Source organism: Actinophytocola sp. (assembly GCF_036378875.1).
Taxonomy (GTDB): Bacteria; Actinomycetota; Actinomycetes; order Mycobacteriales; family Pseudonocardiaceae; genus Actinophytocola.
In genome coordinates, this window is sequence record NZ_DASUVO010000015.1 from 57672 (window position 1) to 100484 (window position 42813).

Sequence of the window (42813 nt, forward strand, 5' to 3'; positions counted from 1 at the left end):
GGAGCACAGGTACTTGCCGGCCGCCACGGTCGCGTCGAACACGTTGTGGGGACTCATCTCGCCGTCGCCGTTGCCGTCGGCCTTGTAGGCCGACCACGTCGACGGGATGAACTGCATGGCGCCGACCGCGCGGTCCCAGCGGTTGTCGCCGTCGTACCGGCCACCGTCCGAGTCGCGGATGGCCGCGAAGCCACCGCCGTTGAGCACCGGCCCGAGGATCTGCGGCACCGTGTCGCCGTTCTCGTTGACCTTGCCACCACGCGCGTGGTTGGACTCGATGCGGCCGATGCTCGCGAGCAGCGACCAGTCCAGGTTGCAGTTGGGCTGCGTCGTCGCCAGCGTGTCCGCCGCCGACTGGTACGCGTCGTACATCGACGCGGGGATGCCCAGTTGATCGTCGGTCGGCCCGTCGCCGCCCAGTTTCAGCAGGTCGTCCGGATCATCGGCGTTGTCGAGCAGGTAGTCGCCGATCTTGTCGTCTTCGTTCATCCGACCAGAGGCACCGACCTTGCTCGGGTCGGTCATGCCCTTCAGCCCGCCGCCGACGCCACCCGCGACCTGGGTGGAACTGGCCGCAAGACTGATCGGCTCTCCCGCGACCGCCGCCGCTACCAGCAACACCGTGCTGGTTGCCGCCGCGAGCTTCCGGCGTCGCCGCCGTAGCCGCCGCTCGGCTGATCTTCCGTTCGCCGCACTCACCAGTCCTGACCCCTTCCGGACAGGTCGCCGTCCGTTCCGCCCTGTGTGCCGATAGCCACCGTCTCACGAACCACTATCACAAGAAAGGGGTCAACCGACCGTCAAGTCGTGACCGTTCGTATGACAGACAGGGATATACCCGACGCAGGTGGACCTTTGGGGGGACAAGGCCTTTCGTGCGGGAAACTTGCCGTTTACCAGTTAGCGGGAGCAGTCGCCGGTGGGCCAATCGGCCCTGAGCAGCTCGACCGCCTCGTCCCCGAACGGGTTCACGCCCGGGCCGACGGCCAGCGCGTGGGCCACGTGGACGTGCAGGCACTTCACGCGGCCAGGCATGCCACCCGCGCTCACGTCGGTGCCGAGCGGCTCGATCGCGTCCCGCTCCGCGAGATAGGACCGGTGCGCGGCAAGGTAGACGGCCGCCAGCTCCTCGTCGTCCGCGAGCCGCTCGGTCATCTCCTTCATCAACCCGCTCGCCTCGAGCCGGCTCGTGAGCGAGGTCAGCCGAGGACAGGTGAGGTAGTACAGCGTGGGGAACGGGGTGCCGTCGTCCAGCCGCGGCGACGTCTGGATCACGGCTGGATGCCCGCTCGGGCAGCGGTACGCGACCGCTCGGATGGCCCTCGGCGGCCGACCCAGCTGGTCGGCGACCGCGGCCCGGTCCGCTTCAGTGACCGTCACTTGTCCGACACCGCGTTCCACAGCAGCTGGTACCACGACTCGTCCTTCACCTTGCCCTGTGCGGGCTCCGCGTCCGTGTCGCCGCCCGTGTCACCCGGCAGCTCCACCATGTACGGGGTCTCCCCCGGCATCACGTACCGCAACCGGCGCCTGGCCTCCGCCTCGACCTGCGCCGGGTCGTCCAGCTGTGCCTTGCGCTCCTCGAGCGCCTCGACCTGAGCACGCAGCTCGGCCTGCCGCTGTTCCTCCAGCGCCACGTCGTCCCGCTGCCCGAGATAGGTCCGCAGCGGCACCGCGACCGACAGCGCGAGCGCGCACACCACGATCGCGAACACCGCCGCCCGCCGGGTGGTCGACAACCCGAAGGCGGCGGCCGCGCGGACCGTCCTGCCGCGTGCCGAGCGGCCCGGGAACACCGGGCGGGCGGGCCGTCCGTCCCGGGGCCGGCGCACGCTCTGCGGTCGCCGGCCACCGGTGGTGCGCCGCCGTTCTGGCTCCCGTAATGGCTCGCGGTCGGCCATGGGCTAGCTCTCCGGGTTGAACCTGGGGAACGCGAGGTCGCCGGCGTACCGCGCGGCGTCGCCGAGGATCTCCTCGATGCGCAGCAGCTGGTTGTACTTGGCGGTCCGCTCGCCGCGGGCCGGGGCACCCGACTTGATCTGCCCGACGCCGGTGGCGACGGCCAGGTCGGCGATCGTGGTGTCCTCGGTCTCGCCGGAACGGTGGCTCATCATGCTGCGGTAGCCGTACGAGGTGGCGAGGTTGACCGCGTCGAGGGTCTCGGACAGCGTGCCGATCTGGTTGACCTTGACCAGCAGCGCGTTGGCCGCCCGGCGGGCGATGCCCTCCTCGAGCCGCTCCGGGTTGGTGACGAACAGGTCGTCGCCGACGATCTGCACGCGCTCGCCGATCTCGTCGGTGAGCCGCACCCAGCCGTCCCAGTCGTCCTCGGACAGCGGGTCCTCGATCGACACCATCGGGTAGGAGTCGAGCAGCTCCGTGTAGTACGCGGTCATCTGCTCCGCGCTGCGCTTGGTGCCCTCGAACACGTACGTGCCGTCGGAGAAGAACTCGGTGGCCGCCACGTCCAGCGCCAGCGCGATGTCCCGGCCGACCGTGTAGCCGGCCTTCTCGATGGCGGTGACGATCAGGTCGAGCGCGTCGCGGTTGCTGGGCAGGTTCGGCGCGAAGCCGCCCTCGTCACCGAGGCCGGTCGAGAGCTTGCGGCTCTTCAGCACCGACTTGAGCGAGTGGTAGACCTCGGCGCCCCAGCGCAGCGCCTCGCGGAAGGACTCGGCGCCGATCGGCGCGATCATGAACTCCTGGATGTCCACGTCCGAGTCGGCGTGGGCGCCGCCGTTGAGGATGTTCAGCATCGGCACGGGCAGCACGTGCGCGTTCGGGCCACCGATGTACCGGAACAGCTCCAGCCCGCTGGACTCCGCGGCCGCCTTCGCGACGGCGAGTGAGACACCCAGGATGGCGTTCGCGCCGAGCCGCGACTTGTCCGTCGTGCCGTCCAGGTCGACGAGCTTCTGGTCGACGATCCGCTGGTCGACCGCGTCGACGCCGTTCAGCTCCGGCCCGATCTCGTCGAGCACCGCTGAGACGGCCTTCTCGACGCCCTTGCCCGAGTAGCGCTTGGCATCCCCGTCCCGCAGCTCGACGGCCTCGTGCTCGCCCGTGGAGGCACCGGAGGGCACCGCCGCGCGAGCCAGCGTGCCGTCGTCGAGTGCAACCTCCACCTCGACGGTGGGGTTACCGCGCGAGTCCAAGATCTCACGCGCACCAACCTGCTCGATTACCGCCACGTGCTGCTCCTCAACCGGTTCAGGGATGACTCGCCAACGAGCGTACATAGCCCCCGGAGGCCCTCGTCGGAGGCTCGCTACGAACGCACTCTCACCCTCGTGGATCTTCTGGAACACCCGTCGTCCCGGTAGCGTTGACGACACCATGACCGGAGACGCCCAGGACACTTTCGAGGCGTTCCGCCGCGCCGAGTCGCTGGTGGCACAACGCCGGCCCCTGGACGCCCTGGCTGAGCTGGCCCCGGTCCTCGACGCGGAGCCGGACAAGTCGTCGGTACACCTGCTCGCCGGTCGCGCGTACCTCATCTCGGCCCAGCTCAGGCGGGCCGAGATGGCTTTTCGGCGGGTGATCGAGCTCGACCCGACCGACCACTACGCGCTGTTCGCGCTCGGCAAGACCCTGCAGCGGATGAGCCGCCTCACCGAGGCGCAGACACAGCTGCGGCTGGCGGTCGCCATGCACCCGGACCCGGCCTACCAGGAGGCACTGGGCGAGGTCAGCGCACGCCTCTCGGTGGAACGCGACCGCTAGAGCTTCGCCGCTGCCTTCGCGTAGGCGTCGGCGCCGCTGAAGACGTTCCGGCCGTAGGCGACCGAGCGGTTGTATGCCAGCACGGCCTTCCACCAACCCTCTGCACTCGCCAGGTCGCCACCCCGGGCACACAGGTACGCGGCGGCGCTCAGGGCGGCGTCGTCCATGTTCTGCGGGTCGGGCGGGGCGCCGTCGCCGTTGGCCCGGACACCCCAGCGGGCCCAGGTGGCCGGCAGGAACTGCATGGCGCCGACGGCCCGGTCCCATTGGGGATCGCCGTCGAGGCGCCCGCCCTCGGTGTCGGGCACGGCCCGCACGCCGGGGGAACCGTCCAGGGGCACGCCGATGATCGGCGGGGTCAGCACGCCGTCCGCGCCGATGCTGGTGCCGTTGTAGCGACCGTGGTGCGACTCGACCCGGCCCACCCCGGCGAGCGTCGCCCAGGTGATCCCGCAGCTGGGGTCGGTCTGCCTGGTCGCGATCTCCGCGTTGGCGTAGGCCACCAGGCTCCGCGCCGGCACCTGCGTCTTCTCCGCGAGGCGCTCTGCCCACGCCGTCACGCTGTCGGCCCCGGACTCGATCGCGTGGGCGGTCGGCACGGCGGCGCCGGGTGCCACGTCCAGGTGCGGCACCTCGAACCTCGCCACCGGATCCGGCTGGTTCGTCCCGACCACCACGACCACCACTCCGGCGACGAGAGCGGCCACGAACACGATCACTCCGCCCAGCCTGCGGCGGCGTGGCGGTTCGGGCCTGGGTCTCGCGACGGGGAGGGACACGTCCTCCAGGCTACGTACGGCGCGGGGGTGGCGAGGCTCACGCGCGCCGAAAACGTCCGCTATCCGGCGGATCATCCCGTTCTGACCTGGACAAACGTATGAATCCGGGCATCTTGCAACGCGTTTTGGTCACGGCGGTTTTGTGCGACTGGACATCTGAGGCTAGGCATACCTATGTTCCGGAAGGTTAGGCAAACCAAATCGGGGAGGAAGTGTGCTGTTCAGCAGTGCGCTGATCGGGCTGCGCGAGGGGCTCGAGGCCGCTCTGGTCGTCAGCATCCTCATCGCCTTCCTGGTCAAGTCGGACCAGCGCTCGGCGCTCAAGTGGGTGTGGGCCGGCGTGGGCATCGCGCTGCTCGTCTGCGTCCTCATCGGCACGGTCGTCGCGTACACGATCGGTGAGCTGCCGTTCGAGCAGCAGGAGATCGTGGGCGGCTCACTGTCGATCATGGCCGTCGGCTTCGTCACGTGGATGATCTTCTGGATGCGCTCGACGGCACGCACGATCGCGGCCGAGCTGCGGGGCAAGCTGTCCGACGCGCTGGCGATCGGTCCGGTGGCGGTCGCGGTCATGGCGTGCCTCGCGGTCGGCCGCGAGGGCCTGGAGACGATGGCGTTCTTCTACGCCAACGTCCGCACCGCGGAGGCGGGCACGCACCAACCGCTGATCGGCTTCATCATCGGCATCGCCGTCGCCGTGGTGCTCGGCTGGCTGATCTACCGCGGCGCCATCCGGTTCGACCTCGGAAAGTTCTTCACGTACACGGGTGTGCTGCTGGTGTTCGTGGCGGCCGGCATCCTCGGCTACGGCCTGCACGACCTGCAGGAGGCGCGTGTCCTGCCGGGCCTGTCCACGCTCGCGTTCGACCTGTCCGGCCCGATGCCGGAGGACTCCTGGTACGGCGCGCTGCTCAAGGGCCTCCTCAACTACTCCGCCCAGACCACGGTCCTCCAGGCCGTCGTGTGGGTCCTCTACGTCACGGTCGTGCTGACCATCTTCGTGTGGCCGCGCAAGCAGACCCCCGCGGCCGCCACCCCCACCCCAGTTGCCGCCAAGGAGCAGTCGTGAGTTCGATCCCCGCCCGTGCGAGCGTCGTCGGTGCCGTCCTGGTGCTTGCCGCCTGTGGCACCCAGACCCCGTCCGAGGAGTCCGGCGGCGCGATCGCCGTGTCGGCGAACGACAGCGCCTGCGAGGTGGCGAAAAACTCGGCCGCGGCGGGCACGATCACGTTCGAGGTGACGAACAAGGGCAGCCGGGTCACCGAGTTCTACCTGTACGCCGAGGGCGACCGGATCATGGGCGAGGTCGAGAACATCACGCCCGGCCTGACGCGGCGGCTGATCGTCGAGGTGTCCGAGGGTGGGAAGTACGAGACCGCGTGCAAGCCGGGCATGCAGGGCAAGGGCATCCGAGGCGACTTCACGGTGACCGGCGACGCGCAGAAGGCCGTGGACACCGACGAGAAGCTGGCCGAGGCGACGCAGAGCTACCAGCGGTACGTGAACTCGCAGTCGGTCGCGCTGGTGGACAAGACGAAGGAGTTCGTCGAGGCGGTCAAGGCCGGCAAGGTCGACGAGGCGAAGGCCCTGTTCCCCGTCGCCCGCATCTACTGGGAGCGCATCGAGCCCGTCGCGGAGAGCTTCGGCGACATCGACCCGAAGATCGACGGCCGCGAGGACGTGATCGAGGAAGGGATGGAGTTCACCGGCTACCACCGGCTGGAGAAGGACCTGTGGGTGTCGGGCCTGCAGCCGGACTCGAACGCGATCGCCGACCAGCTGATGTCGGACATCGAGGACCTGGCCGGCCGCGCCAAGACGGTCGAGCTGACCCCGCTGCAGCTGGCGAACGGCGCCAAGGAACTGCTGGACGAGGTGGCCACCGGCAAGATCACCGGCGAGGAGGACCGCTACTCGCACACGGACCTGTGGGACTTCCGCTCCAACGTCGACGGCTCGCAGGCGGCGGTCAACGCGCTGCGCCCGGTGATCGAGGAGCGGGACGCGGAGCTGCTGACCACCCTGGACAAGCAGTTCGCCGCGGTCGACGCCGTGCTGGAGAAGCACCGCGTTGGTGACGGATTCAAGCTGTACACGGAGCTGACCGAGGCCGACATCAAGGAGATGGCCGAAGCGGTGGACGCTCTCGGCGAGCCGGTCAGCCAGGTAGCCGAGGTGGTGGCGAAGTGACACTTTCCCGACGCAGGCTCCTTGGCGCGGTCGGCGCCGGCGCGGCGGTGGCCGGTGTTGGTGCGGCCGCGGGTGTGCTGGCGACCGAGGCACTGTCCGACGACGCCCCGGTGACGCCGACGTCGGGTGCGGCGGGGGCTGTGCCGTTCCACGGCCGCCACCAGGCCGGGATCATCACGCCCGCGCAGGACCGCATGCACTTCGTTGCACTGGACGTCCGCACGTCGGACCGCGCCGAACTGGTCCAGCTGCTGAAGGACTGGACCGTGGCGGCGGAACGCATGACGAAGGGCCTTGAGGCGAAGCCGGACGGTGCCGTGGGTGGCGTGCCGGAGGCGGCGCCGGCCGACACCGGCGAGGCGCTGGACCTCCCCGCGTCGGCCCTCACCCTGACCATTGGTTTCGGCAAGTCCCTGTTCGACACCCGCTTCGGTCTGGCGGACAAGCTGCCTGCCGCGCTGGAGCAGCTGCCCGCGTTCCCGGGAGACGACCTGGACCCGGCCCGCTCCGACGGCGACATCTGCCTGCAGGCCTGCGCGAACGACCCCCAGGTGGCGGTGCACGCGATCCGCAACCTGGTGCGAATCGGCTTCGGCAAGGTGGCCGTCCGCTGGTCACAGCTCGGCTTCGGCCGCACGTCGTCCACGTCGAAGGCACAGGTGACCCCGCGCAACCTGTTCGGCTTCAAGGACGGGACGAGAAACGTGAAGGCCGAGGACGAGGCCGCCCTGAACGAACACGTGTGGGTGTCGAAGTCCGACGGGCCGGACTGGCTGGTGGACGGCAGCTACCTGGTGGCCCGCCGCATCCGCATGCACATCGAGATCTGGGACCGAACCCCGCTGCTGGAGCAGGAAGCGATCGTCGGCCGCACCAAGGGGACGGGCGCCCCACTCGGCCAGGTGGCGGAGTTCGACAAGCCGGACCTCCACGTGCGCGGCGAGGGCGGTATCCCCGTGATCGGGGAGATCGCCCACATCCGCCTGGCCTCACCGGAGTCCCTTGGCGGCGCGAGGATCCTGCGGCGGGGCTACAACTTCATCGACGGCTCGGACGGCCTTGGGCATCTGGACGCGGGCTTGTTCTTCATCTGCTTCAACAAGGACTCCCGCAAGCAGTTCGTCCCGATGCAACAGGCGTTGTCGGCGAAGGACGACATGATGGAGTACCTGGAACACACGGGTTCTGGACTGTTCGCGGTCCCCCCGGGTGTGTCGAAGGGCGGCTACTGGGGCGAGACACTCTTCGCCTGACTCTTCACGCGGCCGGCTTGCGGGCGGCCACGGCGTAGAGCAGCGGAATCCGCGGCATCGAGTCGGGCAACCGGAACCACCCGTCGTCCCCCCGAACCATCCCGGACCACCGAGGCCAGGGAAGAGCTGGCGACTCCCGAAGGACGTCGATGCCCAGCCCTGCTCCGACGAGCGCGGTGACGACCTCCCCGACCTCGTGCTTCCACTCGTAGGAGACCCGCGCGTCGGCGAGGGGCGGCCCGTCGGTGTAGGTGTAGGTGGAATCCCGCTCCTCGGCTCCCCGACCGCCGAGATAGTCGTTACGCAGCAACAGTTCCTCACTGCCATCCTTGGGCGGCACGACACCGAGCGAGTAGAGCAGGGGGTGAAACTCGATCAGGTAAAGGAATCCGCCGGGTCGCAGCAACCGAGCGACGACATCGGCCCAGGCCGGGAGGTCGGGTAGATAGCACACAGCGCCTTTTCCCGTGTAGATCCGGTCGAAGGTCCGCCCGTCGAGTGCCTCGACCGCGTCGTAGACGTTGGCCTGCACGTATTCGATATCCACCCCGAACCGGGTGGCCACGGAACGGGCCTGGGTAACGGACTCCCCCGAGATGTCCACGCCGACCACCCGTGCCCCACGTCGAGCGAGCGCGATGGTCTCCACCCCGAGATGACACTGGAGATGCAGGAGATCGACATCCCGCAACTCCCCCAGATCAGGCCATTCGTAGTCGGCGAACCACGTGTCGGGATCCCGCGAACCGTCAACGCCGTAGAACGAGCTGGCGAGGTGAACCGGCGTCCGATGGTCCCAGTTGGCCTGGTTTGCCAGCATCATCCGCTCGACTTCAGGCTCGAATCCGCGCACGGTCCCATAAAGCCACAAAACGCCGCACCCGTCCACCGACGTCTGTCGGGTAAGGAAAAGAACACCCGAAGGTGCCTCGTCAAGGCCGCTCGCGTAACACGTCGCGCAGCAGCGCGACGGCCGGCGGAATCTCCGGATCGCTGATGTTGCCGTACCCGAGGACGAGCGCACGTTCCGCCGAGGGCGTCGCGCGGTAGTCGTCCAGGTCCGCCAACCGAAGTCCGGCGACGGCCGCGGTCCGCACCGCCCCGCGTGTGTCGGTGCCGTCGGGTAGGTGGAGCAGGATGTGCAGCCCGGCGGCGGTCCCGGCGACCCGGCCCTCCGGCACCTCCGCACCGAGAGTTCGGACCAGCAGATCCCGGCGTGCCCGGAACCGTCGCCGCGCCGCGCGCAGGTGCGCGTCGTACCAACCGCGGTCGATGAAGGTGGCGAGCGCGAGTTGGTCCAGCACGGGCGGCGCGGCGGCGACGGGGTTCGCTGCTCGAAGCGCCTGCGTCAGCCCGGCCGGCGCGACCAGCCAACCGAGGCCGAGTGCCGGTGACAGCGTTTTGCTGACGGTGCCGAGGAGGAAGACCCGGTTCGGCGCCATGCCCTGCACGACGGCGACCGGGTGGTGGTCGTAGCGGAACTCGGCGTCGTAGTCGTCCTCGATGACGAAGCCGTCCACCTTCCGGGCCCAGCGAACCAGACGTGCCCGGCGTTCCGGGGACAACACCGTGCCCGTCGGGAACTGGTGTGCGGCACCGACAAGGACCGCCCGGGCCGGCGTGCGCGCGAGATCGTCGACACGAAGTCCGTCCTGGTCCACGGGAACCGGGTGCACACGCAGGCCGGTGCTCGCCGCGGCGTCCCACAGCCGTGCCCACCTCGGGTCCTCGACGGCCAGGTCGGTGATCCCGTCCGCATGCAGTGCTCGGCAGGTACGCACCAGCCCGTCGGTGACACCCGCGCTCACGAACACGGCCTGCGGATCCGCGCCACGCGAGCGCCGCAGGTACTGCGCGACGGTGGTGCGCAGCACCGGGTGCCCGGCAGGGTCAGGCAGGCCGAGGTCGTAGTGCACGGCCGAGCCGATGACGGCCCGAACCGCGTCCGCCCAGCGGCGGCGCGGAAACGCCCGCAGATCAGGCAAACCGGGTGCGAGGTCGTACCGGATCGGTTGCGGTACAAGGGCGCTCCGCACACGCGGCGGTGCCGGCGCGGTGTCCGGGGACCACGAGACACGGGTGGCGGAACCCACCCGCGCGGAGAGGTAGCCCTCGGCGATGAGCTGTCCGTACGCCTCCGTGACGACCCAACGGGAGCAGCCCAGTTCCTCGGCGAGTGCTCGGCTCGGTGGCACGGCCGCGCCTTCCGCCAGCCGACCGTCCCGAATCGCGGCACGCAACGCCCGAGCCAGGCGATCGTGCCGGCGTCCGCGCTCCGCGGAGCCGACGTCCAGCAGCGTCGCCCACGCCGAATTGGTATGGGAAACTGCCACAGGATTGGAGCGTAGTGCCGATCCGAATCCGCCTACCGTGGCAGACATGATTGAGAACCTGGCACTGGGCGCCATGCTGTTCGGCACGGTCACGGAGGAGCGCCGGTCGTTCGAGCTCCTGGACCGTTTCGTGGACGCCGGCGGCGTCTGGATCGACACCGCCAACTGCTACGCGTTCTGGGAGGACCCGACCGGCTTCGGCGGGAAGAGCGAAGCGTTGCTCGGCCGCTGGCTGGCGCGCCGCCCCGGCGTCCGCGACCGCGTCAGGATCAGCACCAAGGTGGGCTGCGAGCCGACGGTTGCCGGCCAGTTCCCGGAGTCGGCCGAAGGCCTCTCGGCCGCGGTCATCAAGAGCGGGATCGAGGGCAGCCTCACCCGGCTCGGCACGGACCACGTCGAGCTGTACTGGGCGCACAAGCCCGATCCCGTCACGCCGCTGGACGAGACCGTCGCCGCCTTCGACGAGCTCGTGTCCGCGGGCACGGTCGGTCGCCTTGGCTGCTCCAACTACCCCACCTGGCAGGTCGAGCGGGCACGTCAGCTCGCCAAGGCAGGCGGCGGCGTCGGCTTCACCGCGGTGCAGCAGCACCACACCTACCTGCAACCACGCCCCGCGACCCAACCCACGGTGGTGCACCGCTTCGGCGCGGTCACCGACGAAGTGCTCCACTACCTGGAGCACCACCCCGACATGGCGCTGTGGGCGTACACACCGTTGCTGAGCGGCCGCTACACCCGCGCGGACAAGCCGCTGCCGGCGGAGTACGACCACTCCGGCACGACCCACCGCCTCGCGGTGCTCGACGAGGTCGCCGCCGAGACCGGCACGAACCGCAACCGAGTGGTGCTGGCATGGCTGACCGGTGGCAACCCGGCCGTCACCCCGATCGTCGGCGTCAGCACGGTCGAGCAGCTGGACGAAGCGATCGCCGGCGTGTCGCTGGAACTGACCGCCGAACAACGCGAACGCCTGGCCTCCGCGACGTGACCTGCCCCGATGGACGCAGCCGCCTCGCTTGAACGGGTGCGAGTGCGAGGTCTTGTCCTGATCAGTTCATCGTCGCCTCGCCGGCGCAGGCGACGAATGCTCGCACCAGGTCGGCTTTGTTGTTCTCCAGCCAGATCGGGGCCCATTGCACCGGCGGGGCGTCCGAAATCGGGATGTAGGTGATGTCGGGTCGCGGGTAGAAGCGCGCCGCGTGCTCACCGACCGGGAACACGCCTTTCCCGCGGCGACCAGGGCCAGGATTTCGGGGAAGGTGTCCGCCCCCAGGCCGTGCCGCACCGGGCGGCCGCTGGGCGTCGTCTGCGGGACGCGGTACAGCCTGGTCTCCTCCGGAAAGGTGTCGGGCATCTGGACGACCGGGTGGTCGGCCAGCACTTCGCTGGTCACTTCGGTGCACTTGGCCAGTCGGTCGCCGGAGGGAACGGCGAGGAGTTGCGGTCGGAAAGCAACACCGGCCCCACCTCGACTCCCCGTACGGGCAACGCGGTGATCAAAACGTCCACCGCGCGACTGGCCAGGCGTTGCCGCGCGTCATGCACCTGAGCTTCGTGGATGTGCACTTCACAGTCGGGGTACCGGTTGCTGAACAGCGCCACCGCCTTGATCAGGAGTTGGCCGGCGGCTGCGCCGAGGAACGCGGCCCGCAGAGTGCCGCCGACCCCTCGCGCGGCCTCCTTGGCGCACCGCACCGCCGCCTCAACGCCCTCGATGTGCGGCTTGACGTCGTCGACGAGCCTCCCGCCGATCTCGGTGAGAGCGACGACCCGACTGGTACGGGTGAAGAGGGCCGCCCCGATCTGTCTTTCCAAGCGTTTCAGTATCCGGCTGACCTGACCGGTGGACAGCCGCAACCGTTCCGCCGTGCGGCCGAAGTGCAGCTCCTCGGCGAGCGTGAGCAACACCTCGATCTCGACACGTTCCAGCACATGACCCCCATCGTTGCGTCCGGCGCAACGATCGTACCCGGATGCGTCCTTGATCCAGTTGCCATGCTGACCGACAGTTGAACCATGAACAGTGTTGGTGATCGGTTGGCGGTCATCGAGGTGTGCACCCGGATGGGTTGGCATGCCGACCAGCGTGAGTGGGCCGAGTTGCGGGGCGTCTTCGCCGACCAGGTGGCGTTGGACTACACGAGCCTGAACGGTGGTGAACCGGCCACGGTGACACCCGATCAGATCGCGGACGCGTGGTCGACGGTCCTGGGTGGTTTCGACGCGACCCAACACCTCATCACGAACCACCTGGTAACCGTGACCGGTGACACGGCGGTGTGCACGGCGTCGTTCCAGGCAACGCACCGGCTGGCCAACCCGTTCGGAAGTCCGTTGTGGACACTCGGTGGCACGTACCGGTTCGACCTGGTCCGCAACGGTGGGTCCTGGCGGATCGCCGGAGTGGTGATGACGACGACGTGGGCCGATGGCAACAAGGACCTGACGGCGTTGGCCGCCGAGGCACGACGTTAGGAGTCCGGATGTTTCTCGTCACGGGCGCAACCGGCAACGTTGGTGCCGAGGTGGTTCGCGCCCTCGTCGGGTCGGGCGTGCCGGTGCGGGCGGTGACTCGCGACCCGGCCAAGGTCGCGCCACTGTCCGGAGTGGAGTACGTCGCCGGAGACCTGAGTCGGCCGGAGTCCCTCGAACCCGCGCTTGACGGGGCACGCGGGCTGTTCCTGCTTCCCGGGTACGCGGGAATGCCGGCGCTGTTGGACAGCGCACGCCGGGCGGGTGTCCAGCGGGTGGTGCTGCTGTCGGGTAGTTCGGCGGGCAGCGGTGACCTGAGCAACGCCATCACCCGCTACATGGCCGAATCCGAGCGGGCGGTGCGTGCGTCGAGTCTGCTGTGGACGGTGCTGAGGCCCAGTGGGTTCATGTCCAACACGTTCCAGTGGGTCGGCCAGATCAAGGCCGGCGACGTGGTGACCGTCCCGTTCGCGAATGTCCCCATCGCCAACGTCGACCCGCACGACATCGGCGCGGTCGCCGCCCGGGCGCTGGTGACCGACGGGCACGACGGCCGGATCTACCAGTTGACCGGGCCGCGGGCGCTGCTGCCCGCCGACCGGCTACGGGTCCTCGGCGCCGTGCTTGGCCGGGACCTGGAACTGCGGGCGCAACCCGACGACGAGGCCCGCGCGGAGATGCTCAAGACCACTCCCGTGGAGTACGTCGACGCGTTCTTCAGCTTCTACGTCAAGGGTTCGCTCGACGATTCGGTGGTCACGTCCACGGTCGCGGACGTGACCGGGGTGCCGCCCCGCACGTTCGAGCAGTGGGCGGTCGCGCACGCGGACTCGTTCCGATGACCCTGCGCCGGACCGCCCATCACCAACGCCGACCTCACGTACACAACTAGTTGCAAGGAAGCATGTGAAAGTCACCTTCGCCAGCCACGGCAACACCCTCACCGGCAACCTGTTCCTGCCCGACGGCGACACCCCGGCGCCCGGCATCGTGGTCGCCGGCACCTGGACCAGCGTCAAGGAACTCATGGCCGACCGCTACGCCGAACGTCTCGCCGAACGCGGTTACGCGGCCCTGTCGTTCGACTTCACCGGCTACGGCGAATCCGGCGGTGAGCCCCGCGACGTCGAATCACCCGAACAGAAGGTCCGCGACATCCACAACGCGGTCACCTTCCTCGCCGACCACCCCGCCGTCGACGCCGACCGCCTGGGTGTTCTGGGCGTCTGTGCCGCCGCGATGTACATGAGTGCCAACGCCGTCGACGACCCGCGCATCGGCTCGCTCGCCCTGGTGGCGCCCTGGATACACGACGCGGCGGTCTGCCGTGAGGTGTACGGCGGCGAGGAGGGGGTTGCCGCCAAGCTCGACGAAGCCGCCCGAGCCCGCGCCCGCTACGAGGCGACCGGAGAGGTCGACTACGTGCCCGTGGTCAGCGGCACCCATCCACGCGCCGCGATGCCGTACGACATCGACTTCTACCTCAACCCCCAGCGCGGCGGCATCCCGGAATGGCCGAACCGCTTCGCCGTCATGGCCTGGACCGACTGGCTCACCTACGACGCCATCGCCCTGGCACCCAAAATCGATCGACCGGTGCTGCTCGTGCACAGCGAAGACGCGGCGATCCCGCACGCCGCTCGCCTCTTCCACGACGAGCTCTCCGGCCCGGCGCAGTTCATCTGGACCCCGGGCACCCAGTTCGACTTCTACGACCAGGAACCCAATGTCACCATCGCCACCGATGCCGCGGCCGCGCACTTCGCCGCCACGCTCTGAAGCCCGACGTCCACACATCGGCGGACGTTGACCTGTTGGTCCGGTGTTGTGGCCGGCACGTGCCGCCCGGGGTCGTAGCGGATGGTGTGCCGGCGAGGCCACGCGCGTGAGCAGCCGCATCCGCGACCTGCTCACCCGGGTCCACCCCGCGCTCGTCCTTCCCCAACTCGCCGACAACCTGAAACCGTTCTCCAGCAACGCAGACAGATCGCTATCGAGCTACATGACTCGGCACGCTGCGAGCCCGCTGCTGCCCGTATCGGCCGAGGGGATCCTCAATACCCACCCCCTTGCCAGGTTTTGACTCCATACCCGGCATCGAGGTCAGGACCACCGTCCACATCCCCCGCCGTCGGCGGCCCCTCCGCTTTCGCCGCCTTCGGGCACCTCGCCGCCTACGCCGGCATCGCCCCCGTCACCCCACCACTCAGGCACCTCCATCCGCGGTGAACACCCAGCCCGCACCGGCAACCGCGCCTCACCGTCCTTTCTCCTTCCCACCCGTTCGGCGAGACCCACGACCCGCGCCATAAACTCACGACAACGGTGGCAACTCGGGCTGAACAGCGGCCGGCGTTTCCGCCAACCTGGCTAACGCCAACCGAATCGCCTCGTCCAGTTGTGGGTCTCGTCCCGCGGCGTGGTCCTGCGGCGTCATCACCACCTCGATGTCCGGGTCGACGCCGTAGTTCTCCACGCTCCACCCCGGACCCTGCATCCACGTGGCATACCGCGGCTGTGTGACCAACGTGCCGTCCACCAGGTGGTAGCGCATGTCGATCCCGATGACGCCGCCCCATGTGCGGGTGCCGACCACCGGACCGATGCCCAACGCCTTGATCGCCGCGTTGACGATGTCGCCGTCGGAACCGGAGAACTCGTTCGCCACGGCCACGACCGGGCCACGCGGCGCGTCCGCCGGATAGCTCTCGGCCGCATTGCCGTCACGGGTGATCTGCCAACCGACGATCTTGCGCGCCAGCTTCTCCACCACCAGCTGCGACAGGTGTCCGCCGCGGTTCTCCCGAACGTCGACGATCAACCCTTCACGCAGCACCTCCAATCGTAGGTCCCGATGCAGTTCCGCCCAACCGCTCGCGATCATGTCCGGTACGTGCACGTAGCCGAGCCGGCCCTCGCTCGCCCCGTGCACGTACGCCCGGCGCTCGGCCACCCAGTCGTGGTAGCGCAGCGGCATGTCGTCCAGCAGCGGGACCACCACCACGCTCCGGTTGGCACCGCCACCGCCCGGCGCGATCACGAGCTCCACCGGTTTGTCGGCGGTACCCGCCAACAGCGGTGACGGTCCCACCGCCGGATCCACCGGTCGCCCGTCGACCGCCACGATCCCGTCTCCCGGGCGGACCGCCACCCCGGGTGCGCGCAGTGGCGACCGCGCACGTGGATCGGACGACTCGCCAGGCAGGATCCGATCGATCCGCCACACGTCACCGTCACGAACCAGGTCCGCACCCAGCAGACCGAGCCGGCGCGCGGACTCCACCCCGCCGGCCGGTGGTGTCACGTACGCGTGCGACGTGCCCAGCTCTCCCTGCACCTCCCACAACAGGTCGACCAGTTCGTCATGGGAGTTGACCAGGTCGACCAGTGGCCGGTACCGGTCGAGCACCCCGGGCCAGTCGATCCCGTTCATGTCCGCCCGCCAGAAGTGGTCCCGCATCAGCCTTCCGGCCTCGTCGAACGACTGACGCCACTCCGCCGCGGGGTCGACCCGCACCCGCACCCGCGACAGGTCCACCCGCACCTCGTCGCCGCTGTCGTCCGACGAGTCGGACTTGTGGTCGGCCGCCTGCACCCGCAGCCGCCTGCCCTCCCGGACCACCAACCGTTCGCCGTCTCCGGTGACCCACACGTTGTCGACGCCGTCGGCAAGCGCCTCGAGCTTGTGCTTGGTGAAGTCGTACCGCTCGAGTTCGGTCTTGTCCTCGTGATCGCCGTCCCCGTCGTGACCAAGCACTCCGGTTAACGGATAACGCAGCCACACCAGACCGTTCTTGACCGCGCGCAGGTCGCCGTAACGCGCGGCCTCGACGGGCAACGCGACCACCCGCTCACCAAGACCGTCGACGTCCACCTCGGTGCGGGGTGGCGCGTCGTCGTCACCGTCCTTGTCCTTGGCCGGTTCGTCCTCGACCGGCCTGCCACGGAGGTGGGGCGAGAACGGTGACGGCGTGGTGGCCGCGAGCGGCACCAGATGCGGTCGCGAGCCATACGGGAACGACATGTCGAACACGTGGGTGTCGTAGACCGGGTCGAAACTCCGCACGGACAGGAAAGCGAGGTGCTTGCCGTCGACGGTGAACTCGGGATCGGTGTCCACGAACCGCAACGGCGTGACGTCCACAATGGACAGATCGGTGGTGCTGGCCATCCTGATGTGGCGCAACGGACTCGGTCCCGGGTGTGACCACGCGAGCCACGCCGAGTCCGGGGAGAACGCCAGATCGCACGGATCGCCCTTGGTGGTGTGCACCAACTCGTGGAACTCGCCGCTGTCGACGTCGGCCAGCAGCACGCGACCGTCATGGGTGGCGACCGCGACCCGCCGCCCGTCCGGCGCCGCCGCGAGTTCGAGCACACGACCGAGCCGCCCCGCACCGATGCGTCGCGGTGTCGTCCCCGCCGCCCCGTCGACCGGGGCGATCTCCAACGCGTCCTCGCCTTCCGCGTCGGTGACCCACACGACCCGTTCACCCAGCGTGCGGGGATGACGGGCACGCACACCCGGCACCGCCGACAGGGCACGGACCGGTCCGTCGCGATGAGTGAGCCAGTGCACCGTGCCACGCACCTCGATCGCACTCGCCCGACCGGTGTGGTCCGGCCCCACGTCGCCGATCTCGTCCGCGGCACGCACCGGGTACGGCTCCCGGGCAAGTCGCGGCCCACCGAGCCGGATGTCGAGATCGCGCGGCTCACTGTCCAACCCGTCCACCAACCACAGCCGCCCGGCACGGTGGAAGATCACCCGGCGACCGTCGGTGGTGGCGTTGCGCGCGTAGAACCCGCCGGGCGCGTCCACCGCGTGCCGGCGCAGATCCGAACCGTCCGGCAGACACGAGTACAACTCGCCGACGCCCTCGTGGTCGGACAGGAAGGCGACGCGGTCACCGACCCACATCGGTGCGGCCACGTTGCCGTCGAGGTCCGGCAGGAACCTGTTGAACTCGCCGGAACCGTCGAGGTCGAGCCACAGCTTGCCCACCGTGCCGCCGCGATACCGCTTCCACCACGCGGGTTCGCGCGATACCGCGCCGATCAGCAGGACGGCACCGTCCTGCCTCATGGCCACGCCGGCGACCGGGCCGTACGGCAGCTTCCTGGACTCGCCTTCCAGGTCCACCGCGTACGCCCAGGTGCGGCGAATGCTCGGCTGCCCCACCGTGCTGATGGCGAGCACCTCGCCATCAGCCGTCCACCCGAGCACCTCCGTGTTGACGTCCGCCCAGTAGGTGAGCCGGCGACTCGGCCCGCCGTCGGTCGGCGCGACATGCACCTCCGGCTCGACGTCACGCCAGCTGGTCCATGCCAGGTGAGTGCCGTCGGCCGAGAACCGCGGCGAGCTGACCGTGGCCTGGTCGGCGGAGACCCGCCACGCACGGCCACCACCGAGCGGAGCCAGCCACACGTCGTCCTCGGCGACGAAGGCGACCAGTTCGCCGTGGAGGTGAGGAAAGCGGAGGTACGCGTCATTCACGGCCGCCACGTTAGCGCCGATCACCGACAACACCACGCCCGAAAGGGATACAACGTGGGCCGAGCCCGAGCGAAAGGTCCATTCGTGCACCACGTGGGGCGGGACAGGCGGTTATGCGACGAGCAGGAGCACGCTGATCGCCAGCATCACCACGGCGGTGGCCCCGTGAACGCCGTAGGCGGTCGCCCTGGGCCCGTTGCTGCGCAACACGATCAGCGCGTCGCCGACGGGGATGCCGGCGGCGGCCAACATGAACCAGCCCAGCACCTGGGGAGTCGCCGCAACCAGCACGATGACGATGAAGACCCCCGAGGCTATGTCGCGCACGGCCTTGACGGACAACCAGGCCTGGAAGTTCGGGTCCTCGGTACGCGTGCCTGGGATGCCGAAGCCGACCGCGGCCTGCGGCGCCCAGAAGAAACTCGCGCCCATGACGATGACGCCTACGCCGATCAGTCCGGCGAGCACGTTGGCGACGGTGGTGAGCACAGGTTGTTCCCCTCTCGGTGACAGCGCCGATTTCTAGCGGCGCTAGCAGTGAGAGCGACGATAACAGTAGCCCCGACAGGATGTCTAGCAATGCTAGAATTTTCACCATGTCCAACCTAGCCATGCCAGGCTTCGAGGTCACGCCGATAGGTACGGTCCGGAACAACCGGACAGACGTCCAGTTCGCGGAACTCGACGATTACCGCGAACCCCGCCCCTACCGCGGCCGCTCCGACCTCCCGCCCGCGCTCACCACAGGTCTCCTGCAGAGCGCGGGCATTTCGCCTACCCGGACGACGTGGGGACGTGACCGTCTGGTGTGGACTCCAGTCGGTAGGCCAGGCTCGGGGCATCGGCGCGAGCCCGAGCGAATGGTCCATTCGCTCGGGTCCGTTGCTGACAAGCGGTGGCCACGCGCCGCATGGTGGGTGCATGACACCACCGCAGCAAACCAGCACAACTGTCAGCGTGGCCAGAATCGACGCCAGTCCGAATCGTCCATGTCAGCGGGATCCACGCCCTCCGAGCGGGCCGCCTGTTCCGCGGCACGCACGTCCGCGGCGAACCGACGGGCCTCCACGCGCAGCTGGCCCTCCGGGTCCTCGCCGGAGAGCTTCGCCCGCGCCGCGGCCGCGAACAACGGAGAGTCCGGCAACAGCTCTCGCGGTAGACGCGCGCGTGCCGTGCGCTGCACCAGCTTCGCCGCGAGCGCGAGTGCCGGCTGCCCCATGGCTACTCCGTCCACACTGGACTCGCGCTTCTTCTCCTGCTGCTTCAACTGCTCCCAGCGATGCTCCTGTGTGTGGGCATCCCGCACCGCCGGGTCACCTCCGGCGAACACGTGTGGGTGTCGGCCGACGAGTTTCGTCACCAGCTCGGTGGCGACATCGTCAATGGAGAACGGGGCTTCCGAAGACTCCTGCGCCACCCGCGAGTGGAACAGCACCTGCAGCAGCACGTCGCCGAGCTCTTCACGCAGAGCGGTCCGGTCGCCGTCCTCGATGGCGTCCAGCAGCTCGAAGCATTCCTCGACGAGGTACTGCCGCAACGACTCGTGCGTCTGCTCCGCGTCCCATGGGCACCCGCCTGGTGAACGGAGCCGGTCCATCACCGCGACGGCGTCGAGCAACGCACCGCCGTACACCGGCTTTGGTCGAACGATCGACGCGCCACGAGCGAGCAGAGCGCCCGCGGCCGCGTTGTCCAGGTCCGCGGTCAACAGCACGACAGACCCGGACAACGCCTGCTCGGCAAGCAGGGTGGGTGGTGGCGCCTCCGCCGTCGTGTACACCGCGACCGCGGCACGAACCAGCGGTAACGCGTCGCCGGGGAGCGAACCGTCCGGCCCCAGCAGCACGACGGCCGAACCCGACGAGGTGGGCGCGGCCACCGGCTCTGACATCGTCACGACTGGGCGGTCTTGGGCAACACCAGGAAACCGGAGACGTCGGACTCGGCCTTGGGCACGACGTTCAACGTCGAGTCGTTCCAGACGCCGTACCGCGGGCTGATCTTGATGTTGTTCTCGATCACATAGGGCCTGAGCACGAACCGGCCGAGGGTCGGCAGTTGGCTCGAGTCCAACTGGCTCAGGTCGACGTCCGGGGACGTGGTGGACGCGACCTCGGTGGAGAGCACGTGCACGACCTGGTAGCCGCCTCCGCCCTCAGCACCCTGGCCGGCGGGCAGCACGAACACGGAGTTGTCCGGCGCCGAGAGGTACACACCGTCGGGAGTCTGGCCGGTGTCCTGGTTCACCTGCGGCTCACTGCCGGTCTTCGCGGCGGCGGCCCGCATCAGGGCGGCGGACTCGTCGGGATTCGCGGCGATCTTCTCGGCGAGATCGCGTGCCTCGTCCTCGTTCTGCACGGACACCAGGTTGTACCTGGCGCTGTCCCGGCCGATGTGCTTCTTGGCCAGCTCGGCGAGCAGCAGCTGGTCGTTGGCATAGGCATCGAAACCGCGTGCCCGGTAGACCAACTCAGGGACCAGCTGGTCCGCCGGCTGGCCGCTGTCCGCCGCCAGCTTCTGGCTGAACGGGTTCTGGGATCGCAGGTCGGCGAGCTCGCTCTGGTCGACCCGCACCCCTTCGCGGCGGGCGACGTCGGCGAGCATCTCGTGCACGACCAGCTGCCCCACCACCTCGCGTGCGACGAGGTCGAGCTTGTGCTGCTGTGCGAGCGACCGCGCGGCCGGCTCTTTCACGACCTTGTCGACCAGGCCCTGCACCTCGTCGACCGTGATGACGCGGTCGCCGAGGATGACGGCGGAGTTGACCTGACTTGGCCCGGTCCCACACGCGGACAGCGCTGCGACCAGCGCGGTCACGACGGCGAACGGCGCTACGACACGGCGAAGGACACTCGTCACGGTCGCCAAGCCTCTCACAGCCCGCTACCCCACCGTTGCGGGGGCAATCACGAGCGAGTCGAGAGCCTTCGCGCACCACTCCAACAACTCGGCGTCACGCAGCGGCGGGGCACCGATCCGCCCTCCGGCGGCGCCCTCGGTCGGCCGCGGCAGGGTGACGAGCTCGCTCACCGGCTTGTAGTTCGCCTTGGGATACAACCGCTTCAGCCGCACGATCTGGGAATCGCGCAGCGGGAGCGGCGCGAAGCGGATCGAGTTGCCCTGCAGGCTCACCTCGGTGACACCGTGCCTGCGGCACGTCTGCCGGAAGGCGGCCACGGCGAACAGTCGCTGGACAGGTTGCGGCGGCGTGCCGTAGCGGTCCTTCAGCTCGTCCTCGACGGCGGCGAGCCCGTCGGCGTCCGCCGCGGCGGCGAGCTTGCGGTACGCCTCGAGCCGCAACCGCTCGCCCGGCACGTAGTCGTGCGGGATGTGCGCGTCCACCGGCAGGTCGACCCGCACCTCGGCGAGCTCTTCCTCCTCCTCGCCCGGCTCGGCGCCGGCATGCGTGCGGAAGGCGTCGACCGCCTCCCCGACCAGGCGGATGTACAGGTCGAAGCCGACGCCGGCGATATGGCCGGACTGTTCTGCGCCGAGGATGTTGCCCGCGCCGCGGATCTCGAGGTCCTTCATGGCCACGGCCATGCCGGCGCCCAGTTCGGTGTTCTGCGCGATCGTGGCGAGCCGGTCGTGGGCGGTCTCGGTGAGCGGCGCCTCCGGCGGGTAGAGGAAGTAGGCGTACCCCCGCTCGCGCCCACGGCCGACACGTCCACGCAGCTGGTGGAGCTGGGCGAGGCCGAGGAGGTCACCGCGCTCGACGATCAGCGTGTTGGCGTTGGCGATGTCGAGGCCGGTCTCCACGATCGTGGTGCACACCAGCACGTCGAACTCGCGGTTCCAGAAGCCCTCGATGATCTTCTCGAGGCGGTCCTCGTTCATCTGGCCATGTGCGGTGACGACGCGGGCCTCTGGCACCAGCTCGCGAAGCCGGCGGGCGGCCTTCTCAATCGACGAGACCCGGTTGTGCACGAAGAACACCTGGCCGTCGCGCAGCAGCTCGCGCCGGATGGCGGCGCCGACCTGCTTGTCGTCGTAGCCGCCGACGTAGGTGAGGATCGGGTGGCGGTCCTCCGGCGGGGTGAGGATGGTCGACATCTCCCGGATGCCGGCGAGCGACATCTCGAGCGTGCGCGGGATCGGGGTGGCGGACATGGTCAGCACGTCGACGTGGGTGCGGAGCGACTTGATGTGCTCCTTGTGCTCGACGCCGAACCGCTGCTCCTCGTCGACGATGACGAGGCCGAGGTCCTTGTAGCGGATGCCGGTCTGCAGCAGGCGGTGGGTGCCGATCACGATGTCCACCTCGCCTGCGGCGAGGCCCTCGACGACGGCGTCGGCGTCCGGGCCGTGCGTGAACCGGGACAGACCCTTCACGGTGACCGGGAAGGAGGCCATGCGCTCGGTGAACGTGTTGAGGTGCTGCTGGGCGAGCAGCGTGGTGGGCACCAGGACCACGACCTGCTTGCCGTCCTGCACCGCCTTGAACGCGGCACGGACGGCGATCTCGGTCTTGCCGTAACCGACGTCACCGCAGATCACGCGGTCCATCGGCACGCCACGCATCATGTCGGCCTTGACCTCGTCGATCGCGGCCATCTGGTCGGGGGTCTCGGTGAACGGGAAGGCGTCCTCCAGCTCGCGCTGCCACGGGGTGTCGGGGCCGAACGGGTGGCCGGGTGCCGACTGGCGGGCGGCGTAGAGCTGCACGAGCTCCGCGGCGATCTGCTTGACGGCCTTTTTGGCCTTGGCCTTGGTGTTCTTCCAGTCGGAGCCGCCGAGCTTGTTGAGCGTGGGCAGCTCGCCGCCGACGTAGCGGGAGATCTGGTCGAGTTGGTCGGTGGGAACGAACAGGCGGTCACCGGGCTGGCCGCGTTTGGAGGAGGCGTATTCGAGCAGTAGGTACTCACGAGTCGCACCACCGACGGTGCGCTGGACCATCTCGACGTAGCGGCCGATGCCGTGCTGCTCGTGGACCACGTAGTCACCGGGCCTCAGGGCCAGCGGGTCGACCGCGTTGCGCCTGCGGGAAGGCATCTTCGTGGAGAGGTCCCGGGTGGACGTACCGTGCCGGCCGCCGGTCAGGTCGGTCTCGGTGAGCACCACCAGGGCTCGCTCCGGGGCGAGGAAGCCTTCCTCGAGCGAGCCGCGGACGACGGTGACCAGACCGCCGGCAGGTGGTTCGGTCAGCCCGTGCTCGGCGAAGGTGGCGGGGACGTCCGCGTCGGACAGCTGCTCGACCGCGCGGCGGGCGGTACCGGCGCCGGGGACGACGAGCACGGCGGCACCGCCGGTGGCGGTGTGGGCGCGGAGGTCGGTGAAGGCGCGGGTGATGTCGCCGCGGTAGCCCTCCACGGCCGCGATGTCGAGCTGGACCACGTGCTCGTCGGGGGTGGTGAGCTGGGAGAGCGTCCACCAGGGGTGGGCGGTGTCGCGGGCGTGCCGCGCGATGTCGCCGAGTTCGCGGTAGGCCGAGGCACCCAGGTCCAGTGGCGACTTGCCGCCACCGGCGGCCGCCATCCACGCCGCCTCGAGGAACTCCTGGCCGGTGCGGACGAGGTCGTGGGCGCGGGTGCGGACCTTCTCGGGGTCGATGACGAGGACGTGTGCGCCCTCGGGCAGGACGTCGGTGAGCAGGTCCAGATCGCCGTCACACAGGACCGGGATGAGGGCCTCCATGCCCTCGACCGGGATGCCGTCGGCGAGCTTGGCGAGCATCTCGGCGAGGTGGGCGTCTGCGGCGTGTTCCTCGGCGAGTGCCATGGCGCGGTCGCGCACGTCCTCGGTGAGCAGCAGCTCGCGGCAGGGCGGGGCGTTGACCTCGGTGATCTCGCTCGGTAGCGAGCGCTGGTCGGCGACGGCGAAGCAGCGGATCTCCGACACCTCGTCACCCCAGAACTCGACGCGGGCCGGGTGCTCGGCGGTCGGCGGGAAGATGTCGAGGATGCCGCCGCGGACGGCGAACTCACCGCGCTTCTCGACCATGTCGACGCGGGTGTAGGCGAGCTGGACCAGGCGCTCGATGACGTCGTCGAAGTCGTGCTCGGCACCGACGGTGAGGTGCACGGGTTCGAGGCTGACCAGGCCGGGGGCCATGGGCTGGATGAGGCTGCGCACGGTGGCGACGACGACCTGCGGTGGGCTGTCCCCGCCCAGCCGGTGGAGCACCTCGAGGCGGCGGCCGACGGTGTCCGCGCGCGGGGAGAGGCGCTCGTGCGGCAACGTCTCCCACGAGGGGAAGTTGACGACGGCGTCCGGGCCGAGCAGGTCGCTGAGCGCGGCGGTGAGGTCATCGGCCTCGTGCCCGGTCGCCGTGATCGCGAGGACTGGTTTCCGGACGGCCAGGGCGGCGGTGACCAGCGGCCGGACGGCGGTTGGGCCCTCCAGCTCGAGGTCGGTGGCCCCAGCGGCTTCGGTGATCTTTGTCAGGGCGGGGTCGGGCAGCACTGCTTGGAGCAGACCGGACAGCGACACTGGAAGTAACCCCTCGGAGCACGCACGGACACACCCCTGCCCGGGACGAGCCCGGCAAGGGTTCTCGGCCCCAGCCTACGTGCCTCCATCCACGGATTTCATGCCGCTTGTCGCCCGAGCGTGCGCGGCCTCGTACTTGTGCATGTGCGCGGCGTGAACTCAATTCGGGCGGCGCGCGGATATCGGTGGTCCCTGGGCGCCGACGAAAGAGGAGTCAATGCACCATCCCGACGAGGACGACGCGGCGATCATCGAGCACTCACGGCAGTCGCCCGAGCGGTTCGCCGCCATCTTCGACCGGCACGCGCCGCACATCCAGCGCTACCTGGCGCGCCGGCTCGGCCAGCAGGTCGCCGACGACCTGGTCGCCGAGACGTTCGTGGTCGCGTTCGGCAAGCGGTCACGCTACGACCCCACCCGGCTCGACGCCCGCCCGTGGCTGTACGGCATCGCCACGAACATCGCACGTCAGCACCAGCGCGAGGAGGTCCGCGAGTACCGGCTGCGCGCGGCATTGGCCCCCGAACCCGACCAGGACGGCCACGCCGACCGGGTCGCGGCGCAGGTCACCGCGGCAGCGATGCACCGGATGCTGGCCGCCGCGCTGGCCGACCTGTCCGTGGGTGATCGCGACGTGCTGCTGCTCATCGCCTGGGAGTCCCTCACGTACGAGGAGGTCGCCGAGGCGCTCGGGATCCCCGTCGGCACCGTCCGATCCCGCCTCAACCGCGCACGCCGCCAGGTTCGCGCCGCACTCACCGCATACTCGAAGGAGACCATCAACCATGGATGACCTCACGCTGCTCAAGGACATGGCCGACCGCACGCCACTGCCGTCGGCCGACGACCTGGCCCCTGCCCGCGCCCGCCTGCTGGCCGCGATGACGCAGTCCGACGGCGCGTCGATCGAGCGTGCCCAACTGAACGGCGCATCGGTCAAGCCGGCCCGGCTGGACACCGCCACCGGCGCGCCGGCACGCCTGGACACCGCGGCCGGCACGCCGGCTCGGCTGGACTCCACGGTCGGCACGCCGGCTCGGCTGGACACCGCGGCCAGGCCGGCTCTGCTGATCTCCGGGCTCGCCGCGGCTGGGCTGGCCGCGGCCATCACCGGCGTGGTCGCGCTCGGTGCGCTCGAGCCGGTCGGTGTCGCGCCGGCCAAGGCGAGCGCGGCCGACATCCTGCACGAGGCGGCTGCCACGATGCGGACGCTGCCGAGCACGCCACCTCGGCCGGACCAGTTCATCTACACCAAGTCCCAGTCCTCCAGCGGGACGTTCGGGGAGTCGTGGCTGTCCGCGGACGGCACCCACGACGGGCTGGTTGTCCAGGGAGACGTCCGCGACGTCATCCCCGGCTGCCGGGACGGAAAGGCGCAGGCCTACAAGGGCAGCGAACCGATGCCCGGTGTGTTCGATTCGTGCACGCCCGTCCCCGCGTACCGGACAGACCTGCCGACGGACGTCGCCGGCATGCGCGAGTACCTCAACCAGAACCCCCAGTCAGCCGGCAAGGAGATCATGTACCTGGTCGACGGCGCCTACGTCCCACCTGCCTCAATGGCGGCGATCTTCGAAGTGATGGCGGACTTCCCCGGTCTCACCGTCAACGAGAACGCGAAGGACGGTGCGGGGCGGCCCGGAATGGGCGTCACCTGGACCGGCCCGGGCGGGGGCGAGCCCCTCACCATCGTGTTCGACAAGCAGACGCGGGCCTACCTCGGCATGTCGGGCTACACAGCGGTGGTCGAGCAGGCGATCGTGGACCAGCCCGGACAACTGCCCTGAGCGCGCGTCGAAAGTGCACGGAGCTTTCGGGAGCGGCGCGGGGAGGCTCCGGAGGCACGCTGAGGTTTCGGGAGTGCGCTGAGGTCGCCGATCTTTGGTGAGGGCGGCCGCCGCACGATGCCAAGGGCAGGGGCGAGGAACGAGCCCCTGGCCGCGGGCATCGTTAGGTGACCATCTACAGCAAGCAACCACGCACACCGGCCCGCAACCACCCCAGCAAACGACCCGAGGCCGCCGCCGAAGGCGTCGGCGGCCCTGCCCGAGCTAGAAGACACAGCCGCTCGCCGAAGGCGATCGGCGGCCCTGCCCGAGCTAAGAACACAGCCCGAGTTAGAAAACTCAGAAGCGGGGCGGGCGCTTCTCCAGGAACGCCCGCACCCCTTCCGCGTAGTCGTCGCTGGTCACCGAGGCCTCGTAGAGCGCGAGGATGGTCTCGTCCTCGTCGAGGTCGGACTGGCCCTCGGTGATCCGCGTGATGATGGTCCTGGCGCCGCGGAGCGAGATCGGGGCTCGGCTCGCCATCGTCTCGGCCATGGCCGTCGCGCGGGGCACGACCGCGTCGGTCGGGTGTAGTTCGTTGACCAGGCCGATGCGCAACGCCGTCGAGGCGTCCACCAGGTCGGCGGTGAACAGGATCTGCCTCGCCCACGACGGGCCCACGGCGTCGACCAGGCGCTTCGTCGAGGTCGCGTTGTAGACGATGCCCAGCTTGGCCGGGGTGATGCCGAAGCGGGCGTCATCGGCGGCGACCCGGATGTCGCAGGCCAGCGCGATCTCGCAGCCGCCGCCCACGCAGACGCCCGTGATCGCGGCGATCGTCGGTTTGCCCAGTTCGGCGATCGCGCGTTCGCCCGCGTGGACGGCCGCGCCGTAGCGGCGGGCGCCTTCCGGGTCGTTGCGCAGCGTCGTGAACTCGCTGATGTCGGCGCCGGCCGAGAAGTGGTCGGTGCCTCGGATGACGACCGCGCGCACCGACTCGTCCGCCTCGACCTTGCCGAGCAGGTCCGGTATGGCGGACCACATCTCGAAGCTCATCGCGTTGCGCTTCTGCGGGCGGTCGATGGTCAGCACCGCCACCGCGCCCTCGATCTCGAGCCTCAGCGTCACTCGGTCACCGTAGCCAGCGCGGCCCGCAGCGCCGCCATGTCCTCCGTCACGGTCACCTGGCGGTCCCGCAGCTCACGTCCCGTTTTCGCGAACTCCTCCACTTGTTCGGCCACCTCGTCGCGGAGGCCCTGCTTCAGCTCCACCGCCCTCGCGGCCGCTTCGCGCCTCTCCTTCGCGTCCGTGAGCCACTGGTACAGGCCCACCCCGGCCGCACCCAGCGCCACGAACACCCAGCCCCATCCCGCGACGAACGTCAGCACCAGGAACAGCACGGCGGTGACCGCGGCGCCGTACGCGATCGGCCGGCGCTTCGACTCGACCCTCGACACCATGTCCACCATCGCCACCGCCTTCGACAGCGACGCCTGGTCCGGGGCCGTCGGGGAGATCGTCACGTGGCCGTAGTGGGTGCGGATCTCGATCGACGACGGTGGCTCGACGCGGGCGGCGGCCTCGAACTCCGACGCCAGCGACAACACGACGGGAGCGGCCGCCCGCACCGCCAGCGCCCGGCGGCCCGGATGCTCCGACGACAGGTCCTCACGCAACAGCTCGACGGCCGACCCGACCGGGCTGTCCCAGGTGGACATACCAGCCTCCCTGCCCTCGATGACCGCGCGCAGTTCCCGTTCCCGCGCGAGCAGCGGCAGCTCGACCGGGCTGCCCTCGTCGATCAGCAGGTCCAGTGACCGCCGCACCAGCGGGTCGACGGCCTGCGCCTGCGCACCCCTGTCCAGCGCCTCGGCTACCCACGCACGCAGGGCGGTCAACTTCTCGCACGCCCCCAACGCGGCGGCCAACTCCTTGCCACCTTGTTCCTTCGAGGGCCCGCCGGTACGCGGCGCCGCGAGGGACCGCACCGTGTCCGACAGCTCGTCGCCGGTCACCGCCGAAGCGCACCGCTCGCGCACCAGGTCCCAGCCCTCCGGACCGGCGAAGCCATCCGCAGCCAGCAACCACAACGCACGCTGGTACATGGGCACCGGATCGGTCAGCGCCGGCAGTGCCGCCGAAAGGGACAGTTGCCGGCCACCGTGCACCGCCGCCAGCAGAGCGTGGAACACCTTGGTGCGCAACGGGTCGCGAGCAACCGCGAGCGCCAGCGCGTCGGCGTCGACCGCGCCGTCGGCGATCCCACGCAACGCGACCAGTGCGGGCGCGAGCCAGTATCCCTCCGCATCGGACACATCCGTCGCGGCCGAACCCGCCAGCAGCTGCTTGGTCTGGTGCCGGATCCGCCCATGCGAGTCGAACAACCCGAGCGTCACCCGCAGGTCGCTGATCTCCACGAACGCGTCGAACGCCGCGGACAGCCGGTTCAGCCGCTGCTCCATCGAGCCACTGACCTTCGACAGCTCCGCTTTCAGACGGCTTTGCGACGCGCGGGCCTGCGACAACGAGGAGCTGACGTAGCTCAGGTCCTCCTCGAGCCCCCGGATGCGCTTGTTTTGCGCATAGTCGGTCCACCAGTTGTCACTCATCGACGCTCCCTCCGCCACCACACATGAGTGCGACGCGCGTCCGGGCATTCTGGACCCATGCGAACCCGCACGAGTTTCGTCGCGATCGCCGCCACCCTCGCGACGCTCACCGCCTGCACCGACAGTCCAGCGGTGCGCGAGGTCGGCCAGGTCCCCGTCACCGGCACTGGCACCGGTGAGCCGACCCAGCCGAGCAGCGCCGAGACGCCACAGCTCAAGGTGGAGACGGTGGCCGGTGGTCTGACCCACGGCTGGGACGTCGGTTTCCTCCCGGACGGCAAGGTCCTCGTCTCGCAGCGCCCCGCCAAGCTCGCGCTCCTGTCGAGCAGCACACCCGGCGCGACGGTCACCGAGCTCAAGGCCGACCTGTCCGACGTCCACGTCCAGGGCGAGGGCGGCCTGATGGGCCTGGTCGTGCATCCCGACTTCGAGCGGTCCCGCCAGTTCACCACCTGCCAGACCCACACCGAGAACGGCGAACCCTCCGACGTCCGGCTGGTCACGTGGCGCCTGTCCGACGACGAGCTGGTCGCGACCCGCGTGAAGGAACTGCTGACCGGGCTGCCGCTGAACCCCTCAGGGCGTCACTCCGGCTGCCGCCCCACATTGGCCCGGGACGGCGCACTGCTCGTCGGCACCGGCGACACCGCGCGGGGCGCCTTCTCGCAGGACCGCACCAACCTCGGCGGCAAGGTGCTGCGGCTCGACCTGAAGACCGGCGAGCCGTTGCCGGACAACCCGTTCATCGGCTCGGACAACAAGCGTGAGCGGCTCGTCTACACCTACGGCCACCGCAACATCCAGGGCGTCGCGCTGCGGCCGGACTCCGACCAGGTGTTCACCGCCGAGCACGGCCCCAGCAAGAACGACGAGGTCAACCTGCTCGAAGCCGGTAAGAACTACGGCTGGGACCCGTCGCAGGGCGGCACGGTCGGCGGCTACGACGAGAGCGTGGAGATGACCGATCTGCGGCGGTTCCCGGACGCGGTGCCCGCGAAGTGGCAGACCGGCGAGATCACCGAGGCCGTGTGCGCGGCGACCTTCCTGGAGGGTGACCAGTGGGGCGCGCTGAACGGCGCACTGGTGATCACCGCGTTGAAGGGCGAGAAAGTGCTCATCCTGTCGCTGAATGAAAGTGGCGACGTCACGTCGGTGGCGGTGCCGAAGGAGTTCGACGACACGTTCGGCCGTTTGCGGGCGGCACGGACCGGCCCCGACGGCGCGCTGTACATCACCACGAGCGACGGTGCGGACGACCAACTTCTGCGTGTTACTCCCGTCTGAACCCTCTGCGTGTGTGCCGCGTAACACACCGCATGCGAAGGTTCCCGCAGCCGTTGCTCGACGAACTCACCGCCGATCCCGCGCGCATTGTCTTCGAGCACGGCGAGCGGCGAGTGTCCGCCGCTGAGCTGCTCGCGACGATCAGGCGCATGGCCGGCGGGCTGAAGGCCGCCGGGCTCCGCCCCGCGAGCGGCGTCGCCATGCTCACCAGCACCACGCCGGAGGCGTTCGCCGCGTACATCGCCGCGAACACGATCGGCTGCCGCGTCGTCGGCATCCGCCCCGGGTACTCGCAGGGCCAGCTCGAGCACATGATGAAGGCCGGCGTCGACGCGGTCGTCACGGACGGCACGATCGCGCAGCTCAACCGGAGCGTGCCGATCGACGTGTGCGCCGGCGGACGGCCGAACGACGCCGCCCGCCTCGTCTACACGAGCGGCAGCACGGGCACGCCGAAGGGCTGTGTCCAGACCTTCCGGGCGATGTCCGCCCACTGGTCGTGGACGCCGGAGATGCGGGACGAGGACATCGACGACCTGGCCGCCTGCGGCGAGCGGTACCTCCTGTCCGGCACGCTCGCCTCGGCCGTCGTACAGGACTTCGCGGCGCTCGCGCTCATGGCCGGCGGTACGGCGGTGATCCCCGACCACGACGAGCCGCTGCCGTACCTGGTCCAGCGGTACCGGATCACCGGTGCGACCGTGGACGTGCCGCGGCTGTACCAGTTCCTCGACATCGAGCGCACGGACGACGTGGACACGTCATCGCTGAAGGGCATGGCCGTCGTCGGCTCGCCGCTGCCGCCGCAACGCCTCAAGGAGGCGTACGACCGGCTCGGTCCGGTGGTGTACCAGGCGTACGGCCAGAGCGAAACCGGCAACCTCACGATGCTCACCCCGCGGCACCTCGAGACGTACGGCCCGGACGTACTGTCCACAGTGGGCCGTCCGCATTCCCATGTGGACATCGCGGTGCGGGCCGGCGAACTGGTCGCACGCACCCGCTACCAGATGTCCGGCTACTGGCAGGACGCTGAGCAGACCGCCGACGTCATCGCGGGCGACTGGGTGCGCACCCGCGACCTCGGTGACCTCGACCCACACGGCTTCGTGCGCCTCACCGGCCGGGCCCGCGACGTGATCATCGTGAACGCGTACCCGTACTACGCAGGCCCGATCGAGGCGGTGCTGGCCAGGCAGCCGGGCATTCGCCAGGCATACGTCGTCGGCACACCGGACGAGCAGACCGGCGAGGCCGTGCACGCGTTCGTGGTCCCCGGGTGGGGTCACACCCCGTCCGACGCCGTGCTCCGCGACGCCGTGCGCACCAGACTGGGCGAGGGAAGCGTGCCGAAGACGATCACCTACCTGGCGGCGGTGCCGGTCGCGCACAGCGGCAAGCCGGACAAGCGGGCGCTGCGGGCATCACTGCGGTGACTCCGACAAATTCCGTGGCGCCAGCGCGGCCGAGCCGATGTGATGTCACACGTGCCAGATCCACAGGACATCGAAGCGGCGTTCGTCAGCCGGCTGGTCGCCGGGCAGTTCCCGCGGTGGGCGGACGAGCCCGTGCGGCCGGTCGGCAAGCCGGGCGTTGACAACTCCACGTTCCGGTTGGGCGAGGACAAGATGGTGCGGCTGCCTCGGTTCGAGCGGTGGATCGGCCAGGTCACGCGTGAACAGCGGTGGCTGCCGGTCCTCGCCCCGCACCTCCCGCTCCCCATCCCGAAACCGCTGGCACAGGGCGAACCCGCCGACGGCTTCCCGTATCCGTGGTCGGTCTACGAGTGGCTGCCTGGCGAGCCGGCGGACCCCGCTGAGCTGGACTCGCGGCAGGCGGCCGCGGACCTGGCCGAGTTCCTGCTGGCACTGCGGGCGATCGACGCCACGGACGGTCCTCCGCCGGAGTCGAGCAACGGCTTCCGTGGCTGCGACCTGGCCGACCCGCGGGACTCGCCGGTCGTGCCGCACTACATGACACGGCGGATCGACGCGCTGGACGGACTCCTCGACACGAAGCCGATCCGTGAGCTGTGGGACCACACGCTGGCCACGCCGGTCTGGTCGCGGGAGCCGGTCTGGGTGCACGGCGACCCGGCCCCGGCCAACCTGCTGGCGACCGACGGCCGGCTCAGCGCGGTGATCGACTTCGGCACGCTCGCGGTCGGTGACCCGGCGGTCGACCTGATCGCCGCGTGGTCGCTGCTGGACGCGGACGGCCGGACGGTGTTCCGCGACAAGCTGGGCGTCGACGACGACACGTGGACCCGCGGCCGCTGCTGGGGTCTGTCGTCGGTGCTGCCGAGCCCGGACAACCTCACGGAACGATCGGTCGCGGCGCTGGAGGCCGTCCTCCTCGACCGCTAGGAGTGGAGCGACTCATCGAACTCAGTGGGACTCGATCAGTGACGGCGCGCCCTCCAGGTGCGACAGGCCGTTCCAGGAGAGGTTCACCAGGTGCGCGGCGACCTCCTCCTTGCGAGGCTTCCGCACGTCGAGCCACCACTGCCCGGTCAGCGCCACCATCCCCACCAGCGACTGGCTGTACAGCGCGGCAAGCTTCGCGTCGTACCCCCGCGCGCTGAACTGCCGTCCGAGGATGTCCTCGACCTGCGAGGCGATGTCGTTGAGCAGCGACGAGAACGTCCCGGTGGCGGAGGCCACCGGCGAGGCACGCACCAGGATGCGGAACCCGTCCGCCGAACCCTCGACGTAGTCGAGTAACGCGACCGCGGCCCGTTCCAGCAGCAGCCGTGGGTGCGCCTCCTCGGCCAGCGCGGAGGTCATGCTGGTCAGCAGGTAGTGCATCTCACGGTCGACCACGACCGCGTACACGCCTTCCTTGCCGCCGAAATGCTCGTAGACCACCGGCTTCGACACGTTCGCCCGGTGGGCGATCTCCTCGACGGACGCCCCGTCGAACCCCTTCTCGGCGAAGAGCGCCCGTGCCACGTCGAGCAGCTGCTGTCGCCGCTCCTCACCCGTCATCCGCACACGCGGCGACGGCGCCTCCCCTCGTCGAGGAGGCGCCGTACGTGCACGTTCCCGCCGCCTTGCTGCCATTTGCCTCACCCTAGAGGCTAGGACCGACAGCAGGCGGGCGAAATCACGCTTCCGCGCCAGCCGTGATCTTCGCGAGGCGCTGTGGCGTCGGCCAGCGGACGCTGTGCACCCAGCCGAACTTCTCGAACAGCCAGATGAACCGGGCAGAGGTGTCGATCTGCCCCTTCTTCACGCCGTGCCGGGCGCAGGTGGGGTCGGCGTGGTGCAGGTTGTGCCATGACTCACCGAAGGACAGGATCGCGAGCGGCCACACGTTGGCCGCCTTGTCCCGGGAGACGAACGGCCGGTCGCCGATCATGTGGCAGATCGAGTTCGTGGACCAGGTCACGTGGTGCAGGATCGCGACCCGCACGAGGCCGGCCCAGAAGAACGCGGTCAGCGCGCCCCACCACGACCAGGTGATGAGCCCGCCGAGGATCGCGGGCAGCAGGAACGTGGCCGCCGTCCAGATCGCGAAGGTGTTGTTGACCTTGACGATGTCCTTGTCGGCGAGCAGGTCCGGGGCGAAGCGCTCCTTGTTGGTGATGTCACGGTCGAACAGCCAGCCCATGTGCGCGTGCCAGAAGCCCTTGGCCAGCGCCAACGGCGAGGTGCCGAACAGCCACGGTGAGTGCGGGTCGCCCTCCTTGTCGGAGAAGGCGTGGTGGCGGCGGTGGTCGGCGACCCAGACGATCGGCGGGCCCTGCACGGCCATGCTGCCGGCGATCGCCAGGGCGATCTTGAGCGGCCGCTTCGCCTTGAACGAGCCGTGCGTGAAGAACCGGTGGTAGCCGATGGTGACGCCGTGGCCGGACAGGTAGAAGAACACGAACGCGAGAATCACGTCGACCCAGGTCAGGCCCCATCCCCAGGCCAGTGGCACGGCCGCGATCAGTGCCGCGAACGGCACGATCACGAAGATGTACACACCCAGCTGGACGGTGTTGTTGCGCTGGCCCACCGTGACCGGCTTCGGCCCCTTACCGGGTGGCGCCGCGCCTCCGGCTGCCTCGTCGAGGGTCGTCGTCATCCCTTGCTACCTCGTCTTCTACTCCAAGTTAGGCGGTCCTCGCCTACGGAACCGTAACTTACGTGTCCCAATGAACCAGGCGAGCGGCCGTCCGACTACTCTCGTGATCCACGTCACACCCATTTGGACGCGCTTGCGCCGTGTTGGGCGGGTACCACTGCCACCGTGTTGGCATGCATGCCACGATGTTCCCGGCGAGGGCGGGAACCACCGGCCTCGATCCGCCGTGGTGTAAAGGCAGCACCTCAGATTTTGGTTCTGATGGTCCAGGTTCGATCCCTGGCGGCGGAGCTGCTCGTGCACGGCGAGCAGCGGCTCAAGGCGTGAAGGTAGGACGGCCACGGTGGATGGCGATTTCGTCGCGTTTGACGATCGCTCAGACGCGTGGTTGGTAGGCCGGTCAAGAGAGCTGCTCGCGATCATCCAGGCCGGTGAGCGCACGGACCTGAGCCGCCACATCGCCGAGATGGACCGCCTCCTGGAAGCGGCCCGCCAGCGCGGCGAGCCCAGGATGATCGCCCAGCTGCTGCGTGCCGCCACCGCCATCCGCGTCGTCGACCCCACCACCGCAGAGGCCGCGAGCGACATGGTCGAGGAGTTCCTCGTCCACTCGCGCAAGCACAACCTGCTGGTGCTCCAGGCCGACGCGCACGCGCTGCGAGGCCTGCGCCTGCTGCTCATCGGCAACGAGGACGACGCGCTGTCCGAGGTCGCGGTCGGCCTCGCGATGCTCGACGAGAAGATCCCGCCGGACCCGACGTTCGACAGTCGCGTGTGGCACGTGCTCATGGCCTCGACGCTCATGGACCTCGGCACCGTGCTCGGCCACCTCGGCGTGTACGAGGTCGCCGACCAGGTGATGAAGAAGGCCAACCGGCACATCCGCAACGGCGCCGGCTCGCACGACATCTCCGTGCACCTGCTCACCCGCACCCGCCTGCAGCTCGGCTGGGGGCTGCGGCTCGAACGCGCGGGCGAGGACGACGCGGCCGCCAGCCACTTCGCCGAGGCGGCGGCCATGGCGGAGGCCATCGAGCTGCCGTTCCGCGAGTCGCTGTTCCGCCGACGGTCCGACCTGCCGGCCGCAGACCAGGTCCCGGTGATCGGCGCGGCACACGCGCTCGCCGACCCGTCGGTCGACCACCTCGAGCGCCTGGTCGGGCTGCTGGAGATCGCCCCGCAACGCGAGCTGCTCTTCGTCGGCGTCGCGCTCGGCCGCTGCCTCGAGGCCTGTGGCCGCATCGAGGAGGCGATCGAGACGATCGGCGCCGTGCAGAAGCGCCTGCACAACACGCCGACGGAGCAGGGTCTGTACCTGTGCGTGATCCGCGAGTTCGCCCGGCTGTCGGCCTCCGACGCGGACGACGGCGGCGAGCGGTACACGAGCGCGCTGTCGCTGTACGTCGCCGAACTGGAAGCACAGCTGTCGGACAACCGTGCGTCCACCAAGGCCACTCTCGACACGCGGCGCGAGCACGAGCGGTTGTCACGGCGGCACGGCACGATCGCCAAGCAGGCACTGCAGGACCCGCTCACCGGGCTGCCGAACCGGCGGGCACTTGACGAGCGGCTGGCCGAGCTTTCCACGCAGATCGGCGAGAAGCCCCTCGCGATCGCGCTGGTCGACCTCGACGGGTTCAAGGGCGTCAACGACCGCATGTCCCACGCCGACGGCGACGACGTGCTGCGGGTGATCGCGAGCACGATCCGCGACACGCTGCGTGGCTCGGACATGGTGGCCCGCTACGGCGGCGACGAGTTCATCGTGCTGCTCCCCGGCGCCCCGCTCGGACCGGCGACGGCCGCGCTGCGCAGGTGCGCCGACGCGGTCGACAGGCTGCCGAAGGACCTCTCGCACGGAGTGACGCTGTCGGTCGGTGTGGTGTCACTGCGCCCCGGCGAGTCGACCACCCGGGCTCTCGCTCGCGCGGACGCGGCCATGTACCAGGCCAAACGCAGCGGCGGCAACGACGTGGTGTCCGAATCGGGCGAAGAGCCGGAACCCGAGGCACCCACCGAGGAGGAGCCGGCCAGCGCTCTGCCGGAGGCCACGTAGGATCGAAAAACCGGGCCGACCGGCCTGGATTCGATCGCGCCAAAGGGAGACGGCTGATGCCGGAGAGCCGTAGTGGGCTCGGTGAAGTCAGCACGATCATTCTCGCCGCCGGCGAGGGCACCAGGATGCGTTCCAGCACTCCGAAGGTCCTGCACCGGTTGGCCGGCCGCTCGCTCGTCGAGCACGCCGTCCGCGCCGCCGCCGGGCTCGGTCCGGTGCGCGTGGCGGTGGTCGTCGGCCATGGCCGGGACGCGGTCACCGAGCACCTCACCGAGGTCGAGAAGAGCATCGACACGGCGATCACCGTCGCCGTCCAGGACGAGCAGCACGGCACCGGGCACGCGGTCCGCTGCGCTCTCGACGTGCTGCCCGGCGACCTCGCCGGCACCGTGCTCGTCACTTACGGTGACGTGCCGCTGCTCGACACCATCACGCTGTCCGCGTTGCTCGCCGAGCACGCGACCGCGAACAACGCCGTGACCGTCCTCACCGCGAACGTCCCGGACCCGCACGGCTACGGCCGGATCGTGCGCGACGCCGACGGCACGATCGCCGAGATCGTCGAGCAGAAGGACACCACGCCGGAGCAGGCGGCCATCACCGAGATCAACTCCGGGGTCTACGCGTTCGACGCGGCGGTGCTCGCCGGTGCGCTCACCGAGCTGTCCACCGACAACGCGCAGGGCGAGCAGTACCTCACCGAGGTGCTCGCCATCGCCCGAGGCGACGGGCACCGCGTCGGCTCGTGGACCTGCGCCGACCCGTGGCTCGTCGAGGGCGTCAACGACCGGGTGCAGCTGGCCGCGCTCGGCGCCGAGCTGAACCGGCGGCTCGCCGAGCACTGGATGCGTGCCGGCGTCACCATGGTCGACCCGGCGACGGTGTGGCTGGACGCGGGCGTCGAGCTGGCCCGTGACGTCGTGCTGGAGCCGAACGTGCAGCTGCGTGGCAGCACGAAGGTCGGCGAGGGCACGGTGGTCGGCCCGGACACCACGCTCACCGACGTGCGGATCGGCGCCGGGGCGAAGGTCGTGCGCACCCACGGCAGCGAGTCGGCCATCGGCGACGGCGCCAACGTCGGCCCCTACGCCTACCTGCGGCCCGGCACGGTGCTGCACGACAGCGGCAAGATCGGCACGTTCGTCGAGGTCAAGAACTCCGAGATCGGCACGGGCACCAAGGTCCCGCACCTGTCCTACGTCGGTGACGCCACCATCGGTGAGTACTCCAACATCGGCGCGGCCAGCGTGTTCGTGAACTACGACGGGGTGACCAAGCGCCGCACCGTCGTCGGCTCGCACGTGCGGACCGGTTCCGACAACATGTTCGTCGCGCCGGTCACGGTCGGCGACGGCGCCTACAGCGGTGCGGGGGCGGTGCTGCGGGCCGACGTGCCACCAGGGGCGCTCGCCGTGTCGGCCGGCGCCCAGCGCAACATCGAGGGCTGGGTGCTGCGCAAGCGGCCGGGCACACCGGCGGCGGACGCCGCGCGCCGCGCCCTCGGCCTGGCGCCTGAGGAGAAATGATGAATGCGAAGTCTGGGACGCCCAAGAAGAACCTGATGTTCTTCTCCGGCCGAGCGCACCCCGAGCTCGCCGAGGAGGTCTCGAAACACCTCAACGTGTCGATCACGCCGCAGTCGGCCTACGACTTCGCGAACGGTGAGATCTTCGTCCGGTTCGAGGAGTCGGTCCGCGGCTGCGACGCGTTCGTCATCCAGAGCCACTGCGAGCCCATCAACCAGTGGGTGATGGAGCAGCTGATCATGGTGGACGCGCTGAAGCGGGCGTCGGCCAAGCGCATCACCGTGATCATGCCGTTCTACCCGTACGCGCGGCAGGACAAGAAGCACAAGGGCCGCGAGCCCATCTCCGCTCGCCTGATCGCCGACCTGTTCAAGACCGCCGGCGCGGACCGGATCATGACCGTGGACCTGCACACCGCGCAGATCCAGGGCTTCTTCGACGGCCCGGTGGACCACCTGTTCGCGCAGACGCTGCTGTCGCACTACGTGCGGGAGAAGTACGGCGCGGAGAACGTCACGGTCGTCTCGCCGGACGCGGGCCGGACCAAGCTGGCGGAGAAGTGGGCGGACGACCTCGGCGGCGTGCCGATCGCGTTCATCCACAAGACCCGCGACCCGCTGCGCCCGAACGAGGTCGTCGCCAATCGGGTGGTCGGTGAAGTGCGCGGCCGGCTGTGCGTGGTGATCGACGACATGGTCGACACCGGCGGCACCATCGCGAAGGCCGTCCAGCAGCTGATCGACGAGGGCGCGGGCGACGTCGTCGTGGCCGCGTCCCACGGTGTGCTGTCGGGTCCGGCGCCGGACCGGCTGTCGTCATGCGGCGCCCGCGAGGTGATCTTCACGAACACGCTGCCCATCCCGGACGGGAAGCGCTTCCCCACGCTGACCGTGCTGTCCATCGCGCCGCTGCTGGCCAGGGCGATCCAGGAGGTCTTCGAGGACGGTTCGGTGACGAGTCTCTTCGACGGCAACGCCTGATTTAGGGGGCGTATAGCGGTCGTCGGGCAGACTTGTCCTTCTTCACCGTTCTACACAGGCCGACGCCGGGCGGAGACGCTTTCCGGCCGGCTTTCTCGGTGCCCGCCTGAACCCGTGCCACACCAACCCACGTCACGGGCCGGGCGGGCATCGTCTTCCCGCGAACCCCCGGGTGCACTTGCGTAATGCCCCGACGTAGACTATCGGGGTTGCCTCGGCGAGGGCGGGCATCGCGCCTGGCGTGATCGACGCGGCGGTCTTAGTGCCGCGTGCCCACCTGTCGCCGTAGGCCGACCGCCGCCCTCAAGGTTTTCACGCAACAAGGAGTGCACCACCGTGTCCGAGGTCCGTCTCGCCGCCGAAGCCCGCACCGAGTTCGGCAAGGGCGCCGCGCGCCGAACCCGGCGCGCCGGCAAGATTCCCGCGGTGCTCTACGGCCACGGTTCCGACCCGAAGCACCTGGCACTGCCGGCGCTCGAGTTCGCCCGCGTGGTCCGTGAGCACGGGCAGAACGCCGTGCTGACGCTGGAGATCGACAGCAACACCGAGCTGGCGCTCACCAAAACCGTCACCACGCACCCGATCAAGAACTACATCGAGCACGTGGACCTGCTGCTCGTCCAGCGCGGCGAGAAGGTCAACGTCGAGGTGCCCATCGTTACAACCGGTGACGCCGCGCCGGGCACGCTGGTCACGCAGGACCTGACCACCATCGAGGTCTCCGTGGAGGCGCTGCACATCCCGGAGCAGTTCGAGGTGTCGATCGAGGGCCTCGAGGCCGGCACGCAGATCACCGCGAGCGACATCCAGCTCCCGGCCGGCGCCGAACTGGCGACGGACGGCGACGCGCTGGTCCTGGCGGTCAACGCGGCCCAGACCGCGGCCGACGTCGAGACCGAGGGCGAAGGCGAAGCGGCCGCCGAGTCCACCGAGGAGTGAGAGCGACGACCGGGCGGTTCCTCCCCAGGAGGGCCGCCCGGTTAGTTTTCTGGCTATGACTTCCGCGGACGAGCCGCTTCTGGTCGTGGGTCTGGGCAACCCCGGCCCCAGGTATGTCGGCAACCGGCACAACGTGGGCTTTCTGGTCGTGGACGAGCTCGCGGCACGGGTGGGCGGCAAGTTCAAGGCACACAAGGGTGGCGCCGAGGTGCTGGAGTGCCGGCTGGCCGGTCGCCGGGTGGCGCTGGCCAAGCCGAGGTCGTTCATGAACGTCTCCGGCGGCCCGGTGGTGGCCACCGCCCGGTTCTACAAGGTGGCGCCGGAGAACCTGATCGTGATCCACGACGAGCTGGACCTCCCGTTCGCGGCGGTGCGCCTGAAACTGGGCGGCGGCGAGAACGGTCACAACGGTCTGCGATCGATTTCCAAATCCCTCAGCACGCGCGACTACCTGCGAGTACGGTTCGGCATCGGGCGGCCGCCGGGCCGGATGGATCCCGCGGACTTCGTGCTGCGGGATTTCTCGGCGACCGAACGCAAGGAGCTGGCGCTGGCCGTCGACCACTGCGCGGACGCGACGGAGGCGCTGGTGGGCAAGGGCCTGGAGGCGGCGCAGAACCTCTTCCATGCACGGTAGGAGCGGGCCTTGGACGTTGTTCCCCTCACCCCGGTGGTCGTCGACTGCGTGACGTTCGACCGCGCCCCACTGGGTCGCCGCGGTTACAACGAGGACCAGGTCGATGATTTCCTGGACCGCATACAGGCCACCCTGGAGGGCAAGGACAACCTGACGGCCCAGTCCGTCCGCGACGCGGTGTTCGACCCCGCCCCATTCATCCGCCGCGGCTACCACGAGGACCAGGTGGACGAGTTCCTCGACCTGGTCGTGGAAGAACTGACCCGCCGCGAAAGCAAGGCCCCGCGGGTGCGCCCCATCCCCGCCGCCCCGCCACCACCGACCGCGGCGGAGCAGACGGCCCCGATGCTGTTCGCGTTGCCCCCGTCCATGCCGTCGCCAAGCACACAACCGCTGACCCGCAAGCAGAGCGAGGACACAGCCAGCGCACCGCCGGCCACCGACAATTCCGGGCCGCACAAACCCGCCGACCACAACCCGGCGACCGCGAGCGAGGCACCCGCTGGCTCCGCCCCGGAACACTCCACGGCCACACTCCCAGAACGCCAATCCCCAGCGAGACCGAGTACCTGGGCCGCCAGCAGCCCAGAACCCCCGGTACCCCCGGTTCCCGCAACCCGACCGAACCCCGAGCCCACGCGGCCGGCAACCCTCACCCCGGCGACCACGGAACGCACCCCACAGGCCGCCGCCCTGGCGCCGACAACCTCGCCTGCGCCAGCCAGCGAACCCTCTTCACGGACCACTCAACCCCCGCCCGCACTCCCGCCGACCCCCGCTCCCGCAACGCCGGCCACTCCCCAACCCACGCCGACGACCGCCCAACCCACGCTCCCGGCGACCCCCGGACCCACACCGGCGGCGACTCCCGGCTCCACACCCCCGGCCGCACAAGAGGCTCGCGAACCCACGCCGCCGGGCGCCCTCGAGTCCGCACCCCCGGCTACGCACCAACGCACTCCCGCACCTCCCGGTGGCACGCCGCCGGAAACCCCCGAACCCGACCGCCCGGCCGCACAAGAGGCTCCCGAACCCACGCCGCCAGCCACCCTCGGGCCCGCAACACCAACCCATCAACCCACGCCAGCGACCGCCCAACCCACACCGCCAGCGACCCCCGAACCCGCAACGCCGAGTGCGCACCAACCCACGCTGGCAACTCCCCAACCCACGCCGTCGGTCGCCCTCAAGTCCGCACCCCCGAACCAGCGCACTCCTGCACCTCCCGACGCCACGCCACCGGAAACCCCCGAAGCCGCACGGCCGGCCGCACAAGAGGCTCCCGAACCCACGCCACCAGCCACCCTCGGGCCCGCAACACCAACCCACCAAGCCACGCCAGCGACCACCCAACCCACGCCACCGGCGACACACGAATCCACACCGGCGACAACTCCCGAACCCACGCCGCAGGGCGCCCTCGAGTCCGCACCGCCGGCTACTCACCGACCCACAGCGGCCACGCCCAAACCCGCCCTGCCGGCTACGGCCGAGCCCGCACCCCTGGCTACGCACCAACGCACTCCCGCGCCCCCCGCCGCCACGCCGCCGGAAACCCCCGAACCCGCAACGCCGGTCGCGCACCAACCCACACCGGCCACCGCCCAACCCACGTCTCCGGCGACCCCCCACCCCGCTGGGCCAGCCACTCACCAACCCACGCTGGCAACTCCTCAACCCACGCCGCCAGGCTCCCTCGAGTCCGCAACGCCGGCCACTCACCAACCCACACCGGCCACCGCCCAACCCACGCCGCCGGCCGTCTCCGGATCAACATCGCCGGCCGCTCAACAAACCACGCTGGCAACCCCCGAACCCACACTGGGAACAACGCCCGCACCCGCGACGGCAAGCAACGAACCCACGCCACAGGCCGCCCAGCAATCCACGCCAGCGATCTTCCCACCAACGCCCTCGGCGACCCACGAACCCGCGACACAGACCACGCACCAACCCACGCCGGCGACTCCCCAATCCACCCTGCCGGCAGCCCCCGAGTCCACACCGCCGACAACCCAACAATCCACGCCAGCGATCTCCCAACCGACGTCTCCGGCAACCCACGAACCCGCAACGCAGAGCGCGCAGCAACCCACACCGGCTACCCACCAACCCACCCTGCCGGCCACCCCCGAGTCCCTACCACCGACCGCCCATCAATCCACGCCAACGATCTCCCAACCAACGCACTCGGCGACCCACGAACCCGCGACACCTAGCGCACATCAACCCACGCCAGCGATCTCCCAACCCACATCTCCGGCGACCC

General features: G+C 69.8%; 38 protein-coding genes and 1 tRNA gene (1 of these 39 cut by a window edge). 21 read left to right on the plus strand and 18 right to left on the minus strand.

Going from position 1 to position 42813, the window contains the following annotated elements; translation table 11 throughout:
* The 4 genes from VF106_RS04230 to eno all read right to left on the minus strand — a co-directional run.
* A protein-coding gene (locus VF106_RS04230; protein WP_330838206.1) for a lytic transglycosylase domain-containing protein crosses the window boundary here: on the minus strand, nucleotides 1-699 show its 5' portion. The gene continues 495 nt to the left of window position 1, outside the view; the window shows 699 of its 1194 coding nt (coding positions 1-699); the start codon lies at nucleotides 697-699; its stop codon lies off the left edge, out of view.
* A gap of 201 nt (nucleotides 700-900) precedes the next feature.
* On the minus strand, nucleotides 901-1380 hold the full coding sequence (locus VF106_RS04235; RefSeq protein WP_330838207.1) for a DUF501 domain-containing protein: 480 nt from the start codon (nucleotides 1378-1380) through the stop codon (nucleotides 901-903).
* The gene (locus VF106_RS04240; RefSeq protein WP_330838208.1) at nucleotides 1377-1901 is read right to left on the minus strand and encodes an FtsB family cell division protein; all 525 of its coding nucleotides are present in this window, start codon (nucleotides 1899-1901) and stop codon (nucleotides 1377-1379) included. Before VF106_RS04240 ends, VF106_RS04235 begins: the two co-directional genes overlap by 4 nt.
* Nucleotides 1902-1904: 3 nt before the next feature.
* On the minus strand, nucleotides 1905-3191 hold the full coding sequence (gene eno / locus VF106_RS04245; protein WP_330838209.1) for a phosphopyruvate hydratase: 1287 nt from the start codon (nucleotides 3189-3191) through the stop codon (nucleotides 1905-1907).
* Nucleotides 3192-3336: 145 nt separating this feature from the next.
* On the opposite strand from eno, the gene VF106_RS04250 reads away from it, so the two are divergent.
* Nucleotides 3337-3723 carry a tetratricopeptide repeat protein gene (locus VF106_RS04250; RefSeq protein ID WP_330838210.1) on the plus strand — a complete coding sequence of 129 codons (387 nt, stop codon included), beginning with the start codon at nucleotides 3337-3339 and terminating at the stop codon, nucleotides 3721-3723.
* Here the strand turns inward: VF106_RS04250 and VF106_RS04255 are convergent.
* A complete protein-coding gene (locus VF106_RS04255; protein WP_330838211.1) occupies nucleotides 3720-4502 on the minus strand; it encodes a lytic transglycosylase domain-containing protein in 783 nt (260 codons plus the stop codon). The genes VF106_RS04250 and VF106_RS04255 overlap by 4 nt on opposite strands.
* A 214-nt stretch (nucleotides 4503-4716) precedes the next feature.
* Between VF106_RS04255 and efeU the strand changes: the two genes are divergently transcribed.
* The 3 genes from efeU to efeB are packed head-to-tail and all read left to right on the plus strand — an operon-like array spanning nucleotide 4717 to nucleotide 7945.
* A complete protein-coding gene (efeU, locus tag VF106_RS04260) occupies nucleotides 4717-5571 on the plus strand; it encodes an iron uptake transporter permease EfeU (RefSeq protein ID WP_330838212.1) in 855 nt (284 codons plus the stop codon).
* Entirely contained in the window at nucleotides 5568-6692 is a 1125-nt protein-coding gene (efeO, locus tag VF106_RS04265) for an iron uptake system protein EfeO (RefSeq protein ID WP_330838213.1), read from the plus strand. Before efeU ends, efeO begins: the two co-directional genes overlap by 4 nt.
* Nucleotides 6689-7945 (plus strand): iron uptake transporter deferrochelatase/peroxidase subunit, encoded by a 1257-nt coding sequence (efeB, locus tag VF106_RS04270; protein WP_330838214.1) that lies wholly within the window; start codon nucleotides 6689-6691, stop codon nucleotides 7943-7945. Before efeO ends, efeB begins: the two co-directional genes overlap by 4 nt.
* A gap of 4 nt (nucleotides 7946-7949) precedes the next feature.
* Here efeB and VF106_RS04275 read toward each other — a convergent pair whose 3' ends face one another.
* The gene (locus tag VF106_RS04275) at nucleotides 7950-8768 is read right to left on the minus strand and encodes a class I SAM-dependent methyltransferase (protein ID WP_330838215.1); all 819 of its coding nucleotides are present in this window, start codon (nucleotides 8766-8768) and stop codon (nucleotides 7950-7952) included.
* Between the two features lie 109 nt (nucleotides 8769-8877).
* Nucleotides 8878-10278: a MocR-like pyridoxine biosynthesis transcription factor PdxR gene (gene pdxR, locus VF106_RS04280; RefSeq protein ID WP_330838216.1), complete on the minus strand. Its 1401-nt coding sequence runs from the start codon at nucleotides 10276-10278 to the stop codon at nucleotides 8878-8880.
* 46 nt (nucleotides 10279-10324) lie between these two features.
* Between pdxR and VF106_RS04285 the strand changes: the two genes are divergently transcribed.
* Nucleotides 10325-11266, plus strand: coding sequence for an aldo/keto reductase (locus tag VF106_RS04285; RefSeq protein ID WP_330838217.1), 942 nt, complete (start codon nucleotides 10325-10327; stop codon nucleotides 11264-11266).
* Between the two features lie 61 nt (nucleotides 11267-11327).
* Here VF106_RS04285 and VF106_RS04290 read toward each other — a convergent pair whose 3' ends face one another.
* Together VF106_RS04290 and VF106_RS04295 are read right to left on the minus strand one after the other, a co-directional pair.
* Nucleotides 11328-11498 (minus strand): type 2 periplasmic-binding domain-containing protein, encoded by a 171-nt coding sequence (locus tag VF106_RS04290; RefSeq protein WP_330838218.1) that lies wholly within the window; start codon nucleotides 11496-11498, stop codon nucleotides 11328-11330.
* A 169-nt stretch (nucleotides 11499-11667) separates the two neighbouring features.
* Nucleotides 11668-12210: a LysR family transcriptional regulator gene (locus VF106_RS04295; protein ID WP_330838219.1), complete on the minus strand. Its 543-nt coding sequence runs from the start codon at nucleotides 12208-12210 to the stop codon at nucleotides 11668-11670.
* A gap of 84 nt (nucleotides 12211-12294) precedes the next feature.
* On the opposite strand from VF106_RS04295, the gene VF106_RS04300 reads away from it, so the two are divergent.
* The 4 genes from VF106_RS04300 (at nucleotide 12295) to VF106_RS50815 (ending at nucleotide 14833) form a co-directional block, all read left to right on the plus strand.
* Nucleotides 12295-12753, plus strand: coding sequence for a nuclear transport factor 2 family protein (locus VF106_RS04300; protein ID WP_330838220.1), 459 nt, complete (start codon nucleotides 12295-12297; stop codon nucleotides 12751-12753).
* Between the two features lie 8 nt (nucleotides 12754-12761).
* On the plus strand, nucleotides 12762-13592 hold the full coding sequence (locus tag VF106_RS04305) for an NAD(P)H-binding protein (protein ID WP_330838221.1): 831 nt from the start codon (nucleotides 12762-12764) through the stop codon (nucleotides 13590-13592).
* Nucleotides 13593-13656: 64 nt separating this feature from the next.
* Nucleotides 13657-14529: an alpha/beta hydrolase gene (locus VF106_RS04310; RefSeq protein ID WP_330838222.1), complete on the plus strand. Its 873-nt coding sequence runs from the start codon at nucleotides 13657-13659 to the stop codon at nucleotides 14527-14529.
* Between the two features lie 106 nt (nucleotides 14530-14635).
* Nucleotides 14636-14833, plus strand: coding sequence for a hypothetical protein (locus VF106_RS50815; RefSeq protein WP_414638849.1), 198 nt, complete (start codon nucleotides 14636-14638; stop codon nucleotides 14831-14833).
* 231 nt (nucleotides 14834-15064) lie between these two features.
* Here the strand turns inward: VF106_RS50815 and VF106_RS04320 are convergent, their stop codons facing one another.
* From VF106_RS04320 to mfd, 5 genes are all read right to left on the minus strand, one after another.
* Nucleotides 15065-18247: a S41 family peptidase gene (locus tag VF106_RS04320; RefSeq protein ID WP_330838223.1), complete on the minus strand. Its 3183-nt coding sequence runs from the start codon at nucleotides 18245-18247 to the stop codon at nucleotides 15065-15067.
* Between the two features lie 111 nt (nucleotides 18248-18358).
* Nucleotides 18359-18736 (minus strand): DUF4267 domain-containing protein, encoded by a 378-nt coding sequence (locus tag VF106_RS04325; protein WP_330838224.1) that lies wholly within the window; start codon nucleotides 18734-18736, stop codon nucleotides 18359-18361.
* Between the two features lie 463 nt (nucleotides 18737-19199).
* Nucleotides 19200-20138, minus strand: coding sequence for a nucleoside triphosphate pyrophosphohydrolase (locus tag VF106_RS04330; RefSeq protein ID WP_330838247.1), 939 nt, complete (start codon nucleotides 20136-20138; stop codon nucleotides 19200-19202).
* 2 nt (nucleotides 20139-20140) lie between these two features.
* Entirely contained in the window at nucleotides 20141-21106 is a 966-nt protein-coding gene (locus VF106_RS04335) for a SurA N-terminal domain-containing protein (RefSeq protein ID WP_330838225.1), read from the minus strand.
* Nucleotides 21107-21130: 24 nt separating this feature from the next.
* The gene (mfd, locus tag VF106_RS04340) at nucleotides 21131-24670 is read right to left on the minus strand and encodes a transcription-repair coupling factor (protein ID WP_330838248.1); all 3540 of its coding nucleotides are present in this window, start codon (nucleotides 24668-24670) and stop codon (nucleotides 21131-21133) included.
* A gap of 223 nt (nucleotides 24671-24893) precedes the next feature.
* On the opposite strand from mfd, the gene VF106_RS04345 reads away from it, so the two are divergent.
* Both VF106_RS04345 and VF106_RS04350 read left to right on the plus strand, forming a co-directional pair.
* Nucleotides 24894-25469 (plus strand): RNA polymerase sigma factor, encoded by a 576-nt coding sequence (locus VF106_RS04345; RefSeq protein WP_330838226.1) that lies wholly within the window; start codon nucleotides 24894-24896, stop codon nucleotides 25467-25469.
* On the plus strand, nucleotides 25462-26463 hold the full coding sequence (locus tag VF106_RS04350) for a CU044_5270 family protein (protein WP_330838227.1): 1002 nt from the start codon (nucleotides 25462-25464) through the stop codon (nucleotides 26461-26463). The genes VF106_RS04345 and VF106_RS04350 overlap by 8 nt, the downstream gene beginning before the upstream one ends.
* Nucleotides 26464-26802: 339 nt before the next feature.
* On the opposite strand, the gene VF106_RS04355 is transcribed toward VF106_RS04350, so the two are convergent.
* Both VF106_RS04355 and VF106_RS04360 read right to left on the minus strand, forming a co-directional pair.
* Entirely contained in the window at nucleotides 26803-27570 is a 768-nt protein-coding gene (locus VF106_RS04355; RefSeq protein WP_330838228.1) for an enoyl-CoA hydratase/isomerase family protein, read from the minus strand.
* Entirely contained in the window at nucleotides 27567-29051 is a 1485-nt protein-coding gene (locus VF106_RS04360; protein ID WP_330838229.1) for a hypothetical protein, read from the minus strand. The genes VF106_RS04355 and VF106_RS04360 overlap by 4 nt, the downstream gene beginning before the upstream one ends.
* 57 nt (nucleotides 29052-29108) lie before the next feature.
* On the opposite strand from VF106_RS04360, the gene VF106_RS04365 reads away from it, so the two are divergent.
* From VF106_RS04365 to VF106_RS04375, 3 genes are read left to right on the plus strand one after another with little or no spacing between them, the layout of a single operon-like run.
* Entirely contained in the window at nucleotides 29109-30335 is a 1227-nt protein-coding gene (locus tag VF106_RS04365) for a PQQ-dependent sugar dehydrogenase (protein WP_330838230.1), read from the plus strand.
* A gap of 32 nt (nucleotides 30336-30367) precedes the next feature.
* Nucleotides 30368-31771 (plus strand): class I adenylate-forming enzyme family protein, encoded by a 1404-nt coding sequence (locus VF106_RS04370; RefSeq protein WP_330838231.1) that lies wholly within the window; start codon nucleotides 30368-30370, stop codon nucleotides 31769-31771.
* Between the two features lie 51 nt (nucleotides 31772-31822).
* Complete coding sequence (locus VF106_RS04375; protein WP_330838232.1) at nucleotides 31823-32701, plus strand: aminoglycoside phosphotransferase family protein; 879 nt, start codon at nucleotides 31823-31825, stop codon at nucleotides 32699-32701.
* Nucleotides 32702-32722: 21 nt separating this feature from the next.
* Here the strand turns inward: VF106_RS04375 and VF106_RS04380 are convergent, their stop codons facing one another.
* Nucleotides 32723-33322 carry a TetR family transcriptional regulator gene (locus VF106_RS04380; RefSeq protein ID WP_330838233.1) on the minus strand — a complete coding sequence of 200 codons (600 nt, stop codon included), beginning with the start codon at nucleotides 33320-33322 and terminating at the stop codon, nucleotides 32723-32725.
* Nucleotides 33323-33440: 118 nt separating this feature from the next.
* Complete coding sequence (locus VF106_RS04385; RefSeq protein ID WP_330838234.1) at nucleotides 33441-34406, minus strand: acyl-CoA desaturase; 966 nt, start codon at nucleotides 34404-34406, stop codon at nucleotides 33441-33443.
* Between the two features lie 220 nt (nucleotides 34407-34626).
* Between VF106_RS04385 and VF106_RS04390 the strand changes: the two genes are divergently transcribed.
* From VF106_RS04390 to VF106_RS04420, 7 genes are all read left to right on the plus strand, one after another.
* A tRNA-Gln gene (locus VF106_RS04390) sits at nucleotides 34627-34697 on the plus strand.
* Between the two features lie 175 nt (nucleotides 34698-34872).
* Entirely contained in the window at nucleotides 34873-36462 is a 1590-nt protein-coding gene (locus tag VF106_RS04395) for a GGDEF domain-containing protein (protein WP_524535848.1), read from the plus strand.
* 56 nt (nucleotides 36463-36518) lie between these two features.
* Nucleotides 36519-37988, plus strand: a complete 1470-nt coding sequence (glmU, locus tag VF106_RS04400) for a bifunctional UDP-N-acetylglucosamine diphosphorylase/glucosamine-1-phosphate N-acetyltransferase GlmU (protein ID WP_330838236.1) — start codon at nucleotides 36519-36521, stop codon at nucleotides 37986-37988.
* Nucleotides 37988-38968, plus strand: a complete 981-nt coding sequence (locus tag VF106_RS04405; protein WP_330838237.1) for a ribose-phosphate diphosphokinase — start codon at nucleotides 37988-37990, stop codon at nucleotides 38966-38968. The genes glmU and VF106_RS04405 overlap by 1 nt, the downstream gene beginning before the upstream one ends.
* 336 nt (nucleotides 38969-39304) lie before the next feature.
* Nucleotides 39305-39907 carry a 50S ribosomal protein L25/general stress protein Ctc gene (locus VF106_RS04410; protein ID WP_330838238.1) on the plus strand — a complete coding sequence of 201 codons (603 nt, stop codon included), beginning with the start codon at nucleotides 39305-39307 and terminating at the stop codon, nucleotides 39905-39907.
* A 55-nt stretch (nucleotides 39908-39962) separates the two neighbouring features.
* On the plus strand, nucleotides 39963-40544 hold the full coding sequence (gene pth, locus VF106_RS04415; protein WP_330838239.1) for an aminoacyl-tRNA hydrolase: 582 nt from the start codon (nucleotides 39963-39965) through the stop codon (nucleotides 40542-40544).
* 48 nt (nucleotides 40545-40592) lie between these two features.
* Nucleotides 40593-42813 (plus strand): DivIVA domain-containing protein (locus VF106_RS04420; RefSeq protein ID WP_330838249.1); only part of this gene is annotated, 2221 nt, incomplete at its 3' end.

What these genes read in the sequence shown, in the direction of transcription:
- VF106_RS04240 (WP_330838208.1), bottom strand. Translation starts at nt 1,901, where the DNA reads ATGGCCGACCGCGAGCCATTACGGGAGCCAGAACGGCGGCGCACCACC.
- VF106_RS04250 (WP_330838210.1), top strand. Translation starts at nt 3,337, where the DNA reads ATGACCGGAGACGCCCAGGACACTTTCGAGGCGTTCCGCCGCGCCGAG.
- VF106_RS04275 (WP_330838215.1), bottom strand. Translation starts at nt 8,768, where the DNA reads ATGATGCTGGCAAACCAGGCCAACTGGGACCATCGGACGCCGGTTCAC.
- VF106_RS04285 (WP_330838217.1), top strand. Translation starts at nt 10,325, where the DNA reads ATGATTGAGAACCTGGCACTGGGCGCCATGCTGTTCGGCACGGTCACG.
- VF106_RS04300 (WP_330838220.1), top strand. Translation starts at nt 12,295, where the DNA reads ATGAACAGTGTTGGTGATCGGTTGGCGGTCATCGAGGTGTGCACCCGG.
- VF106_RS04305 (WP_330838221.1), top strand. Translation starts at nt 12,762, where the DNA reads ATGTTTCTCGTCACGGGCGCAACCGGCAACGTTGGTGCCGAGGTGGTT.
- VF106_RS04330 (WP_330838247.1), bottom strand. Translation starts at nt 20,138, where the DNA reads ATGTCAGAGCCGGTGGCCGCGCCCACCTCGTCGGGTTCGGCCGTCGTG.
- VF106_RS04345 (WP_330838226.1), top strand. Translation starts at nt 24,894, where the DNA reads ATGCACCATCCCGACGAGGACGACGCGGCGATCATCGAGCACTCACGG.
- VF106_RS04350 (WP_330838227.1), top strand. Translation starts at nt 25,462, where the DNA reads ATGGATGACCTCACGCTGCTCAAGGACATGGCCGACCGCACGCCACTG.
- VF106_RS04360 (WP_330838229.1), bottom strand. Translation starts at nt 29,051, where the DNA reads ATGAGTGACAACTGGTGGACCGACTATGCGCAAAACAAGCGCATCCGG.
- VF106_RS04365 (WP_330838230.1), top strand. Translation starts at nt 29,109, where the DNA reads ATGCGAACCCGCACGAGTTTCGTCGCGATCGCCGCCACCCTCGCGACG.
- VF106_RS04370 (WP_330838231.1), top strand. Translation starts at nt 30,368, where the DNA reads ATGCGAAGGTTCCCGCAGCCGTTGCTCGACGAACTCACCGCCGATCCC.
- VF106_RS04380 (WP_330838233.1), bottom strand. Translation starts at nt 33,322, where the DNA reads ATGACGGGTGAGGAGCGGCGACAGCAGCTGCTCGACGTGGCACGGGCG.
- VF106_RS04385 (WP_330838234.1), bottom strand. Translation starts at nt 34,406, where the DNA reads ATGACGACGACCCTCGACGAGGCAGCCGGAGGCGCGGCGCCACCCGGT.
- VF106_RS04395 (WP_524535848.1), top strand. Translation starts at nt 34,873, where the DNA reads ATGGACCGCCTCCTGGAAGCGGCCCGCCAGCGCGGCGAGCCCAGGATG.
- glmU (WP_330838236.1), top strand. Translation starts at nt 36,519, where the DNA reads ATGCCGGAGAGCCGTAGTGGGCTCGGTGAAGTCAGCACGATCATTCTC.
- VF106_RS04405 (WP_330838237.1), top strand. Translation starts at nt 37,988, where the DNA reads ATGAATGCGAAGTCTGGGACGCCCAAGAAGAACCTGATGTTCTTCTCC.
- pth (WP_330838239.1), top strand. Translation starts at nt 39,963, where the DNA reads ATGACTTCCGCGGACGAGCCGCTTCTGGTCGTGGGTCTGGGCAACCCC.